Source organism: Bacillus safensis FO-36b (assembly GCF_000691165.1).
GTDB lineage: Bacteria > Bacillota > Bacilli > Bacillales > Bacillaceae > Bacillus > Bacillus safensis.
In genome coordinates this window covers 634388-681096 of record NZ_ASJD01000002.1, presented here as the reverse complement: position 1 = coordinate 681096, position 46709 = coordinate 634388, and the positions used below count along the sequence as shown (strand labels likewise).

Annotated in this window: 42 protein-coding genes, 1 pseudogene and 1 riboswitch (1 of these 44 cut by a window edge); of the genes and pseudogenes, 23 read left to right on the top strand and 20 right to left on the bottom strand. The window is 40.5% G+C overall.

Annotated elements, in window-relative coordinates:
* From BA81_RS07855 to BA81_RS07835, 4 genes and pseudogenes are all read left to right on the top strand, one after another.
* Positions 1-467: pseudogene (locus tag BA81_RS07855) on the top strand (T7SS effector LXG polymorphic toxin); the annotation flags it as partial.
* A gap of 12 nt (positions 468-479) precedes the next feature.
* Positions 480-1019, top strand: coding sequence for a DUF2247 family protein (locus tag BA81_RS07850; protein ID WP_034281434.1), 540 nt, complete (start codon positions 480-482; stop codon positions 1017-1019).
* Positions 1020-1040: 21 nt separating this feature from the next.
* On the top strand, positions 1041-1706 hold the full coding sequence (locus BA81_RS07845) for a hypothetical protein (protein ID WP_034281433.1): 666 nt from the start codon (positions 1041-1043) through the stop codon (positions 1704-1706).
* A gap of 1160 nt (positions 1707-2866) precedes the next feature.
* A complete protein-coding gene (locus BA81_RS07835) occupies positions 2867-4060 on the top strand; it encodes an MFS transporter (RefSeq protein ID WP_034281432.1) in 1194 nt (397 codons plus the stop codon).
* 94 nt (positions 4061-4154) lie between these two features.
* Here BA81_RS07835 and BA81_RS07830 read toward each other — a convergent pair whose 3' ends face one another.
* From BA81_RS07830 to BA81_RS07815, 3 genes are all read right to left on the bottom strand, one after another.
* Positions 4155-5057, bottom strand: coding sequence for a shikimate dehydrogenase (locus tag BA81_RS07830; protein WP_024427593.1), 903 nt, complete (start codon positions 5055-5057; stop codon positions 4155-4157).
* A gap of 18 nt (positions 5058-5075) precedes the next feature.
* Entirely contained in the window at positions 5076-6257 is a 1182-nt protein-coding gene (locus BA81_RS07825) for an MFS transporter (protein WP_034281431.1), read from the bottom strand.
* 446 nt (positions 6258-6703) lie between these two features.
* Complete coding sequence (locus BA81_RS07815; RefSeq protein WP_034281429.1) at positions 6704-7723, bottom strand: LacI family DNA-binding transcriptional regulator; 1020 nt, start codon at positions 7721-7723, stop codon at positions 6704-6706.
* Positions 7724-7987: 264 nt separating this feature from the next.
* A riboswitch (glycine riboswitch) is annotated at positions 7988-8067 on the top strand.
* A gap of 164 nt (positions 8068-8231) precedes the next feature.
* Between BA81_RS07815 and BA81_RS07805 the strand changes: the two genes are divergently transcribed.
* On the top strand, positions 8232-9578 hold the full coding sequence (locus BA81_RS07805) for an amino acid permease (protein ID WP_034281427.1): 1347 nt from the start codon (positions 8232-8234) through the stop codon (positions 9576-9578).
* Positions 9579-9625: 47 nt separating this feature from the next.
* On the opposite strand, the gene BA81_RS07800 is transcribed toward BA81_RS07805, so the two are convergent.
* Positions 9626-10306, bottom strand: coding sequence for a DUF3169 family protein (locus BA81_RS07800; protein WP_034281426.1), 681 nt, complete (start codon positions 10304-10306; stop codon positions 9626-9628).
* Positions 10303-10509, bottom strand: coding sequence for a helix-turn-helix transcriptional regulator (locus tag BA81_RS07795; RefSeq protein WP_003215336.1), 207 nt, complete (start codon positions 10507-10509; stop codon positions 10303-10305). The genes BA81_RS07800 and BA81_RS07795 overlap by 4 nt, the downstream gene beginning before the upstream one ends.
* 170 nt (positions 10510-10679) lie before the next feature.
* Between BA81_RS07795 and BA81_RS07790 the strand changes: the two genes are divergently transcribed.
* Positions 10680-11303, top strand: a complete 624-nt coding sequence (locus BA81_RS07790; protein ID WP_034281468.1) for an NUDIX hydrolase — start codon at positions 10680-10682, stop codon at positions 11301-11303.
* Between the two features lie 11 nt (positions 11304-11314).
* Here BA81_RS07790 and BA81_RS07785 read toward each other — a convergent pair whose 3' ends face one another.
* Both BA81_RS07785 and BA81_RS07780 read right to left on the bottom strand, forming a co-directional pair.
* The gene (locus BA81_RS07785; protein ID WP_034281425.1) at positions 11315-11797 is read right to left on the bottom strand and encodes a DUF4188 domain-containing protein; all 483 of its coding nucleotides are present in this window, start codon (positions 11795-11797) and stop codon (positions 11315-11317) included.
* A gap of 4 nt (positions 11798-11801) precedes the next feature.
* The gene (locus BA81_RS07780; protein WP_034281424.1) at positions 11802-12353 is read right to left on the bottom strand and encodes a PadR family transcriptional regulator; all 552 of its coding nucleotides are present in this window, start codon (positions 12351-12353) and stop codon (positions 11802-11804) included.
* Between the two features lie 190 nt (positions 12354-12543).
* On the opposite strand from BA81_RS07780, the gene BA81_RS07775 reads away from it, so the two are divergent.
* From BA81_RS07775 to BA81_RS07760, 4 genes are all read left to right on the top strand, one after another.
* Entirely contained in the window at positions 12544-13446 is a 903-nt protein-coding gene (locus BA81_RS07775) for a hypothetical protein (RefSeq protein WP_034281423.1), read from the top strand.
* Between the two features lie 328 nt (positions 13447-13774).
* Positions 13775-15634: a beta-glucoside-specific PTS transporter subunit IIABC gene (locus tag BA81_RS07770; protein ID WP_034281422.1), complete on the top strand. Its 1860-nt coding sequence runs from the start codon at positions 13775-13777 to the stop codon at positions 15632-15634.
* A 4-nt stretch (positions 15635-15638) separates the two neighbouring features.
* Positions 15639-17105, top strand: coding sequence for a glycoside hydrolase family 1 protein (locus tag BA81_RS07765; protein ID WP_034281421.1), 1467 nt, complete (start codon positions 15639-15641; stop codon positions 17103-17105).
* A gap of 30 nt (positions 17106-17135) precedes the next feature.
* Positions 17136-17984, top strand: a complete 849-nt coding sequence (locus BA81_RS07760) for a PRD domain-containing protein (RefSeq protein WP_034281420.1) — start codon at positions 17136-17138, stop codon at positions 17982-17984.
* A gap of 97 nt (positions 17985-18081) precedes the next feature.
* Here the strand turns inward: BA81_RS07760 and BA81_RS07755 are convergent, their stop codons facing one another.
* Positions 18082-19260 (bottom strand): Rap family tetratricopeptide repeat protein, encoded by a 1179-nt coding sequence (locus BA81_RS07755; protein WP_034281419.1) that lies wholly within the window; start codon positions 19258-19260, stop codon positions 18082-18084.
* Positions 19261-19670: 410 nt separating this feature from the next.
* Between BA81_RS07755 and BA81_RS07750 the strand changes: the two genes are divergently transcribed.
* Positions 19671-19883, top strand: coding sequence for a hypothetical protein (locus BA81_RS07750; protein ID WP_034281418.1), 213 nt, complete (start codon positions 19671-19673; stop codon positions 19881-19883).
* 42 nt (positions 19884-19925) lie between these two features.
* On the opposite strand, the gene BA81_RS07745 is transcribed toward BA81_RS07750, so the two are convergent.
* From BA81_RS07745 to BA81_RS07730, 4 genes are all read right to left on the bottom strand, one after another.
* Entirely contained in the window at positions 19926-20687 is a 762-nt protein-coding gene (locus BA81_RS07745) for an ABC transporter ATP-binding protein (RefSeq protein WP_034281417.1), read from the bottom strand.
* A 13-nt stretch (positions 20688-20700) separates the two neighbouring features.
* Positions 20701-23028, bottom strand: a complete 2328-nt coding sequence (locus BA81_RS07740) for an FtsX-like permease family protein (protein WP_034281416.1) — start codon at positions 23026-23028, stop codon at positions 20701-20703.
* On the bottom strand, positions 23025-24278 hold the full coding sequence (locus BA81_RS07735) for an MFS transporter (RefSeq protein ID WP_034281415.1): 1254 nt from the start codon (positions 24276-24278) through the stop codon (positions 23025-23027). The genes BA81_RS07740 and BA81_RS07735 overlap by 4 nt, the downstream gene beginning before the upstream one ends.
* Positions 24279-24347: 69 nt before the next feature.
* Positions 24348-24998 carry a TetR/AcrR family transcriptional regulator gene (locus tag BA81_RS07730; RefSeq protein ID WP_034281414.1) on the bottom strand — a complete coding sequence of 217 codons (651 nt, stop codon included), beginning with the start codon at positions 24996-24998 and terminating at the stop codon, positions 24348-24350.
* Positions 24999-25158: 160 nt separating this feature from the next.
* Between BA81_RS07730 and BA81_RS07725 the strand changes: the two genes are divergently transcribed.
* The 8 genes from BA81_RS07725 to BA81_RS07690 all read left to right on the top strand — a co-directional run bounded on the left by BA81_RS07725 (position 25159) and on the right by BA81_RS07690 (position 32614).
* Positions 25159-26271, top strand: a complete 1113-nt coding sequence (locus BA81_RS07725) for a CdaR family transcriptional regulator (protein WP_034281413.1) — start codon at positions 25159-25161, stop codon at positions 26269-26271.
* Between the two features lie 118 nt (positions 26272-26389).
* Positions 26390-27661: a GntP family permease gene (locus BA81_RS07720; RefSeq protein ID WP_034281412.1), complete on the top strand. Its 1272-nt coding sequence runs from the start codon at positions 26390-26392 to the stop codon at positions 27659-27661.
* Positions 27662-27690: 29 nt separating this feature from the next.
* Entirely contained in the window at positions 27691-28830 is a 1140-nt protein-coding gene (locus tag BA81_RS07715) for a glycerate kinase (protein WP_034281411.1), read from the top strand.
* 93 nt (positions 28831-28923) lie between these two features.
* Positions 28924-29262: a zinc ribbon domain-containing protein YjdM gene (locus BA81_RS07710; RefSeq protein WP_034281410.1), complete on the top strand. Its 339-nt coding sequence runs from the start codon at positions 28924-28926 to the stop codon at positions 29260-29262.
* Between the two features lie 262 nt (positions 29263-29524).
* Entirely contained in the window at positions 29525-30046 is a 522-nt protein-coding gene (locus tag BA81_RS07705) for a tubby C-terminal domain-like protein (RefSeq protein WP_034281409.1), read from the top strand.
* Between the two features lie 238 nt (positions 30047-30284).
* Positions 30285-31214 carry an ABC transporter ATP-binding protein gene (locus BA81_RS07700; protein ID WP_034281408.1) on the top strand — a complete coding sequence of 310 codons (930 nt, stop codon included), beginning with the start codon at positions 30285-30287 and terminating at the stop codon, positions 31212-31214.
* Positions 31211-32161, top strand: coding sequence for an ABC transporter permease (locus BA81_RS07695; protein WP_034281407.1), 951 nt, complete (start codon positions 31211-31213; stop codon positions 32159-32161). The genes BA81_RS07700 and BA81_RS07695 overlap by 4 nt, the downstream gene beginning before the upstream one ends.
* A gap of 24 nt (positions 32162-32185) precedes the next feature.
* The gene (locus tag BA81_RS07690; RefSeq protein WP_034281406.1) at positions 32186-32614 is read left to right on the top strand and encodes a DUF4064 domain-containing protein; all 429 of its coding nucleotides are present in this window, start codon (positions 32186-32188) and stop codon (positions 32612-32614) included.
* A gap of 41 nt (positions 32615-32655) precedes the next feature.
* On the opposite strand, the gene BA81_RS07685 is transcribed toward BA81_RS07690, so the two are convergent.
* The 7 genes from BA81_RS07685 to BA81_RS07655 form a co-directional block, all read right to left on the bottom strand.
* Positions 32656-33984, bottom strand: a complete 1329-nt coding sequence (locus BA81_RS07685) for a CitMHS family transporter (RefSeq protein ID WP_034281405.1) — start codon at positions 33982-33984, stop codon at positions 32656-32658.
* Positions 33985-34267: 283 nt separating this feature from the next.
* Positions 34268-36334, bottom strand: a complete 2067-nt coding sequence (locus BA81_RS07680; RefSeq protein WP_034281404.1) for a beta-galactosidase — start codon at positions 36332-36334, stop codon at positions 34268-34270.
* Between the two features lie 23 nt (positions 36335-36357).
* Positions 36358-37566 (bottom strand): glycoside hydrolase family 53 protein, encoded by a 1209-nt coding sequence (locus BA81_RS07675; RefSeq protein ID WP_034281403.1) that lies wholly within the window; start codon positions 37564-37566, stop codon positions 36358-36360.
* An 11-nt stretch (positions 37567-37577) separates the two neighbouring features.
* Positions 37578-38420, bottom strand: coding sequence for a sugar ABC transporter permease (locus tag BA81_RS07670; protein WP_024423962.1), 843 nt, complete (start codon positions 38418-38420; stop codon positions 37578-37580).
* A gap of 1 nt (position 38421) precedes the next feature.
* Positions 38422-39660, bottom strand: a complete 1239-nt coding sequence (locus tag BA81_RS07665; RefSeq protein ID WP_034281402.1) for a carbohydrate ABC transporter permease — start codon at positions 39658-39660, stop codon at positions 38422-38424.
* A gap of 146 nt (positions 39661-39806) precedes the next feature.
* Positions 39807-41072: a galactooligosaccharide ABC transporter substrate-binding protein GanS gene (gene ganS / locus BA81_RS07660; protein ID WP_034281401.1), complete on the bottom strand. Its 1266-nt coding sequence runs from the start codon at positions 41070-41072 to the stop codon at positions 39807-39809.
* A gap of 172 nt (positions 41073-41244) precedes the next feature.
* Entirely contained in the window at positions 41245-42240 is a 996-nt protein-coding gene (locus tag BA81_RS07655; RefSeq protein ID WP_034281400.1) for a LacI family DNA-binding transcriptional regulator, read from the bottom strand.
* Between the two features lie 172 nt (positions 42241-42412).
* On the opposite strand from BA81_RS07655, the gene BA81_RS07650 reads away from it, so the two are divergent.
* Positions 42413-43312, top strand: coding sequence for a LysR family transcriptional regulator (locus BA81_RS07650; RefSeq protein ID WP_034281399.1), 900 nt, complete (start codon positions 42413-42415; stop codon positions 43310-43312).
* A 15-nt stretch (positions 43313-43327) separates the two neighbouring features.
* Here the strand turns inward: BA81_RS07650 and BA81_RS07645 are convergent, their stop codons facing one another.
* A complete protein-coding gene (locus tag BA81_RS07645; RefSeq protein ID WP_034281398.1) occupies positions 43328-45004 on the bottom strand; it encodes a hypothetical protein in 1677 nt (558 codons plus the stop codon).
* Between the two features lie 398 nt (positions 45005-45402).
* Here BA81_RS07645 and BA81_RS07640 point away from each other — a divergent pair, with 398 nt between their 5' ends.
* From BA81_RS07640 to BA81_RS07630, 3 genes are all read left to right on the top strand, one after another.
* Positions 45403-45846 (top strand): hypothetical protein, encoded by a 444-nt coding sequence (locus BA81_RS07640; protein ID WP_024427564.1) that lies wholly within the window; start codon positions 45403-45405, stop codon positions 45844-45846.
* A 3-nt stretch (positions 45847-45849) separates the two neighbouring features.
* A complete protein-coding gene (locus tag BA81_RS07635; protein ID WP_051627327.1) occupies positions 45850-46188 on the top strand; it encodes a DUF3969 family protein in 339 nt (112 codons plus the stop codon).
* Between the two features lie 164 nt (positions 46189-46352).
* Positions 46353-46709 carry the 5' portion of a MurR/RpiR family transcriptional regulator gene (locus BA81_RS07630; RefSeq protein ID WP_024423955.1) on the top strand. Its footprint extends 501 nt past the window's final position, so only the first 357 of its 858 coding nucleotides appear in the window; it begins with the start codon at positions 46353-46355; its stop codon lies beyond the right edge, outside the window.

Here is a 46709-nt window from a genome sequence, read left to right as displayed (position 1 = left end):
GAAACAAGATCTCAAAAGAACAGCAGGAAGCGAGTATGAACGCGGCGCTAGGAATGCTTTTGCCGTTCGGGGCTAAAGGGTTTCATGGAAAGATGGGGATTAAAGGGAATAAAATTGAACATCCGGTATTAGATAATAAAAGAGTCGGAAGTGCGTTGAAAAAGCCAGATGGCCAACATGGTTTCAATGATATAATTGACAATTACACACCATTAGCTAAAGAGTTTGATTTGGTTGGTGGTGATAAAACAAAGGTTAAGTTATACCAAATAGAAGGTGGAATGAAATACTATAGTTACAAGGATGTCTATAATAAAGATTTGCGAATAATTGAAAGAGTGTTTTCAGTTAAAGATCAAAATGGTATTTTTGAGTGGATTGTCGATCCAAATAAGGGCGTTACTCATAGAAGGTTTATTCCAGAAGGTGAAATTACAGGATTACCTAATCAAAATCCTAAGAGATAGGAATGAAGAAAAATGAAATGTTCTATAGAGGTCTTAAAAACATATAATATTCACTATGATTGGAAAACTATATATGTAGGAATTAGGCTAGATTTGATTTCATACAAAGAAATAAGCAAGTATGCTGTGGAATATTTATCTACTCATACTGAATGTGAAAATTCTTTAATCCTAGAATTAGCTTGGGGAGATGGCGACCCAGATGAGGATTATAGAAAACTTCAAATGGTTTTGGTAGAATTATATAATGATTTGGTAGAAGAAGAATCCAGTCAATGGGACGTTGAAAAAAGGAAATGGAGATATGGTATAACGTCTCACTTAAAAGAAAAAAATAAGAATTCACCTGAAGAGTTGTTGGATGAGCTTTCTGAAGTATACGCAGATTTTGGCTATCCTGAGGATATGGAACCGTTTATTCATTATATGCCTTCTTCAGATGGTTATAATCCGTTACTGTATTCAAAGGAAGAGAATATAAATAGGTTAGTCTCTCTTTTTGAGGAGTTTTTACAAAAAGAAAAAGAAGTTGTTCAATTCGAGCAATTTTAATTACTGATCAAAAGATGCCTAATGAAAATAGAACTTGAATTCGAACAAGAAGTGACAAACTACTATAAGTGGTTAGATCAAAAAATAAATGAACTTAAACAGTTAAGTGTATATAGTATTAATGGATATTACTTTTTAGATAATGGTGGAATTAAGACTTTTCAAAGTTATTGTCAAAATGAACTAATAGAAATTTTTAGCGATCATTTGACTAATTACCATTTTTATATCTTTCTGAGTAAGAAAGTAAGTGATGTACATTCGCGAATAGAGAGATTCCGAAAAGTATGGAAATCTATTGATTCAGACATAAATACTTCAGGTTTTGAAAAGGGGCCAGAATTACTTTTAGATGAACATGAAAATCAGTTTTATGTCAGTATAGCCAAGGTTCCTCAACATGATTTAGACAAAGCATTGCGAATAATGGATCAGTATCAATCTAGTTTCATGATTGCTAGTAGAAAGGATTTTATGCACTCAGAGGAATCTATAAAAGATTTGTTTTACTCAGGATTGGATAAGAATAGTCATGAAGTAGATTATCAAGCGCTTTTTTTGAAGTATGGTTTGAATAGTGAAATTATCTTTAGATGGGGATCTGGTCTAAATGAGGCCGAATTGGCAATGATTTTAAATCAAGATCATACCCAGAAAATACGGGAGCGAATACAAAGTCATTCATAGTATCTTCAAAATGATCCCGTATATTTTAAACAATCACTATATTCGGGACTGATCCCCCGTTTTTGAGAGACTGGGATCAAAACACTGTATGAAACAGCCAGTTGTCGAAACTCTTTCGATGACTGGTTGTTTCATTTCTATAGAATTCGAATAGTGGTATATGGATTTTATAAAATCGCTGAGTAGTGTTTGTCAGGTGGTAGAGATGAAAGAAACCTTCTGGTTTTAATTTCTCATGTTTATCTTGATATTCAGGTCTTTACCGTCTTCTAACTTGTGGATGAAAGCGATGATGTCCCCCATAAGGGTACAATTTCACATGTGTACAATTCTTAATTCATGGAAGGTTCTCGTCAAGTCTGTATTTAGTTGTTCGCATCTATGAATGAAGACCTAATGAGGTATTTATCGTAATGATAAAGTACAAAATGGAAAGTGGATGTTGAACTGGGTAATATAAATAACAACAGAAATTCAAAAATCGAAACCTTAAAAAGAAAAAGCAGAAGACAGCATTTAATGAACAAATTAAGCTATATGACACTTCCAGAACACCCCTTTTTAGATATTGAAGAAAAATCAATTGTTTTGTCAGAAGGTATTTGCTTTCCTTCAATCGAGAGAACATAAAATCCAAATACATGGAGAACACTATCGAGAGCATGAAATTGCAGCACTTTAATTGAATGTGAAAAAAGCTTTTATTCTTTTAAATCACCTTCTTGAGCAAACAAAATTTTCAAGTGGGTATGGGGATTTTATTTTTGGAAGAATATTTCCGTTTTGGATTACGCATCGAGAGAACGGGATATTTTTATGAGCTAAGTATTTGGGGGCTGCGATGAACAGAATTGAGACATCATTTAAGGAGTGGAATGAACCACTCCTTTTTTCTATCGATGGTGTCATACGCTTGATCGATGAATTCCCTTCAAATTTAAGCAATTCACTATCTTTACCTTTCGCATTCGTATAAAATAAGAGCAGTGAAAAATTGAAGAAATGCTTGATACATGAAGGGCGTGTAAGCTGTGAGCTGCATGACATGATGAGATGTATGAACGTGAAGGCTGAAAAGCTGTTCTTCCTCACATATGAGATCTTGTAAGCGTAACCATTATTTGTCACTTCATTGCGATGGTGTTGAGGGGTGTGTCAGGATGAGGAATCCGTATGTGAGAACGGCTTCTAGTCTGTATATTAATTATTTTTTATTAGGTATGGTCAATATTATTTTGGCTTCAAATATGCCATTTTTAATCAAACAGTTAGATACCAATAGTGCGGGAATTAGTTATATGATTTCGGCGCTTGGCATTGGCAGGGTGCTCACGTATGGTTTATCAGGTGTACTGTCAGATCGTTTTGGGCGTAAGCCGGTCATTTTGGTTTCTGGTGTGCTGATGGCGGTGTTCCTCATTGGAATCCCATTGTCTCCGAATTATCAAATCGCGTTTGCATTTGCGATTTTGGCAGGCGTCGCGAATTCGGCAATGGATGCAGGAACATATCCTGCGTTAATGGAGGCTTTTCCGCAAAACTCGGGATCTGCGAATGTGATGGTGAAGGCCTTTATCTCCATTGGGGCAACCATTTTGCCACTGGCGATTTTCTTTTTAGCAGAGCATGATTTGTTTTATGGAATTTCATTTTTTGTCCCTGCTCTGATCTATCTTGTGAATGTCTTGATGCTGTGGACCTTGCCATTTCCGAATCATCGTAAGGTGGAGCAAGTCCAGGTAACGGAGTATGACGGACTTCCGCGCTTCTCGACAGAGCCTACATTTTGGAGGGAAGGGATCGCACTCATTTTGATCAGCTTTACGTCAAATGGACTGTATGCGCTGCCGCAAATTTGGCTTCCTACGTACGGTGAGGCCATCTTGGGGATGGCATCGGGCAGTGCTGTAAAACTGCTCAGTTACTATAGCATGGGCGGGTTGCTGTCTGTCGTGATGCTCGCGTTTCTGCTTCGCCGCTTTGTCCGTCCGGTCACTGTACTGCTGATCTACCCCATCATTACACTTGTTTCCATTTGTGTGCTCTTGGTCGTGAAATCCCCAGTCATAGGAACCGTCAATGCGTTTGTATTGGGATTTTCAACCGCAGGAGTTTTTCAGCTGACGTTAACTGTGATGGCTGAATTCTTCTGGAAAAACAAAGGGACGATGACAGGGATTATCTCTACAGCGGGCGGCGTGTCGGCTATCGTCATCCCGGTCGTAACAGGTTTAATTCAGAGTCACGCGTCCATTTTACAAATCTTTATGTTCGATGCAGTGGTGGCTGTTGCGGCCATTATCGGCGCACTGTATATCCTGTATCGATACCGTCAAATCATGATACATGATTAAAAAAAGACGACCTCCGCAGGAAGTCGTCTCAGCGTGTAGAGCTGAAAACAAAGGACTAAAATGATGATCATTTTAGCCCTTTGTCTTTTTTATTTTAGAAACGGTCATTTTCAAAAAGAATTTGTTTTACTTGATCAACTGGCATATCTTCACCAGTAAAGAGTTTGTAAGCAAGTGCACCTTGCCACAGCATCATTCCAAGACCGTTAATGGTTTTGGCGCCAGCTTCCTGTGCTTGCGCAAGAAGCTTTGTTTTTTGCGGGTTGTATACGACATCTGTCACGATCAAATCTTCACGAAGTACATCAAGTGTATCATCGATAATGCTGAGTTGATCCAGTGGTTTCATGCCAAGGCTTGTCCCATTTGCCAGGATTGCACTTTCTGCTACTTCACGGCGGAACGCGTCTTTGTCTTCAAGTGGGAAAATGTTTGCTTTGACACCGAATGATTTCATTTCGTTGTTGATGTAATTTACATTTTCTTCTGCTTGAACAAAGTATTGATCATTACGAGCAAAAATACTAATTTCACGAATGCCGGACTGTGCAAGCTGAATCGCAATCGGAGTCGCAGCACCGCCAGAGCCAACGAGAGTGACCTTCTTACCAGCTAATTCAACACCATGTTCAATCAAGTTTCTTACATATCCAAGACCATCTGTGTTGTAGCCGATGAGCTTACCATTCTTGTTCACTACAGTGTTACTTGCACGTGTATATCTTGCAGAATCATCTAGTTCGTCTAAGTAATCTAGTACTTTCATTTTGTTCGGCATAGAGACGTTAAATCCAGCTGCACCCATTGCTTTCATACCATTTACGGCTGCTTCTAGTTCATCATTCCCTACTTCAAATGCAAGGTAAGCATAGTTGAGACCTGTTAGTGTATAGCCAAGGTTATGCATACGTGGTGAAAGGCTGTGCCCGATTGGTGTAGCAAGAAGACCAACTAATTTTGTTTTCCCATCAATATTACGTTCATGTATGTTTGTCATGATTGACATCTCCTTTAATTATCTAAATAATTTTTTCATGCGTCCAAGAACAAAGACCGCTAGTAATATGCTAATAACTGCGATGATCATATCGAAAAATAACGTCATTTTAATATCGTACGTGCTGACCAATCCACTTGTAATGAGCGGCACGAGTATAAATGCTGAGCTTGCCGCAATGTTGACATAGGATGAAGCCGTTGCTTTGTTTGTCGGGAACAATTTCATCATAATACTCATCGCCAGCTGGAAGATTCCCGCTGTAAATAGTCCTAAGAAGAAGGTGCTGACAATGACAATGCTGTAAGTTTCAACTTGGAATAGTGCAAGCATCGCAAGGAACGCTCCAATTGGATAAATGATCGCCACCATAATCGGTGAAATGAATTTATCTAAGACGATCGAAAGCAATAGAACAGATACCAGTGCACCAATACTAAAATAAGATAGAAGCTGTGTAGCTTGTTCTGTGCCAAGTCCGATTAATTTTAACCCGAGCTGCGGAAGCCATGTCTGCCATACGACAAACAATGCAGTCGATGTGAATCCCATCAGTACAACAGCTAAGCCTTCGCCAAGCATTTTTGGTTCTTCTTTCAGCTGGTCCTGTACTGGAAGAGCGTCTTGTGAAGAAACTTGCTTATGGTTCGGGAATGGCATAAAGAGTAAGTAAATCCCTACAAGTAAATAAAGAAGCCCTAGTCCAAAGAACGCCCAGCCCCAGAAGATGTCATGTGCCACTAGGAAGGCCAAGATAAATGGAAGAACAGTCGCCCCAATGGATACAGACGCTTTTACTAAAACAGAAGCCGAACTTGCTTTTTTCGGAAATGACTCTGACAAAGCAGGATAGGTTCCTGAATCAAGCAGTGAGTTGGCAATACCTGCTGATATCGCAAAGATAAATGCCAGTGTATAACTTGTTGTCGTTGGAATACCGATTAAGAATAATAAGTAAAGAAAATTTCCTGTAATAATGACAGGCTTACGTCCCCAGCTGTCGGCTAACCGGCCTGAGAAAAAGAGCGCAATGAGTTTACCAATTCCGATCGCCGATACAAGCAAGCTGATTTTCGGAATATCCACATGGTAGCGTTCAGATAAGCTGTCCATGTTGGAAGCTACAATAATATTGATCATGCCAAGCATGAAGTAGTTTAAATACATGCCAAGTGACGATTTTATATAAGGATTTTTCATGTTCCCACTCCTATATTTGAAACCCCATTTAAGGTCAAATTCTTTGTGTACCCTTTGTTATTGTTTCCTTCAAAATGAATAATATGAAGCCCATCACAACACCCCTTATGTGATTGATGAAAAAATAATGAATATTCATCTGTTCTTCGATCAAGTACATCGTTCTACTAAAAATGAAAAAATAATAACAGCCTTGATTAGGAAGTGAAACTTCATGATTTGATCAGAATCATAAAAAACCACTTTTAACTGTTTTTTGATAGAAATGATGATATGATGAAATAGGTATAACGATATACTAAAAGAAGCAACGAGATAAATATACTCCTGCATTTTAAATGTGTCAAGTTTATGACTTTGTGATTTAAAAAAAGAAAAATGAAACAAAGAAATAGTTGACTTGATCAATAAAAAAAGAGAATTGCTGCACGCAATTCTCTTTTTCATCATGATGGAGAGGTTTCTCTAATATGAAGTTGAGGCTTTAAAATCAATCGCTGCAGCTCTTCATCCTGTTCGTTCATTTTATGATATAAAAGGTTCGCTGCTTTTACCCCGATGGATCGTGGGAAGGAGGAAACAGTGGTGAGCGGCGGATGATACATTTCTGCTTCAGGAACATTATCAAATCCAACGACATCGATATCTTCACCAGGCTTGATGCCCCGTGCTGACAGTGCTTGAATGACCCCAAAAGCGAATAAGTCACTAAAACAAAAAATAGCAGTAGGGGGCTCAGGCTGATCCATCACTTGGGCAAGTGCTTCTTTCCCGCCTTCACGAGTAGGTTCTATATCAATAATAAGAGAATCATCAATCGTCACATTTTCTTCGTCATGAGCTCTTTTGAAACCTTTCATCCGCTCAATCCAAGTCGAAGAAGTCTTGATGCCGCCTAAAAAAGCGATGCGGCGATGCCCTTTTTGAAGAAGATGATGAACCGCCATCCAAGTACCTTGTTCATAATCAACACCGACATAGTCACATTGCACATCTGATAATTCACGATTTGCCAGTACTTTTGGGGTGCGAATTTGATTTAATTGTTTGACCGTTCGAGCAGAGCTTTTCGAAGCTGGGTTTAAAATAATCCCGCCCACTCGGTGCTCTACCATGGTGGAAATGAGCCGCTCCTGTTTATCGACACTGTCAAAGGTCGTACCAAGTAAAACAGTATAGCCCAGTGACTCAAGCGTGGTTTGCACGCCAATTAAAAACTCCGAAATAAAGGTGTTAGAAATATCCGTCACAATCACACCCACGATATTTGAGCTTTTTGACCGCATGTTGGCAGCAACGCGGTCGTATACGTATCCTAATTCCTCCATGGATTGCAGTACTTTGTTTCGAGTGGCTTCAGAGATTCTAGGATTATTTCGAACAACGAGTGATGCCGTTGAAGTCGAGACACCGGCATGCTTGGCGACTTCCTGTAATGTAACACGCTGCTTGTTCATTTTTTTCATTTATCTTCACCAACTTCAATGGATTGCCTAACTTTGTTCATCATCAAGAGGGATTTCTCTATCAGACGAGCCGAACATCTTTTGATTTATTATACATGAATCAGGGGGGGTTGATGAAGTGAAGACATATGAGTAACGCCGTAAATCATAAAAGATTACCATTGACAGCTTTCAGATTGAGGCGTAAAATATGAAATTATTCAGAAATAGCAACATTTTAATTAAATAACAAAGGCTATGAATGCTGTGGGTCACACTATAGCAGGAGCAGCTTCTGGAGAGACCGCATGTATGTGCGGCGCCGAAGGGTTCACAATCTCAGGCAAAAGGACAGAAGAGTACGAAATATTGTATTTGTGGTGCATGGATGATGCCGTGTATGACTTTTCTCTATTTTGCTATTCTTTTATGACCGTGAGATTGGAGCGCATCCAATCTCTTTTTTTATGGACTTTTTTAAAGGGTTCATTATTTCAGGATAAGATCGTGTCGTAGGAGGGTGTTAGCATTGGCACAACAAGAATTAAAACGTGATTTATCAAACCGTCATGTACAATTGATTGCCATTGGCGGAACCATTGGAACCGGGCTGTTTTTAGGATCCGGAAAAGCTATTCAATTGGCAGGTCCTTCAATCATTTTTGCTTATTTAATTGTCGGGATGGCCATCTTTTTTGTCATGAGGGCACTCGGAGAATTGCTTTTATCGAAGGCAGGCTATCAGTCATTAACCGATATTGCAGAGGACTATCTCGGCCCGTGGGCTTCCTTTGTGACAGGGTGGACCTATTGGTTTTGCTGGATTATGACAGCGATGGCGGATGTCATTGCGGTCGGTGTGTACGTGCAGTATTGGTTTAAAATCCCGCAGTGGATTCCTGCCATCATTTGTTTATTGATTTTACTAGGATTGAATCTATTAACGGTGAAGCTTTTCGGAGAAATGGAATTTTGGTTTGCACTCATTAAAGTAATTACGATTCTATTATTGATCGGGGTTGGAATGGTTCTTTTAATCATTGGTTTTCAAACAGATGCCGGACCGGTGACAGTAACGAATTTATGGTCTCATGGCGGGTTATTCCCGAATGGTGTCACAGGTTTCTTATTGTCATTCCAGATGGTGATTTTTGCGTATGTGGGAGTTGAACTGGTCGGTGTGTCCGCAGCAGAAACAGCCAATCCGCAAAAAAACATCCCTTCTGCGATTAATAAGATTCCATTAAGAATTCTATTTTTCTATGTGGGAGCGATCTTTGTCTTACTATGTATCAACCCATGGACTGAACTCAGCGCATCAGAAAGTCCTTTTGTGAAAACCTTTGGACTCATTGGGATACCAGTAGCAGCAGGGCTCATTAATTTTGTTGTGTTGACGTCTGCGGCATCAGCTTGTAATAGCGGCATGTTCTCGACGAGCCGTATTCTGTATAATCTCAGTCATCAAAAGCAGGGTCCAGCTTCCTTCGGACGTCTGAACAAGCATGCTGTCCCAAGCAATGCCCTGTTTGTTTCGACGATTGTGGTATCGGTTGGAGCTCTTTTAAGCAAGCTGATTCCCGAACAAGCCTTTGGTATTGTGACAACGATCAGTGCCATTTGTTTCATTTGGGTATGGAGTATTATTTTAATTAGCCATTTGAAATATAAAAAAACACGGCCGGAATTGCATGAAGCATCTACCTTTAAAGCACCGTTCACACCTTTTGTGAATATATGTGTTTTAGTTCTCTTCGCTGCGATTCTAGTGATCATGCTGTTTGCAGATGCAACGCGCCCCGCGCTCTTATTAACGCCGGTCTGGTTTGGTTTCTTACTATTGATTTATGCACGAAAGAAACGCCGCGCGTCATAATGAACGGAAAAAGCACAGCCTTTGCATGAGGCTGTGCTTTTGTTCATTTAACGATTTCTAATCTTTAGCACATAATTTGCATTCAAAATGATCAAAACAACCCCAATGACCATGATTGAGAAAAGCTGAGAGTGATTGGCTCCAAGGGAATACACAATCAAAATAAACATGGCGCCGGTCAATAGAACATTCATCATTTGATACGTGTGAAACAGTCCGCCAAGCATCACATGCTTTTCGCCTTCGTCTGAAATAGCGAGCAGCTTTTTACTATAATCTTTGTCAGATGGACTTGGCAGGTTGCGATTAGGGTAGACAAGCTTTAGAACAGATATCGCTATATATGAACTGATAATGGAGACAATAAATAAAGCAGCATTGACGAGAATCAACCAAATGGGCTGCTCGGTGACGATCGCGATACCGATGGCAACAATGGAAAAAATGGTACTTACCGTATTGGCTAAAGTCAAATCAGTAAAGGTCCGATATTGTTTTGCCTCCAGTTCATCCTCTTCATCTCCAGAAACCGAAAGAGATACTCTTTTTTTCATACGTGAAATCCCTGAAAAACAATAAACAATCAATAAAATCGTCAATCCACTGATGACAAGAGTCGCTTCAAATGCAACATCAAGAAGTGTCATTTCAAATTCGGCTGCTAGCAGACAGTAAGCGCCGAGAAAGCCAAGGAGAGCACCTAAGAGCATTTTGTATACAGTTTTCATGAGAGTTCATCCTCCTCGAATAGAAAAATACGTTCAATGGGTTCCTGAAAAATTCGTGAAAGCTTAACAGCGAGCAATAGAGACGGCATTAACTCATCTCGTTCCATTAAGCTGATGGTTTGACGAGAGACCTTTGCACGCTTTGCAAGCTCAGTTTGGTTTAAACCATCTCGCGCACGAAGCTCTTTTAACCGATTTTTCATTCTGTCACCTCAATTTTGGTTGAAATCTTTCCTTAATTGTAAAGCATTATATTCATTTTGACAAGTAAGGTTGTCAAAATGATAAAGATAATTGTCAGAACAATCATCTTTATTGAAAAGGTGAACCATGATACGCTAAAGGAAAGAGAAACAGAAAACAGGTGATGTCCGTGTTCATTGATCAATTAAAAAATGACTTGCATCAATCACAACCGTTGTTCATTGGAGAAGAGACAGCGTTCAAAGCAGCAGTCCTTATCCCTTTGGTGCAAGTAAATGGAGAATGGCATATATTATTTGAGGTACGATCGCTAACTATGAGAAAACAGCCGGGTGATATTAGCTTTCCTGGGGGCAAGCTTGACGGCAGCGAAACTGCACAGGAAGCTGCATTGCGTGAAACACATGAAGAGCTGGGCATTCCGCCAGAATCGGTCGAGATCCTTGGACAGCTTAGTCCTTATATCGCTTCTCCATCTTTTGTGGTATACCCATATGTCGGTATCATTGATGTGCAAAAAGTGAAGCACTCCTTTAATCAAGAAGAAGTAGAGGAGACTTTTACCGTGCCTCTATCATGGCTCAGCCAATATGAGCCGTACTTACATCATGTATCCGTTCAGCCAACACCAGGAGAGGACTTCCCTTATGAAAAAATCATGAATGGTGAAAAATACAGCTGGGGAAGCCGTTCGATTGAGGAATGGTTTTATGATTACGAAAACTACACCATATGGGGATTAACAGCCCGCATATTAAAGCATTTTGTGACCGTTGCAAAAAGAAATTCCTAGAGAATCGCTCTCTAGGAATTTGTTGTATTCAGACGGTCCTTCGCTGTTTGTTGACCTTTACTTATTGAAATAGGGGATTTCACTTGGCTCAGTCCGTAGGAAGGCATGTTCACGTAGATGGATTCATACGAGCCGGCTTGAATTTGGTACGTTTCATGATAAATTCCGACGGCATCATTATTTCGTGTTCTTTGGTTAAATTCTTTCCAAGCAGCCAAATGCTTCTCCATCTTGGCATAGGCAAGGAGGTCATCTGTTGATTTCCAATATTGAATCATCGCTGTCGTGCGTAATCCAAAGTAATTCTCTGTCCCAAGAAAGCCAAGCTCATCTTGATGGGTATACAGCTCCTTGATCATGCCAGGCATCGCCATGAACACAGGCAGCCATTGATGAATGGCCCAGCGTTTGTTGATCCTCATTCCGATGATGAACACAACAATCGAATCAGAATTGTCCGTTGTAAATCTGCCCGCACGTATGTCTTTTTTCATTCATTTACCCTTCCTTCTTCATCGAATGGAATGTTTCCACGCACCAATCAATTCCTGCTTGAGCCACTCTTTTCCCATAATCTAAAGTAAACAGCCAATACTTCGCATCCGCTTCATCTGGATAAAGCTCTTGAATGTTTTGTTCAATCGCAACATATGTCTCATAACGAATACGGAGCTGCCTCTCATAATCCTGTAAAAGCACCAATTTTTTCTCAAACGAAAGATATTGACCGAAGAATAACTTTAATAACACCTCATTACGCTCTGTTGGTAACTGGTCGAGCGGCTGCGCCAGCCACTCTCTTAACGTATTCAGTCCTTTTTCAGTCAAATGATATTCCCGCTTGTCTGAGCGGCCAGAAGCAGCAGCAGGTGAAACTTCCGCAAGGCCTTCCTCGACTATTAACTTTAAAGCTGGATAAATTTGTCCATAACTGATTTTCCAAAAATGATGCAGGCTTCTATCAATTAATTGCTTCACTTCGTACCCCGACTTACAATCAGTCGTTAAAATACCTAAAATCGCATACGTCGTATCATTGTATTTTTTCATATCAGCACACCTATCTAAAAGATATATCTTTTAGATATATAATAAATGATGTGAAGTGGCAGATACAAGGGGTTGTTGAAAATAAATTCGATAAAGGAAGTGGATATTTACCTGATTTTGTTAATCAGAGAGGTGAATCACTCATATATATGGATGATCATTCATCAGATTATATATTGGAGGGGTACGTATGAGTAAATCGAAAATCTGGTTTGTGGCTGTCCTGACGGTATTAGTCCTTGGTGCAGTCAGCTGGTCAGCCTATCAAGCAATCGGAAAAAAGAGTGCATTAAATCAATCCTACGCCTTTGCGCAGAAAACAAAAGAGGGCGTGAATTGGTTTAAGGTAACGGAGAGAAAAGGGAAAGTAACCGGTCACTTGAATGAAACCATTTTAGAAGAAAGTCCGGAAATGCATTTTGATCCGAATTTATTTAAACATAAATATCAATTAACTGGAAAAGCAATTGAAAACGGTTATGAATTTGAAGTGAAGCAAGGAAAAGATCCGGTGATGTATGAAGTACATGTTGCTGGAAAAGATCTTTCTGTGAAAAAACAAGGTGAAAACAAAAGCATCACTTACAAAGCAGTTGATCAAAAAAAGTTAAATGCGTATCAAAAAGCCATTCAAGATCGATATGATGAGTTAATTGATGACTCAGAAACTAGATTTTATGATTATTTAAGAGACTACATCAAGAAAGTAACAGGCGCTTATGGTTATCTGTATACTGCGGAGGATGGTACATACCAACTATTTCTACAAGTAAAGCACATGCATATTGAGTCTGAATGGTCAGGGGCCTTTCTAATGAGAACAGTTCCAGGGGATGGTGGTGAACCTTATAAAGAGACGAAACATAAAGCGGGTGGTGTTTCTGATGGAATCATGTTTGATATCAGTACCTATCCTCAAATCGAAGAGCACAAAACTGGTATTATCGTAGGTTCAACGAATCGAGGTGCAAAATCAATAAAACTTCCTCTGAAAATAGCAGGCGGCATCGTAGAATTTAAACCAGTCTCAAAGCAGGAATATCAAAAACAATCAGAAGCATTTAAAAAGCAGGCAGAAGAAAAGAAAAAATAGATGATGATAACCAGATGAATGAATAAATTTATCTGGTTTTTTATAGTGAAGATAGTTATTGGTGAAAAAAAGAGAGGAAGGCAAACGCTTCAACTAATTAAGGAAAATGAATTTGGGTCTATAGACCTTAATAATTTTTAGAAAAATAAATGTTGACGCTTTCATATAATCAATATATACTAAAAACAAATCCAATATGAATAAATTAGACATGTGACTGGTCATGCAGGCAGGATCTAAAAACGATGAATTTCTTTTATTTGTCGTTTTAGGTCCTTTTTTTATTGCCAAAATATAGGTCTCATGTATGAGAAAAGGGGGAGAAAAAATGGATTACACACAAGTTGCCAAAGACGTTTTACAGCATATAGGCGGCAAAGAAAACATTGCGCACCTTGAGCACTGTTCAACAAGACTTCGCTTCACGCTAATTGATCAGAAAAAAGCAGATGTACCAGCACTAGAAAAAACACCAGGTGTCATAGCTGTCAGAATGTCAGGACAATGCCAAGTGGTGATTGGGAATGACGTCATTGAAGTGTATCAAAAGGTAACAAGTTTAATAGGCAGCAGCTCATCAAGCCAAGACGTGCCATCCAATCAGCCAAAAGAAAAGAGAAAAGCAGGCACAGTCCTGTTAGATTTCATTGTCGGTGTCTTCCAGCCTCTAGTACCAGCTATCGCAGGCGGAGGAATTTTAAAATCATTTCTTCTCCTTTTCTCTTTATTAGGCTGGATGGATGCAAAGGGACAAACCTATCAAATACTGAACATGGTAGGTGATGCACCACTTTACTTTCTGCCTTTATTAGTTGCTGTAACGACGGCGAATAAACTAAAAGTAAACCCACTGGTCGCATTATCAGCAGTCGGTGCGCTCCTTCTGCCGAACATGACAGCAATGCTTACAGAAGGTGCGCAATTACTGTCATTCGATGTAAAAAATATAGCTTATGCGTATCAAGTGTTTCCGGCAATCCTTTCTGTATTGCTTTACGCGCAAATGGAAAAATTCTTTACGCGGTTTTCACCAAAACCAATTCGGATTTTCTTCGTTCCGATGATGTCATTGGTCATTACTGTACCAGTTACGTTACTTCTGTTAGGACCGATTGGTTTTACAGCAGGACAAGGTTTTTCATCAATTATTCTTGCAATGTTTAATACAGTAGGCTGGGTAGCTGTCGCAATTTTAGCAGCGGTCCTCCCATTCATGGTTGCTTCAGGCATGCACAAAGCAATGGTCCCTTATGCAGTCACAACGATGGGAACCCTTGGGAAAGAAGCACTTTATTTACCGGCATCACTTGCGCATAATATTGCGGAAAGTGGAGCGTGTTTTGCTGTGGCACTACGCACAAAAGACAAGGTACTCAGATCAACAGCCATTTCGGCAGGGATTTCAGCCTTTTTTGGTATCACAGAGCCGGCGTTATATGGTGTGACACTTCAAAATAAGCGAGTCCTTGGAAGTGTTATGATTGGTTCGTTTGTTGGCGGAATTTTCATTGGTTTAGTTGGTATACAAGCCTTTGTGCTTGTTGGCCCAGGATTAGCAAGCATGTCGATGTTTATATCAGATGAACTTCCGCGAAATCTGATGTTTGCTATCATTGGAGCAGTCATTTCATTTATTGTCGCATTTATCGCTGCTTTTGTATTAGGTAAAGATCGAACAGTAGAAGAAAAGACAAAGGACCAAGCTGCATTTGCTGAACAAATTGGAGCAGGAGAAACTTTCAAAAGCCCTGTGATTGGTCAAATGATCTCTCTATCTGAAGTAAAAGATGATATTTTTTCTTCAAAGGTCATGGGAGACGGAATTGCCATTGTACCTTCAAAAGGAGCACTTTATGCACCAGTAGATGGTGAGGTGACCTTGCTGTTCGAAACAAACCATGCGCTTGGTATGAAAACGGACCAAGGGGTTGAAGTATTATTCCACATCGGCATTGACACTGTTCAGTTGGAAGGACAGTATTTCTATCCAAAAGTGCAGGCAGGAGATCGTGTTCAAGCAGGAGATTTATTGATTGAATTTGATTTAGAAAAAATCATGGAAGCAGGATATGATCCAGTAACACTTGCTGTAATCACAAATACAGATCAATATGATATTAAGGTACAGCCATTACAAGAGGTCAATCGTCAAGATACATTGATGGTTGTTACACAATTAGGAGGCTAATCATATGACAAAAATCAAAGGTTTTCCAAAAGGATTTTTATGGGGCGGCGCCATTGCGGCTAACCAGGCAGAAGGCGCCTGGAATATAGATGGAAAGGGACCGTCTGTTGCAGATATTGCAATGTACCGTTCCAACTTGAGTGTAGAAGATTATGAAGGTCATCTTGCTGTTACCACTGAAAATATAGATCGTGCAATGAAAGATCCAGACGATAAAAAATATCCAAAACGCAGAGGTATCGATTTCTATCATCACTATAAAGAGGATTTGGCTCTCTTTGCAGAAATGGGATTTCAAACACTTCGGATTTCTATTGCATGGAGTCGTATCTTCCCTACTGGAGAAGAAGCGGAACCGAATGAAAAAGGGCTTCAATTTTATGATCGTGTCTTTGCAGAAATGAAAAAACACAACATAGAACCGATCGTGACTCTCTCTCATTATGAAATGCCTTTAGCGCTTAGTGTGAAATATAATGGCTGGGTTGAAAGAAAAGTCGTTGATCTCTTTGTGAAGTTCGCCAATGTATGTTTTGAACGATATAAACATGATGTGAAATATTGGCTCACCTTTAATGAAATTGATAGTATTCACCGCCACTCTTTCATTACAGCAGGAATTATTCCTGATCGCTGCCCAGAAGGAAAAGTGGAAGAAACGGTGTACCAAGCACTTCATCATCAATTTGTCGCATCTGCTCTCGTAACAGCAGATTGCCATCGCATCATCCCAGGCAGCCAGGTAGGATGTATGCTGACAAAATTGACAACGTATCCGCATACGTGCCACCCGAATGATGTGGAACAAGCTTTGAAACAAAACTTAGAAAACTATTTCTATGCAGATGTTCAAGTGTTTGGCGAGTATCCGCCACTGATCAAGCGCATGCTTGAGAGAAAAGATATTCATATTCAAATGGAAGCAGATGATCTTACCATTTTAAAAGAAAACACAGTAGATTTTATCTCATTCAGCTACTATATGTCTTTAACGGAGTCAGCCCAAGAAGGATTAGAAGAGACAGAAGGGAACACAATTCGCGGGGTTAAAAACCCTTACCTTCCTTCAACTGACTGGGGCTGGCAAATTGATCCGGTTGGTCTGAAAATTTCTTTGATCGAATTGTATGATCGTTATCAAAAACCTCTTATCATTGTCGAGAACGGCATGGGTGCAAAGGATGTAGTTGAAAGTGATGGCTCTATCCATGACGACTATCGTATTAACTATTTTAAAGAGCATTTCCGTCAAATGAGAGAAGCGATTGATGAAGGCGTCGATCTCTTTGGATATACGAGCTGGGGCTCGATTGATATTATTAGTGCAGGTACATCACAAATGTCAAAACGCTATGGCTTCATTCACGTCGATCAAGATGATGACGGGAACGGGACATTAAAACGATCTCGAAAAGATTCATTTTATTGGTACCAAAAAGTCATTGAGACAAATGGTGAATCGCTTGATTGAACACCACAATCATGAAAACAGGTGATGACGATGTTTAAAATCAAAAAAGTTTTAAACTCGAGTGTGGTCCTGGCTGAAGATCAGAACCAACAGGAGATGGTATTGTTCGGCCGAGGAATTGGCTATGGACAGAAACCAGGTCAAATGATAGAAGAGAAAAAAGCAGACCAAGTCTTTATGTCAGTTGATAACATGAGAGCAAAAGAATTTCTTCAACTGTTAGATTCAATGCCTCAGGAGTTTATCGATTTAACTCAGCACATCGTCCAATACGCAGAAAAACGTTTAAACTCAACTTTAAATTCAGGTGTTTATTTTACCTTAATGGATCATTTGAATTTTGCAGTGGAACGTCATAAAAAGAATATTAATATTACGAATCGCGTGTATTGGGAAATCAAAAACTACTATACGGAAGAATTTGAAGTAGGGAATTACGCACTTGAGTTAGTCAATGACACATTGGGCATACAATTACCAAAAGAAGAAGCTGCTAATATCGCCTTTCACTTAATTAATGCATTAGGTGAAAAATCCGATTCGAAAGATGGTATGAAATATGCCAAGATGATCGGGAGTATTGTCAATCTTGTGCGCTATACATTGAATATGAAAATGGATCAAGAGAATATTCATTACAGCCGGTTCATTACACATGTGAAATTCTTTGTAGAAAGATTTTATGCTGATAAATTATTATCAGATCAAGAAAATGAGTTGTTTGAACAAATTGCACACTTATATCCTCAAGCGATGGATGTTGCTTTTAAGATCAAAGACTATATTAAACAGGTGCATAGTATCGTCATTCCTAATGATGAGCTTACTTATCTTGCGGTACATATACACCGCCTCATATCTTATCAGCAACTAAAATAAATGTTGAACCACTTGCCTTGATGAGGCGAGTGGTTCTTTGTATGACAAATATTTTTATTAAGTTCCGATAGGACGTTCTGTTGTACCAGGATTTTCATCATTTAATGAATTGAAAGCCCCTGTTTGTCCTAAAACAACGATGGTTAAAGCGATAATCAATAAACTCATTTTTTTCATATGAATTCCCCCAGTCAATGATAGGATGTTTCATGCGATCAGCTTCCTTTAAGAAGAGATAGGCTTGATGAATTGCTCCCAGCTCTTCAAAGTGTTTTGCAGCTAATGCACTTAATTCACAGGCTCCTTCAGCATCCTTTAATTTTTTAAGAATGCTGATTTCATCGAAACAGGCTTGAGCTTTTTGAGCCATATCTTCAGTGAAATATAGATGGTAAAGCAAATTCATTTTTGCTGTATAGATGGGACACTTCTCTGATTCATGTTTTTGATTCACCAATTCGAAGTAATAGAGAGCTTGTGTCCTTTCATCGATAGAAAGCAGCTCTTTCATTAACATGTACATGGAGTGATGAAAGTAACACGAAGAGAGATAGTCTTCATCACTAAGAGCCTTTTCTAGGGCATCGATACATTTTTTTGATTCGCCAGCTTCGGCGTACAAAATGCTGATATTATGATAAAGCTGTGATGTTAGAAAATGATCGTTGAGACTGTCTGCGATGTGTAATGCTTTTTTGTAGTAGTCTTCTGCTTTTATAAAGTGACCAATGTCCATATAATTAGCAGCGGCGATGACAAAGGCTGCAGCTAGTCTTCTCTCATATCCTTCATGACTTTTGAAAATATCAATAGCATTCTGAATGTAGTGTAGAGAAATCAGGCTTTGACGAAGCAGCATATATAAGTTGGCGATTTTCGTATGGAATTCTGCTACTTCTATTTCATCAGGAATGTGTTGTAGTTTTTTCTCGGCAATTTTAAACAGTCCAATGGCTGATGCATAGTCTCTTTTATATGAAGCGTAAAGGGCTTTGTATAGGTAAAAATAGTATTCAATTAAGTCGTTTGTTTTAGAGGGGCAATCTGGTTCTGTCTGTTCCTTCAGTTTTGTACCTCTTCGTTCATATAACATGAGCTTATACTTGCCTTCTAGCAATGAGTAATAGGTCAAGACCTCCTGATTCTCTTCCATTTTTTGAAGTAATTCTTTTAATTCTGTATACATTGCTTTTGCACTGTGTACATCATGCTTGCGAATTGCAATTCTCCAATCATTTAAACGATTCCCCACCTGTTCAGCAGAAATGATAGCCATGGAAATTTCACCTCTTTAAGATCCTTTCACCTGTTTCATAAAAAACGATATCACAATTTTTGGAAAAATATAATCGTTTCTGTGAAGTGATTGACAAGAGGTAATAAAAGGGACCTAAGGTCATGTGATGTACGATATTGTAAGGGTAATTGCTTGTTAGCACAAATGAATAAAATCTCTTTTTGGAAGTCTAAAAAAGGAATATATACAATGGATTTTATGATAATGAACGAAAATATCACTGGTATATTTGGAATAAAGAAGTTTTAGCTATTTCAGAGGGAAAATGGAAGGTCGATCTAGGAAAGAAAATCATGTATGATGTTGCTAGATCATGAGATAAGAAACTGATAGATGCAGCCAAAAGTAAGTATTAAACACAAACTTAGACCTTTAGAAAGGATGTTGAAATGAAAAAAAGATTTCCAAGTTTAAATAGACAAATCACAGTCATTATCGCGACTCTGTTACTTGTTTTAGTGACTGTTTATATGTCAAAGAGATACTTTTATAGCAAAGAAATTGAGCTGCTGACAGAATCTTGTCAACAAGCTGGCGGCAAAATCATCTTAGAAACAAATAGTTTTTCTATGGATTACTCGTTTGAGTGCCAAAAAAAATAGAACAGGCAGTTTCCTGCCTGTTTGTTCAAATTTGTTCTCAAATTAAAAACCTAAATCTTGCAGCCATTGATTTAATCTCATTTCTCGGTTCTCGGCAGTTGAGTGATCATATCTTCCTAGTTGTAAACTGGCTACAATTTCCCCGTCATTCATAAACATAATTCTTTCAGAACGAAGAGCCACCTTGGGGTCATGTGTGACAAGCAGCAGTGTTGCTCCTTCAGCGTGGATTCTTGAAAAAATATTCATCACTTCTTTTGTTGTACTGGAATTAAGAGCACCTGTTGGTTCATCAGCGAAAAGTATGTCTGGTTCATTCATGAGCGCTCGGCAGATAGCGGCTCTTTGAAGCTGTCCTCCCGATACTTCTGTCAAATATCTATTTGCCAAATGATCAATATCGAGTTTTTTCATTAAATATTGAGCTCGTTCATTCAATTCTTGTCTTGGCTTTTTCTTTGCTAAATAAGCTGCAGCTATGATGTTGTCAAATAAATTAAGATTTTTTAATAAGTGGCTGTGCTGAAAGACAAACCCCATCTCTGTTAAGCGCAGAGCAGTTAACTGTTTGTCTGTCATTTCTGATAGTGATCGGCCTTTATATTCGATCTCTCCTGTTGAAGCTGTTTCTATGCCGCTAAGCTGATAAAGTAATGATGTTTTCCCGCATCCAGAAGGTCCCATAATGGTCACGAATTCCCCATGCTTTATCGATAAATGAATATCCTTAAGAATGGTTTGTTTTTGTCCTTTTAATGAATTGATATGCAAAGACAATCGCTTCGTTTCAATCAAGTGTTCCATGTGAAACATCTCCTTATAAAAGTGTTTGCCTTGCCGTTTGACTAGAAAAAAACGTCTTCAATAACCAGGTGGTCAAAGCTAAATTGACAATAAATAGTGTAAACGGGTACACAACTGACACCCATTGTGGTGACAGCCACTGGAGGCTCGACGCCCCTAATGTTGCTCCTCCTATACTCATCAAAGCAGGACCAATGGTATTGACCGCGATTGTTCCAATAAAGGCGCCAAAAGAGAGAACAGCGATAAAACTCGTTATATATTGTACTGTTATATCTGTTATAGAAAATCCAATTGTTCTTAGCATGTGGTTTCGGCTTGAATCTTTCGCCTTTAACATGTGCAGAAACATGAATAGCATTAAGCTGGCGGTTCCAAAGGCAGCTAATGCAGCAAAAAATGCAATGACTTTTACAATAGCTGCTGTGCTGCCGATCGTTTGATGAACGTATTCTTTCATATCTGTCACTTTTGCAGGAGATACCTTCTTTTCAAATACTGTCTTTTTCTCTGCGATATTTACTCCTGGTTTTAGTTGAATTTGAACGGTTTGCCAAAGAGCTGTTTGAGGAAATGGCTGTGATATTGCTTTTGCTGTTTTGCCTCCATTGGTCACGTCCTGATAAATACCTGTTACCGTTCTTTGGATTTCATGCCCATTAGTTACGAGAGTGATTCTTTCTCCTATCTTTTTCTGAAGTGAATCTGCATTTAATACGGATAAGGCAATTTCTTCATTCTTTAAAGGCTGTCGTCCTTGTAAATAGTTGAGGGGAAATGCTGAGAGCTCACCTGTTTCTAAGTAGAGCGTTTCTAATGTGTTCTCCTTTGATTTCACCTGAAGAGAAGTAGTTTTATAGATGGCTGCTGTTTGTATGCTCTGATCTTCACGAATCATTGATTCTATTTCGTTTGTATTTTTCGCTAGATGATTCCCTTGGCGTATATCCATTCGAAGGTCACTTTTACCAGAGCCAAGGTATGTGATGAAATCCGGTGATTGTAAGGTATGCCATAGCTGAATAGGCATGAGCATTAAAAATGTACAGAGTGCAATAATACAAGAAATCGTTGTGTACAGCTTCTTTCGTGATATCAGATCTTTTAAACCAAGCCAAATATTGACGGGTAAGAACCTGCTTTTCTTGAGGTGCATAGGTATTCTTTTCTTTTGACCCAGTGGGTTGATAACGCCTTGAAGTGCTTGAGCAGCTGATATTTGACCAAACTTTCTTAAGACAGCATAGCTGCAAGAGATGATGATCATTGCCGTCGCAATAGAAACAAAAAGCGGGATTAACCAATGAGCAAAAGAAGGCTGATTCCCCATGTAACGGTGGATATTGGTTGTAAACATATCACCAAATATAAGCGTTAACACATATCCTGCTATACACCCTGCACAAGCAAGCGCGGCATACTTACCAACGTATAATTGCTTGATTCTTGTTAAAGGGATCCCAAGCACCTTCAGTATGCCAATTTCACGTTCATCCTCTTCTATTGAAGCCGTCATAGCAAGATGGAGTGAGAGAAGGGCTATACTGATGAGCAGCAGGCAAACAAGCAGGAGAATGGCAATGACCATTCCATCTGTCAATGCATTCAGCATACGCAGTAAAGGTAGTGTGACAGATGGGCCTTGTTGTGGCAGTTGTGATGATTGATAGATGGCTTGAAAGGTATCTGTCTGAGCGGCATCATGTAGTAAAAATTCGATTAAGTACTCTTTGTGATGAAACACTTGATTTATTGCATCCCAATCCTCGTTATGAAGAAGAAATCTTTTTGAACTGACAAGACTGGGGTTCATTTGTGCATCTCGCAAGAACGCTTTGATGCGAAAGGTGAATTGATTAGCTCCTTTCTCAATCAGTAACGTTTCACCTATGTTGAGCTGATACTTTTGTTGAAAATAAATTGGGACAGCCACTTCGCCTTTATTGACCGTGAGCTTTTCATTTTGTTCGTTTAACAGGAAATCGAAATCACGATTTTGCTTCACAAATAAATGATCCATCACACCTGCTTTGGCAGGCTCATGTCCGAACCTGATGTTTGCATGTTCAATTGGTATCATTGGGACGATTTGATGGGCTTTTACCATGGACTGTTTGCTTGAAAATGCTTCAATGTCTTTTTCATTTATGCCGCCGTCATGCATTTGGACAAAGTCTGGCGCTTTGGCAGAATGGAGCAGGTTAGAAATGGAACCATTCAGCTGTACGATCATTTGAGCTGCACTTGCTGCGAGAAATGAAGTCATCATGATGCAAATGGTTAAGCCGATTGAAATAAGACGGTGACGGGTTAAGTCTTTCTTTATAAACGCTAATCTCATGAGGCTGATTCTCCTTCATGCTGAAGCATATTTTTTGTTAAGCAGACTAGTGCAAACATGAAAGAACTGACGATGAGCACCGTCACATACATGGTGGCTGAAAACGTATTGAACAAAAATCCATACATCATTTGGCCAAGCGGAGCAGCACATTGAGAAACCATTGTCAGATTGGCCATCACTTTTCCCAACTGATGATTTGGTGTTTTCTTTTGAACATGTGAAATCACAACGATTGAGATCATAGTCAGCAGCATAGCAATTGGAAGGCATCCTGCTAAAAAGAGAAAATAAGCTGGATAAGTGCCAAATTGAAGAGCTGTTTTGGATGTTGAGAACGCCACAGGCAGCAAGATGACTGCGATGACAAGAAGCCAGCGATATAAAGTAGGAATGCGCCATCGCTTCGCTACAAGTCCAACTAGCAGAGCCCCTGCGATGACAGCGAACTCAATCAAGCCCATGCCTATTCCATACATGATGTCACTGCTCTTCATTGTGACCCTTAAAATGATTGGTCCCCCAACAATAAAAAATGGTGTAAGGATGAAATTTAACATTGCGGCAAGCAGCATGGCCCTTTTTAAAAATGGCTGACTGCCAATATAAGAAAATCCTTGTTTCATATCTTTTATGAGCACTTTGCCCATAGACTCTGTCAGCGGACTAGGGGAGAAGGAAATGTTTAACCTTAAAAGCATGCAGGCTGATAGAAAAAATACGATGGCACTTGCACCGATGATGGATTGGCTTCCAATCATTCCGTATAGAACTCCTCCGATAATAGGTGCGAGAACACCTGAAAGTGCCTGAACGCCATTGACAATGCCGTTTGCTTGTTCTAATTGCTCTTGTTTCACTAGCTGTGGAATGCTGGACATGACAGCGGGAGCATAGAACGTACTCATCACGCCAAGCAGTATCATGACAGCTCCGATCATATAGAGTGAATCATTTCCCGAAAATAACCAAAAATAAAAGGCAAGAATCATCATGCCGGTGAGGACATCAAATAAAATCATTAAGTTCCTTCTGTTAAACCGGTCAGCGATTGCACCAGCTAACGGGGAGAGAAGGAGCGGGATATTGGATAAAGCGAAAAGTAAGGCATATAAATCAACTCGATGCGTCATATCCAGTACGTGTAAAGATAGAACAAACCGAATGAGAGAAGATCCGAAAACGGAAATAATCTGTCCGAGAACGAGGTATATAAAGTGGGATGAGCCTCTTTTGGATAACAAAGACATAAATATCACTCTCCTTTTAGACCGACCGTCAGTCTATAATGTATGCAGGATTGGTATTGAAGTGACCAATCACTGATTATTTTCATCCAGCTCTCCAGATAATCGCTTGAGCAGGAAGGAAAAACTTCCCTTTTTTGCATGCAATGAGGATTCGAGTATTTCGATAAAAGCTAAAGCGCGTTGTAGACTTTCTTCGGCTGTCCATTGAAAAAGGCCTTCATCAAATATGACCTGCGCAGAAGCAAGAAGGAATTCAACCGTCTCTTGCGGATACTTCGTTTTGAATGTCCCTTCCTCTACACCTTGCTGAATAACATCTGCCAACACTGGTGATAGTTCTTTAATGGCTTTGATTAAGCTTTTTTGATGCATTTCTGCATTAGAAGGCTGATGGAACTGATCGATCATGCCCTGTTTATGGCTTCCTTGCTGAGGTGATTGCACCATGATGATACGAAATAGTTTGTCAACGACTGGAAGGTCTGGGTCAGCTGCAATCCGCTTTGCCACGATGATATCTTCTTTGATGATCCTGTCAATAATGGCATCCATTACTTCTTCTTTGGATGCAAAGTAATAGTAAAAGGTGCCTTTTGCAATGCCAACGGCTTTTAATATGTCAATAATTGTTGTTTTCTGATAGCCTTTGGTTGAAAAAAGCGCTTCTGCTGCGTTTATTATGTCATTTTTACGTTCCTCAGGATGTTTAACGGTTCTCATAAAGCCATCCTTTCTTTTAACTAGACTGTCGGTCGGTCCTTGAATTGATTAAACACTTTTCAGGGTGTCTTTGTCAATGGCTGGTTTTTAAACACTTTGCATTTATTGTTCAAAGACACTATGATACATTGAATGAAAAAACCTTCAGGGGAGATGGAAAATGCAATTTTTGACCAGTGAATTGGCTCAAGAAATGGTTGAACGTACGATGCATATTTTACATAAAAACATCAATGTGATGAATGCAGATGGTGTCATTATTGGTTCTGGTGAACGAAACAGGATTGGCCAGAAACATGATGGTGCACGACTTGTGCTGACAAGCGGGAACAGTGTGGAAATTGACCAGGAGACCTCTTTGCGCTTAGAAGGAGTGAGACCCGGGATTAACTTGCCTATTTGCTTCCATGAACAAGTAGTTGGTGTGATTGGGATTACTGGTGAGCCAGAGGACATTCGGCATCATGCCGAGCTGGTGAAGATGGCAGCTGAACTGGTGTTAGAGCAATCTTTTCTGCTTGAGCGGGTTCAATGGCGTCATCGAATAGAAAGTGAAATTGTCAATCAGTTGATTTCATATTCTGATGCTGGGGATCATCAGCTGAAAAATCGAGCTGCTTGGCTGGGGATGGATTTAGACAAGCGCCGAATGGCTATTGTTTTTCAGCCAGTTCCCTCCTCAGAGGATGCTGTTCATAAATTGATGCATGCGATTCAATATGATAAGAAGGCAGATGATTTACTTGGCATGACCTTTTGTCATGAATTGATTCTTTTAAGTCAGCCCATACCTGAACATCAAGTAAAGCAGGCGGCAGGTCATCTGCAAAAAACAATGCAAAGAGCAGTAGGAAGCCAAGTGTTAGTGGGGATAGGGACTGTCGCTGAAGACATCAGCCAGCTGCCAATTTCTTTTCAGCATGCGAGAGAAGCCCTGAGGTTAGGGAAGGCTCTTGATCCGGAGGAAAGTATGTATTTCTTTGAGTCTTATCAACTGGAAAGCTTATTCATGATGGCGGGAATTGCTGAAAAGAACAGTCGATGGACTGACTTTTACAAGCCTTTGACACAAGAAGCAGAGCTCGCCCATACATTAAGGGTTTACATTGAAGAGGGCGGTGATTTGCAAAGAATTGTTGATCGTTTATTTATTCATCGAAATACATTGCGTTATCGTTTAGACAAAATTCAAGGATTGACCGGAAAAGACCCTCGTCATGTAAAACAGTTAATCGAGCTTTATATGGCGCAGCTAATGACTCAACTATCTTGATTGTGCAAATGCACAATTCGGTAGAGTGGTCAGTTAAAAAAGTTCATCCAGATTCACAACACAATCCCTTTGGGTAAACGCTTACAATTGGAGAAAGATATTTTTAGGGGGATTGAGAATGGATGCAGATGTAACGGTAAGTACTCTGGGAGCCTTGGCGGCGCTTGTGATCGCGATTGTTCTCATTCTAAAAAAAGTATCACCTGCTTATGGCATGCTGGCAGGTGCATTTATAGGCGGATTGGTTGGCGGTGTAGACATTGTTCAGACCGTCAACGTTATGATGGAAGGTGCTAAGGACATGATTCCGGCTGTCCTTAGAATTATGGCCGCAGGTGTACTGGCTGGTGTTCTCATTGAATCAGGTGCAGCGTTATCTATCGCTGAGGCCATTGTGAGAAGGCTTGGTGAGGCGAGGGCACTATTAGCACTCGCTCTTGCAACGATGATTTTAACAACAGTAGGCGTTTTTGTAGATGTTGCGGTTATTACGGTAGCGCCAATCGCACTTGCCATTGCCAAACGCGCAAAGCTCTCAAAAACGGGGATTCTCCTTGCTATGATTGGAGGCGGGAAGGCAGGAAATATCATGTCACCGAATCCGAATGCTATTGCCGCTTCAGACGCTTTTGGTGTACCTCTGACTTCAATGATGGCTGCAGGAATCATTCCAGCTGTGTTCGGGTTGGCTGTTACATATGTATTAGCTAAAAAGCTTGCAAACAAAGGGACACCCGTTCTCGAAGAGGAAACTGGGCAAAATAAAGTTCAAATACCTGCTTTTTTTCAAGCACTGGCTGGTCCGCTGGTTACCATTTTATTGTTGGCTTTAAGACCGCTTTTTCAAATCAATATAGACCCAATGATCGCCTTACCGATTGGAGGGATTGTAGGTGCTCTTTTCATGAAAAAAGGGAAATTTCTCAATGATTATGCGATGTCGGGGCTCCATAAAATGTCAGGTGTCGCAATCATGTTATTAGGGACAGGTACACTAGCAGGAATCGTATCGAATTCGTCCTTAAAAGATGTGTTTATTCAGGCACTGGATGCCTCGGGTTTACCTCCATATTTACTTGCGCCAACTTCAGGGATATTTATGTCAGCCGCGACTGCTTCGACAACAGCAGGAACGGCGGTCGCGAGTGGTGTGTTTAGCGGAACGCTGATTGGGCTTGGTGTATCTGCTCTTTCAGGGGCAGCCATGATTCATGCTGGCGCAACAGTGCTTGACCATATGCCGCACGGGAGCTTTTTCCATGCAACAGCAGGAAGTGTTCAAATGGATATCAAAGAGCGTTTGAAGCTCATGCCTTTTGAATCATTAATCGGTTTGACGTTAACCGTTGTATCAACCATTATTTTTGGCGTTTTCCAGCTGTTTGGCTGAGGACATGACAAGAAAAGAGGGGCTTTAGGATGAAAATTGTGATCGCACCAGATTCATTTAAAGAAAGTTTGTCTGCTTATGAGACAGCATGTGCCATTGAACGAGGATTTCGTTCTGTTTTGCCAAACGCAGAGTATATCAAACTGCCAATGGCAGATGGAGGTGAGGGGACCGTTCAATCGTTGGTTGATGCGACGGGCGGACACATTGTTCATCAAGTGGTCACGGGCCCGCTTGGTGAGCCAGTGAATGCCTTTTTTGGCATGTTAGGAGACGGTCAGACTGCTGTCATAGAGATGGCTGCAGCCTCTGGTTTACATCTTGTACCCCGAGAAAAACGTAATCCGTTATGGACGACATCGAGAGGAACGGGTGAATTAATACTTGCAGCGCTGGATATAGGAGCGAAGCATGTGATCATTGGGCTTGGCGGAAGTGCAACAAATGATGGCGGTGTTGGGATGATGCAAGGATTAGGTGCAGCTTTCCTTGATAACACAGGACATTCCCTGACGTCAGGCGGCGGGGCACTTCATCAATTAGCTTCAATTGATTTATCTGGACTCGATCCAAGACTGCAATCCGTCCGTCTGGAGGCGGCTTGTGATGTGGATAATCCTTTAACGGGTGAGAGAGGAGCGTCTGCTGTTTTCGGTCCTCAAAAAGGAGCAGATGAAGAAATGGTTCAAGTGTTAGACAAGAATCTGGCTCATTTTGCACAAGTAGCTGAAAAGCAGTTCAATGTCTCTTTTGGAGATGCAGCAGGGGCAGGAGCGGCAGGAGGGCTTGGTGCGAGTTTATTAGGCTTTTTACAAGCGGATTTGCAAAGAGGAATCGATATTGTGCTGAAGGCTGTTCATTTTGATGACGTCATCAAGGAGGCAGACCTTGTCATTACGGGAGAAGGCCGAATTGACCGGCAGACCATTTTTGGAAAAACACCAATCGGCGTAGCCAAAGCAGCGAAGCAGTATCATCTGCCTGTGATTGGCATCGCAGGCTCTCTTGCAAAAGACAGTGCAGTCGTACACGATCATGGAATTGATGCACTGTTTAGTATCGTTCCAGGTATTACCTCTCTTTCTGAGGCGATACAAGATGCGAATCTTCATGTAGAAAGAACAGCTCGGAATATCGCGGCTGCGTTAAAAATTGGAAGAAAGAAGTAAACGATGAAAAATGTTTCCTTTTCTATCACATTCCTTCTATAAGAAATGTGGTAAAATCGATATAAATGATGTAGAAAGTTGGAGGAAACAAAAATGTCTAATCTACCGAATTGTCCTTCGTGCAGCTCACCTTATACATACGAGGACGGCAGTTTGCTGATTTGCCCTGAATGTGCGCATGAATGGTCACTTGAACAAGAACAAGCGGCAGAGGAACAGCTTGTTGTCAAAGATGCGAATGGGAACCTGTTAAGTGATGGGGACACGGTCTCTGTCATTAAAGACCTAAAAGTAAAAGGCTCATCATCCGTTTTGAAAATAGGAACGAAGGTCAAAGGCATTCGTTTAGTTGAAGGCGATCATAACATTGATTGTAAAATTCCTAGCTTCGGCGCAATGAAATTAAAATCAGAGTTTGTGAAGAAGATATAAACAAAAAGAGCTATACTATTAGAACTTGCCGATGAAGGCTAAATCTGAGCAAGAAATAAGTATAAGAATGTTATAGTTGTACAAAAAACACCTAAATTGTTAAAGGAAACATATCCCTTAATAAATTAGGTGTTTTATATTTTTATACAGTTTTTAAAATGATGAGGAACTATTCAAAGGAATATCCGTATACATTATTGGAATAATTTAAGCTTAACATTTCATAAATTAATTGAGTCCAAAAAATAAATGGGAGATAAAAATGGAGTTTGGGTATTTTAAGAAGCCTGTAATCAAAAAAACGACCAAATGTATACCAATTATTAATAAAGATGGTGTTAACATTGGATTTATAAAAAGATTTTATACAAATAAAGTGGAAAAGTTGATTGATTACATATTTGATGAGTTTTATGTGAATGTTGAGGTAATGGATTCGAATTCTAATATGGTTGTAACAGCTATTGAAAATAAATCCCTCCAATCCATGTTTCGTTCAAACTGGGTGATAGAATGTAAAGATAAAGGAAAGTTAATATTAGAAGATAGAACTAAAATCAAAATAAATCCAATGATGAAATTAGTAATAGATGATACTACATATTATCTAAAGAAGGGTTTTGCCAATAATCGTGTAAGATTAGAAAGCTCAGAGCAGACGATAGCTGAAATTACATACGATAAAATAATACCTCCTGCAACAGTGAGTATTGAAAAAAAACAGGGGGACTTATCTTTACATCTTATTGCATGCCTCTATTATATATTTATGTTACGAGAGTAAGGCGGGAGCGCATTTTGAATCCCACAGTCTTTAAGTAATATAGAATTAGAGTTTTTTAAATCATTACCTTAACCCTACCTTAAAAAAGGCAGATGATTCGGTAAATTTCGGCTAATCCCCTTCACAACTTTTGGGCATTGCTGTACCATATGGAAGTGTTCTTCTATTTTTGACGGATCATGGAGTTTATCAGGAAATAGAATGATAGATGATACTTAGACACAGAAGGAGAGGTAACGTGACGAACGTTTTAGAACTGCATAATGTATCTAGGCATATTCACGGGAAAAAGATTGTTCAAGACTTGAGCTTTTCTGTCCAAGCGGGCGAAGTCTTTGGCTTCTTAGGACCAAATGGTGCAGGGAAAACAACAACCATTCGTATGATGGTCGGTCTTTCTCCCATTACATCTGGTGACATTCTGATTAATGGTCATAGTATTCAAACCTCCTATCAGCATGCTATCCAACATGTCGGTGCGATTATTGAAAATCCAGAAATGTATAATCATTTAACGGCAAGACAAAATCTTGTTCACTTTGCCAGAATGAATGGGAAAGTGGATGAAGCGCGAATTGATGAGCTGTTAGAGCTAGTCAGCTTACAGCATGTGAAACATAAACGTGTGCGTACATTTTCATTAGGGATGAAACAGCGATTGGGCATTGCGCAGGCACTCATACATAGACCGAAACTGCTAATCTTAGATGAGCCGACCAATGGACTTGATCCTGAGGGAATTCGAATGATACGAGATTACTTGAGAAGGCTTGCGAAGGAAGAAGGGCTGGCTGTAATTGTTTCAAGTCACCTCATGTCAGAGATGGAATTGATGTGTGATCGCTTTGCAATTATCCAAACAGGAAAGCTGATTGCGATTGAGGATCAGCGTGCTGAGACGAAGCAGGATGATTTGGTTAATTATCGAATGAAGGTGGCAGCAGGGGAGCTTGAAGAAGCACAGAAGCTCATTGGTGCATTTGAGGAAGGCGTCACTGTAAGAGAAGAGGAGCAGTACTTATTTTTCTCTATGCCAGAACAAAAAATGCCAGAATTAATCCGTCATTTGAGCAGCGCGTCTATTCATTTGTACGAGATCAAAATTGAAAAACAAACCTTAGAAGATAAGTTCTTAAGCTTAACAGGTAAAAAGGAGGCAGACGTATGATTCGCCTCATTCAAAACGAGTGGATGAAAATCAGTTATCGTGTTGGAACTTGGATTATGGTTGGGCTTCTTGTATTAGGTATGGTTGCCACGCTGATCTTTGTAGTGAAAACAAATGACAAAGATCAAGCTTCAGGTGATTGGAAAACTCAGCTAGAAATGATGAATAAGGAAAACAAGAAGGAGCTCAAAGAGACAGAGAATGGTTTCTTTAAAAGAGAGCTTGAAAAAGAGATCACTATTAATGATTATCGAATCAAGCATAACTTGCCGCCGGCTGATCAGTTTAGCGACAGTGTATGGGACTATGTGAAAACAAACGCCAATTTACTTCAACTAGTCGGTGTGTTTGTGATCATTATTGCTTCCACCATTGTATCGGCTGAATACAAGCATGGTACAATTAAATTATTATTGATTCGTCCACCATCAAGGCTAAAGATCCTAATATCTAAATATATTACGGTGCAGCTGTATGCTCTTTTACTTGTTGTGGTGCTATTTATCTTGTCATTCATATTGGGTGCTATTTTCTTTGGACTTAACACTGATTATGTGAATTTGGTGTATCAAAATGGTGAAGTGATTGAACGTTCACAGTTTGCCAATATGGTCTATTATTATCTCGCTCATTGTGCAATGTTTGTCGTTTTGGGAACCCTTTCGTTCGCCATTTCTACAGTGTTTAGAAGTGAGGCTATCTCCATTGCCATTAGTGTGTTAGCGTATATTGTGGGTGGATCAGTCACAGGTATTTTAATGCTCTTCTTTGATTGGTCAAAATATCTGTTATTTGCAAACGATCCATCCCAATACTTTATGGAACAGGTTACTGTTATCGAAGGTATGTCCCTAGGATTCTCACTAACTGTCCTAGTCATCTATTGGGCTATTTTCTTAGCCATTGCCTTAATCGTCTTTCAAAAGCGAGAAGTGAAAACAGGTTAATTTAACTTTTTAGGAGGTTTACATATGATTAAACGTAAAGGTGAAAAAATTATGGGGATTATTAGTATTGTCCTCAATGCCATTGGTGTCGGGTTTGGGGCATTAATCCTTTCTGTGGGTCCATCATTTTATGATGAAATCAATGAAGTGTTAAAAGAGGAAGGGGAAACATTGCCGATTGAAACACTTCAAGCTTCTGTCAATGCATTTGGTACTCAGTTTATGGTCGTTTCCGCAATTGCGGCTGTGCTGTCGATTGTAGGTGTGATTTTCTTGAAAACTGACCGTCGTGCCGTGCTTTCAGGTATTCTTTTCTTGGTTTCTGCTGTGACTCTTTTAATTGGAACAGTTGGCCTTGCATTCGCTCCAATGGTTCTATTGTTTATCATTGGATTAATGTCTCTTATTAGAAAGCCGAATTCAGACATTCACACAAGTGAATATCCTTCATAATGAAAGAAAAGACATGCGCATATCTGCGCATGTCTTTCTTTTTAAATGATGCCAATCAGCATCGCCACAAACAGAAGGATAATACTGAATCCCCACATCCAAAAGAAGGAGTAGCGGATGTGTTTCCCCATATCAACCCCTGCAAGACCTACGGCGAGCCAAACAGCGGGAGCAAGCGGGCTGACAAAGGTTCCGATGATGTTCCCAATCATCATGGCATATGCCGCAGAAGTACCTGGTACGCCAACTTCAGATGTAATGGATTCAACAATTGGCAGAAGGGCGTAATAATAGGCATCTGTACTTGTCAGCATATCAAGCGGTACTCCAAGCATACCGACAATAATATGTAAAAACGGCAGCAAGAAGGCTGGTAAAATGTGAATACTGTCCACTGCAATGGCTTTTAGCATCCCTGTGCCTTCAAGAATTCCTAAAAATGACCCTGCGGAGAAAATGACAGCCGCCATCATCAGCGCACTAGGTGCGTGGGCCTTGATCCTTTCCATTTGTAGATTCACATTCGGAAAGTTAATCAACAGTGCAAGTGACAGGCCAATCATAAACATAAAACTAGCAGGCATCACGTTCAATACGAGAAGTACCACAACACACAAAAACAGAACAAGGTTCACCCAAATGAGATGATAACGCTTTAAAGTGGCATCTCCAGTTTCACTAATAGATTGAATGGCTCGATCCCAATCAGCGCCTTCTAGTTGAACAGCAGCTATTTCATTTGCAGCAATTTTCACCCGAATTCGTTTTTCTTCCCTTTTTCCTAAAATGAATGCCATTCCTAACACGAGCACAACGCCAATGAGCTGAATTGGTATGAGTGGCACCCAAAGCTCAGAGGGGTCCATATTCAGGACACTTGCTGCCCGTCCAGTCGGTCCAGCCCATGGAATCATATTGGTTAATCCAGCACTCGTCCCGATTAATAACAGCAGTAAATAAGGACTCATATGTAATTTTTTATAAAGCGGAAGCAGTGCAGGTACAGTTAATAAAAAGGTCGTAGCCCCTGCGCCGTCTAAGTGTGCAATCACCCCAATCAAAGCAGTTCCCATTGCAACTGTGACAACATTTCCTTTTGTCAGCTTGATTAAAGTTTTAATTACAGGTTCAAAGAACCCTGTATCTTGCAAAATACCAAAAAATAAAATGGCGAAGATAAACATGGTCGCCACCGGCAATACTTTGATAATCCCTTCCTCGAAGAAGGTTTGAATGTCATTGATCCCAAATCCCGCAATGAGTGCCCCTATTAATGGCACCATGACCATGGCGACAATTGGACTTGCTTTCCCCCAAATCAGCAGCACAACAATCGTTAAAATAATCATCAATCCAACAAACGTTAACATAAGCCCCTCCCCCTACAAATAAACCGTTTACATTTGTCTATACTTTTCATCCAATGCATTCCCACAGCTGCATTGAAAAAAAAGGTTATCAAATTTATGAGTATGAAGCAACCGCTTTCATACCTATACAATGGTAAAAAAGGATGGAGGGACCAGTCGTGTCGCGGCATCAAATATTGTAAAAAAATTTAGATAAAAATAACGATTAAAGTTCACAATGATTAATATGGGTATTTAGACTTATTAAATCAAAAAGCGCCCAATAAATGGACGCTTCTTTCAACTATTTTTTCAAGATGACATACTCGTAAGGATCAAGTTGAAGCTGCTCAGACACTTGCTGTCCAGTCAGCATATTCTCATAACTTGCCTCTGAATCTAGTGATATGTTCTGCTGCTCTTCTGTGAAATTCATCAAAAACACATAGTCCTGCGTACCGTCTGTTCGTTTTTGTACACTGACTCCTTCTGGAATTGCAGTGGATAGGACGGGCTGTATGCCAATACCTGCGATAAGGTCTTCGTAAAATTCATCATAAAAAGCCTGCTCATTTTCTGAGGCCATATAGTATGCTTTCCCTCTTTTTAATGAACGGACAGTCAGGGCCGGCTGTCCTTCGTAGCAGCCATTCTCAAAATGCCCTAGCACAGAGGCCGTCTCAGGGTGTATGGATTCGCAGTATTGTCCGACATGATAGGTGCGTCCATTCCCTGTGGTCATTAACACATGTTCATCAGGCATCAATGTGTTGATTTCCTCTGCCCAAATGCCAAGTACATGGCGGAGAGGACCAGGAAAACCGCCGAGGAAACAGAGATCATTTTCGTCGACTATGCCGCTCCAGTAAGTCGCGATAAAAATGCCGCCCTCTTTGACAAAGGCTTCAATTTTTTCTGCAACGCCTGGTTTGATCATGTAGAGCATTGGCCCAATGAGCACACGATAGGATGAGAAATCTTTTTCCATTCCGACAATGTCAACAGGGATGCCTTTTTTCCAAAAGCTTCGATAGTGAGTTTGACAAGCCTCTACATAGCGTTTGTTTGTGTTATTTAAGCCTTGCGCATCATCAATGGCCCAGTGATTTTCCCAATCGTAAATGATGGCGACCTCTGGCTGAACGGACGTGCCCGCAATTGGCTGCAGCTGCTCCAGTTGTTTCCCTAGATCAGCTACCTCTTGAAACACACGCGTATGTTCATGGCCAGAATGATCGACAACGGCACCGTGGAATTTCTCAGAGGCGCCTCGGCCTTGCCGCCATTGGAAATATAGTACGGAGTCTGATCCGTGGGCAATTGCCTGCATGGCAGAAAGGTGTGCCATGCCTTTATGTTTGACCTTGTTCACTTCATGCCAGTTTACAAGGCTAGGCGTACTCTCCATGACGAGAAACGGCTGTCCGTCCTTTAAGGAACGATACAAATCATGTACAAAGGCAACGTTTGATGCTAATTCGGCCGTTGTTTCTCTGCCGCTATGCCAAGCAGGATAGCTATCCCATGAGATCACATCGACCTCTTTTGCAAATTGATGATAATCCAGCCCAAGGAATGGACGCATATGCGGATAGTCGCCCATAAAGTTCGTGGTTACTGGGATATGAGGCGTCAATTCCCGCAGCGGCTTAATTTCATTTTGATAAAAATTGATCGTTTGTGCTGTGACAAAGCGCTTCCAATCCAGGTTCATGCCGTGAATCATGTGCTCCCCATGCGGTGCAGGTGACTCGATTTGTGACCAATCACTATACGTATGGCTCCAAAATCCTGTCCACCATGCTTGATTTAAAGCCTCAAGATCATGATTGTATTTGTCCTTCAAATAGTCTCGAAATGCTTCCTGGCACAGGTCGCAATGACACTCGCCGCCGTACTCATTTGAAATGTGCCACATGATCAGTGCGGGATGATCCTTGTAGCGTTCCGCCAGCAGCCGGTTGAGTGCGTTCGTTTTTTCTCGATAAACAGGAGAGGTAAAGCAATGATTATGGCGCAGTCCATGTAAGTTACGCTGACGATTCGCTTCGACGCGCAATACTTCTGGGTATGTTTGTGACAGCCAAGCAGGTCTTGCTCCGCTTGGCGTTGCGAGAATGGCGTGTGCCCCCTGCGCTGCTAAGCGGTCCATGATGTCATCCAGCCATGCAAAGTCATACTGACCTTCTTTTGGCTCTAGCTTACTCCATGCGAAAATGTTGATGGAGAATGTTTGACAGTGTGCAAGCTTCATTAATCGAAAATCTTCGTCTATGATCTCTGGCATATGGAGCCATTGATCTGGATTGTAATCGCCACCATGCAAAAAGCCTTTCACATTTGGGTGAACGAGTGGGTAACGCTTTCCCATTTTGTCACGTCCTATCCTTTTAGTTACGGTGTCATTTGTTTAAATACATCAAGAGAAGGCAGTGCTTTTCCGTTGAAATCGAACATCGCTTGATTTTCCCACGCATTTCCGACAGTCCCGGTTGTTTGGATATAAGCGAGCCCATATTGACTAGACCACGGAGCACCTTTCGCTGGAATCCAAAGCGGCTCCCAATAAAAGAACCCCTTCCCGCGGTTGTTGTTTACTTGTGAAATTTTTTCGGATAGATCTCGTATAAAAGATGCCTGGCCTTGAGGTGAGGCTGGATAGCCGGCTGTATTGACAGAGTCTTGGTTAAATGAGTTATCTAGGTTGTCACCGTTTGCTGTCGTAAAGCCGTAAGCAGTTTCTACCACGATGACGTTTTTGTTATAGCGGGCACTAATATCATTCATATTGGACGTAAGACCGCTAAAGCCGCCGTCCCAATACGGGTAATAAGATAAACCGATCGTATCGAAGGAGACGCCTCGTTTTGTGATTTCATCAAACCACCAGCGGGATGCACCATTGTCTCCGCCATGTGCAAGGTGAAGCATGATTTTGATGTTTGAATCGACAGAGCGGACGGCATTTGTGCCAGCTTTTAGCAGAGCAGCGAGCCGGTCAAATTCACCACCGCCTTCACCCCAGCTTTTTCCGTTTGGCCACAGCATACCTGAGTTCAACTCATTCCCGACCTGAACCATATTCGGCAAGGCATTTTGCGCTCTCATCGCTTTGAGCACATCAGCTGTGTATGTGCCGACCGCTTTTTCTAAATCGCTTTGTGAGAGGGACGCCCACGCTTTCGGCTTGAATTGTTTACCCGGATCAGTCCAGAAATCACTGTAGTGAAAATCAAGCAGCACTTTCATGTTTTGTGCTTTTGCACGTTTTGATAAAGCGATGGCTGTATTGAGATCATTTGTGCCGCCGTTATAGGCTCGGCCTTGATTGTCATATGGATGGTTCCACAGTCTGATACGCACGTAGTTGACACCTTTATCTTTTAATAGTTTGAGCGGGTCAACCTGCTTTCCGTTCTGATCGTAGTATCTGCCGCCGCTTCTCTCCACTTCTGCAAGCATGGAGATATCAGCTCCTTTGATGAAATCACCTTGCAGGCCATTGATCGGTTTCACAGAAATCGTATCGGCCCTTGCTTCAGGCAGAATACCTAATCCCATCAGAAAGAAAACGACAACAGTGACAAGCAACCATTTCTTCATCAAATCTCCCCTTATCCTTTTGTCCCGCCTTGTGTAAGGCCGGATACAAATTGTTTTTGTAAAACAAGAAACAATAAAGCAACTGGAATTGCAATGAGTAAAGCCCCGGCTGCAAAGGTCGTGTAGCTGGCACCCATTTTATCTGACACAAGATTGTACAGACCGATTGGGAGCGTATACATTTCGGGTGAGCGGACAATGACACTGGAGATGATGAAATCACCCAGTGGTCCTGTAAATGAGTTGATTGCGACAACAGCTAAGATGGGCTTGGCGAGCGGCATAATAATTTGGATGAAAATCCGGAAATGCCCTGCGCCGTCCATTCTGGCTGATTCATCGAGATCCTTTGGAATCGCATCAAGATAGCCTTTCATTAAATACGTATTCATCGGAATTTGTCCACCTGCATAAATCAAAATCAGGGCAAGGTGGCTGTTAATGAGTCCAAGCATTTGAGCGAGAACAAAAATCGCAATCAGTGCTGAAAATTGAGGAATCATTTGCAGCAGCAAAAAGAGCATCAGTCCATTTTTCCGTCCTTTGAAGCGGAATCTGGAAAAGGCATAGCCTGTAAAACTGACAAGAACCAGCGTTAAAACCATTGTGGCAATACTGATCTTCATTGAGTTCCAATACCATTTTGCATAAAGTGCCCCCTGACCGAAGAACAGCTCGGTGAAGTGGCTGAACGTTGGATTCTTAGGAAACATGCTTGTACTCATGAGGCTGTTCCCAGGGTTAAAGGAAGCACCGATTGTCCAAAGCAGTGGATATAGAATACAAATGGAGGCAATGAAAAGGATAAAATAAGTGATGCTCAAGCGAATGAGCTTGTTTTGTTTTGATCCCATATCACATCATGTCCTCCTCTTTGAATGAATTCGTTCTCTTAAACTGCCAGAGTGCAATGGCGATGACAAAGATTGAAAGTAAAATCGTGACAGCGGCAGCAAGTGCATATTGAGAAGACTGCATCGTGAGTTTGTAAATCCAAGAAACCAAGATGTCCGTTCCCCCAGCAGTTGAGCCAGCGACAGGCGGTCCTCCGCCATTAAATAAGTAGATGATATTAAAGTTGTTAAAGTTAAACGTATATTGCGTGATTAATATAGGCGCAATGGAATAAAGGACAAGCGGTAACGTGATGGACCGGAATTTCTGAAAGAAGTTTGCCCCATCAATGGTCGCAGCTTCGTATAGATCCTCTGGAATCGCTTGCAGAACACCGGTTGTCATAATGAAAACAAAAGGAAACCCAAGCCAAGTCTGCATCGCAATGAGGGCAATTTTGCTCCAAAATGGATCTGTCAGCCATGGTTTTGGATCAATTCCAATCGATGCAAAAAGTGTGTTGTTAATGGCTCCAAATGTATCGTTGAACAGTCCGGCAAACACCAAAATGGTCACAAAACCCGGAACAGCCCAAGGGAGAATCAAAATGGTTCTAAAAAACCGTTTTCCTTTTAAATCCTTCTGATTGAGCAGAACCGCTAGAAAGATGCCGACAGCACATTGAAGGGTCGAAGCAACGAGCGTCCATACGACGGTCCAGCCAAGTACATCAATGAAAGTGTCTCTCCAAATATCAATTGAAAAGATATTTTGAAAGTTCTTGATCCCTACCCAATCGATCAGATTGGCAGGAGGCGAGTGGTATAAATCGTAGTTCGTAAAGGCAAGCGCAAAGCTGAACATAATAGGAAAGACAACAGAAAAAAGAAGTAAAAAGAAAGCAGGAGTGCTCATTAAGTAAGGAAAGCCTTGGTCGATCAGCTGATGATATTGAGCTCGGATGGAATGGAGCGGAACCCCTTGATCACGTTTCTTTCCGTTCATAAAAGCATCACGCATCATGAGTACGTAAAAGCCGATACCAAAACCAGCTGTTAACAGCGCAATAATCCCTTTCGCCAAAAGAAAAACAGAGTTGTCACGAGGCAGCATCGTACCAAGTGTGAACAGCCCCCAGAAGCCAATATTGAATAAATCATAAAATACGATGAAAAAAGAAACACCGAACAGGAAAAAAAGTGCCCCTTTGCCGTACTGCTTATTGTAAATCTGCCCCATCCCGGGTATAAGAGAGAACATTAGCGCCCGTCTCCGGTGTGTCTTTGATTCCACTATGTGTGTGCGGTCTAGTTCAAGGTTACCCGTCACGTCTAACACCTACTTCATATGAAATTAGCTCAAATACGGGCAGCTTGATAGACTTAAAGGCTACCCGTGTTTGATGATTATTTAGAATGGTTTGCTTTAATTTGAGAGTCGATTTGATTGACGGCATCATCAAATGCCTTTTTCACATCTGTCCGGCCGGTTGCAATGAGACCTAATGCGCTGTCAATCGGCTTCCACACCTCTGCCATTTCAGGGGTATTCGGTGTCAGCGTGGCATATTTCGTTTGTTTTGAAACAGCATCCGCATTGGCGTTTCCAGTAATAATTGGATCTTTCATCAGCTTTTTCACTGGTGGAATTTCCTCTGTCACTTCGAATCGCTTCTTCGAATTTTTTTCATTCGTGATAAACTCAACAAATTTCTTAGCAAGTTCTTTATTTTTAGAATAAGAGGAGACGTTGTAGCTCTTTACACCTAAGAATGAGCTCATATGCTTTCCGTTAGGGAATGTTGGCAGCTCTGTTACGCCATAGTCAATTCCAGCTTCTTTATATGGACCAAATGACCATGGACCAGAAATGACAGCTGCTGCCTTTTTCTCTGTGAATAAGGAGTTGAGGACATTGATTCCTTGTTCACCAATGATGCCTTTCGGGAAAAGTCCTTCGCTAAAGAATTTTTGAATGTATGCTCCGCCTTCGATGGCGCCATCGTTATTAAGACCAATATCATTGACATCATAGGAGCCATCGCTTTTCTGCTTGAAAATATAGCCCCCTGACCCGCCTAACACACTTTGTGCATAGTAAATTTCATCCCATTTCGCTACAAAACCGTATTTCCCGTCTTTTGTCAGCTTTTTCGAAAGGTCATACCAGCCATCAAGTGTAGTTGGTGCCTTTTTGACAAGGTCTTTATTATAGAAAAGCACTGTCGTTTCAACGGATTTAGGAAGGCCATACAGCTTGCCGTCTACCGTTTGTGATTGAATGGATTCGTCTGTAAAGGAATCGATCACTTTTTGATCAGGCTTGATTTCCTGTAACAGCCCCTCAGTGACGGCTGATCCAATTTGATCGTGAGGCATCGTGATGACGTCTGGGCCTGTCCCAGCTGCTCCATCAAGGCGGAGAGCTTCGATTTGGTCGGCATACGCTTTTTCGACCACTTTGATTTTCACATCGTTTTGTTTTTCAAATTCTTTTACAGCGTCTTGAATCCCATCAGACTTTTTGACATCCTCCCATACTAGCAAGGTCTTTGTACCTGTAGATGCTGGCTGTGTCCCGCTTGAATTGTCATCTCCTGGCCCGCATGCTGAAAGCAGAAGCACAGCAGTACCAACGACTGCTGATAATGTCGCCCATTTTCCCTTTTTCATTGGTAATCCCCTCTCGTTCTTTTTTCACAGATGATAAGAAAACGCTTTCTCAATGTGAGAATATCAACTTAAGTAAAAAAAGTAAACATATTTTATTAAATTTATTAAGTAAAATTTTTTTCTCATATAGAGAGAAAAGAAGCCCTCCACTTTGGCAGGACTTCCAGTTTGTTTATATGGTGCTTTTTCGAAAGACAGGCTCTGAGGCAATCAGAACAGTCTTAGGCAATGTTCTGCCGTCCACAAGTCTTTCTAAAAGTAAATCGATCGCTGTCTCACAAAGTAATGACGTATGGATGTGATACGTGGTGAGCGGCGGCGACACATATTGAGACACATGAATATCGTTGATACTAAAGACGCTGACGCGATTCGGCAGAGAAAATCCGCGCTCATTTAATGCTTGTAAGCAGCCGATGGCAAGAGGGTCACTAGCGACACAAAAAGCGGTGGGCAGATCATCACCAAGCTCGTCGATCGCCTTCATCATCAGCGAGTAGCCTTCATCTACTGAGAAATGGTGGCCGATATAGACCAATCGCTCATCAAGCATATGGCGGGTTATCATGTATTCACGGAAAGTCGTTTCACGAATATCTGGAATGTGCACGTTCGTATTGAGATCAAGGTCTGTACCGCCAATGAATCCAATGGATTGGTGCTCTTTTTCGATAAAGGAATCGATGATCTTTTCAACAATTCGTTTCAGGTTCGGCTTTACAGAATCAAAACGGTCTTCATCTGGCGTTGTATCAATAAAGACAATATGCGGAGTGATCGCATATAATTGGTCAAGCTCTGACGTTTTAAAGCGGCCGATGGCGATGATTCCTTCTGTAGCAGAATCAATGGAATGAAGCCCATCAGACGGATTGTAAGCGGTGACATTTAAGCTCCGAGTATTGGTGAGTTCCTCAATGCCGAGTCGAATGGATTTAAAATAAATATCTTCAAGCTCTTCCTTTTCGGTCATCCAATAGAGAAAGGCGATTTTTTTTAATGAATGTTTGAATGTCTTCTTTTGGTAGGACAAAGCTTCTGCGGCGGCATATACTTTTTCGCGTGTTTGATCGGTGACAGATAGGTTGGGATCTTGGTTCAGTACGCGAGATACCGTTGCAATGGATAAGCCTGCTTTTTCTGCAATGTCCTTTATTTTAGCTGCCAAATCAGCACCTCCTATAGAAAATATCTCCTCTTAGTATAGAGTCTTTAAAAAAATTAGTAAATATTTTTATTAAATTGTTTTCGTTGAGGCGGTTCTTTACGTGCTGGGAAGGAATTAGTAAGATATATATAGGTAAGGTGTTGGATTAAGATTTCTGATAGGAGAGGGACCGATGTATTACGATGCACTGAAGACATTTGTGACAGTGGTGGAGGAGAAGAATTTTACAAAAGCAGCCCAAAAGCTGCGAATTTCTCAGCCGAGTGTCAGTCTTCATATTAAGAACTTGGAGCAGGAATTCCAGACCGTTCTGCTGAATCGTTCACCAAAGCAATTAACCGTTACACCAACTGGGGATATGCTGTACCATCGATCAAAACAAATCATTCGTCTCTATGAACAGGCGAAGCAGGACATTTATGAGCATCATCATTTGGCAAGAGGAAAGCTGACCATCGGGGCGAGTTTCACAATTGGTGAGTATGTGCTGCCGCAAATATTAGCAGAATTTCATCAACTCTATCCGCATGTTGATATTGAGGTGGTCATTGATAATACAGAGGCGATCGCCAGACATGTCCGTTTATTCCATGTCGACATCGGTTTGATCGAAGGACAGACCAATGACAAAGAGCTTTCTGTAGAAACTTTTCTAGAGGACGAGCTGTATATTGTGGCGCCATTAGATCATCCTTTTGCCAAGAAAAAAGATGTTACCATTGATCAATTACAGAACGAAACATGGATTACGAGAGAAGAGGGATCAGGGACAGGAGAATATTTACAGCATGTCCTGAAATCAAATGGACTGAAAGCACGAACCTTTGTGACCTTTAGCAGCAATCAAGCGATTAAAGAAGCTGTGATCCATGGAATGGGTCTTTCTGTTTTATCTAAATATGTCCTCCAGCGAGGCAGCATTGGCGGTGAATTGGCTGTTATTTCTGTGAGAGGCATGGATTTCAAACGAAAGTTCTCCTATGTCGAGTCACCGATGACCGGGGGAAATAAAAATAAGGAATTGCTCGTTGAATTGTTAAGGAAAGAGAAAAAGGACGCTTCTCCTCAGTAGGAGAAACGTCTTTTTTTATAACCCTTTAATTTTGATTTCATCGACTGGAAGGAAGATCTCACCTGTATCTGTATATTTCATGGTGACCTGATCGCCCTCTTTTAAATAAATGACGAGAGGTTCCTTTTCAGATGACATAGTGTAGCTTTTTCCATCGTCTAGCAGGAAGGTGACGGTTGTATAATCACCGGTCTTTTCTTTGTAGACTCGTTTGACCTTCCCTTCCGCTTCTTTCTTTTCCTGCTTAGAGGAACTGTTAACGGTACCGCCGCCTTTTTGAAGAGCTGTCTTATAGGCTCTCAGTGCTTCGTTTGGTGTAGAAGCATACGCGGCGATTTCAGGATTGGCTGCAGAAACGATAAAGTAGTTTTGCAGGAATCCATTTGAATCGAGAACCGGTGTGAGCCAGCTGGCTTCTCCATAGAAATTATAGAGAATCGGCATGCGCCCTTTCCATTTCTTCTCGATGAATCGTTTCTCAATAATTTGCAGAGCGCCCTGAGAATCCATATAGGATTCTTCAAGATTTCCGGTATAATAAGTCGCTTTTCCTGTTCGGGCATTGGTCAGGGCATATCCGAGCATGGAATCAACGCCCTCTTTCGGACTTGTGAAATCTGTGAAGTAATACATATCTCCTTTTGAATCAAATACCGGGCTCACATTGGCTTCCGTTCCTTCATCTGAAGGCAGTTTTACATCTGACTTTCCAAACATACTATTCCAGAACCCGTGAATATAGTTTCCGAAATAGCTGTTTTGCAGACTGACCGCCTCTGGTGAAACAGCACCGTCGATAAAGGCAGGTACTTGATCTAGAGCATATTTCTTCGTTGCACCCGTTTTGGCATCAACAACGACGACACCGGAAGCTTTAAAGCCGTTTCGGGCAGAGATGAAATCGCCATACGTTTGAATGTAATAAGGCTTGCCGTCATCATTGATTTCCAGCTGTGTACCGCCGTAGAAAATCAAATCTGGGTACTGGAGACGGATATGCCGCTCAATTTCTTTGTTGAAATAGGAGGAAGGCGTATAGACCATCTCCGTTTTCACGAACTTTGGATTAGCAGAGGAGTCGGTCGCACTTAATGTGAAGTAACCCGGCGTGCTGCCTGCACGAATCCATTTAAAGAAGTCCGAGAACTCCACTGGAGCGATGTATACATACTCACCGTTGACCTTCTGAATTTGCAAGCTGCCAAGCTCATAGTAGCTTGTGTTTGGCACCTGTCCGAACGATTTCTTCATTTTGTTCCGGGCAAATTGAGGCGGCACACTCGCAGGTGTTTCTGTCTCATCAAACGCTTTGATTTCTACTTTTTGCTCCATTTTGGAGACATCGAATTTCTCATTCGCATTGAATAGAAAAGCTGTCGCCATGTAAACACCGAGCAGCAATAGAATAAGAAACAGCACGCCTTTGATTTTACGCTCCAATCCAACCGACAAAAAGGCTCCTGCTGCTGTCACAACAAGTCCAATCAGCCATAGAGATGAAGGGTTCCGGTCTAAATTGGTGATGTAATAGAAAACAAAAATACCGATCATGAACAGCAAAGCAAGACCAGCAATCCACATGAGCGGCACCTGCTGCTTTGTCCCTTTCTTTCTAACGATCAACCTGAGCGGTGTGAGCAAAAGGGTCAAGACAAGACCGATCACAACCGAAAATAACAAAATATATCCCACAAACAGATCTCCTTTCAAATCAATCACTCTTTTAGTATATACGAGTGTGAGGGGGAAAAGATTCAGAAGAATCATACCAATTCGATTTTATGAAAAAATGAGTTGAAAAGGGCCTTTTAATATTTCGGTAGGTTAAATGATATTGTCCTTGCGCTAGATGATTAGATTTTAGTGAATATTTTGTGGACGTAAACATTAATTTTTATCTCCGAGGAGTGTATATTCTTTTTATTCATTACTTTATGAATTTATATTGTAATAAATAAGATGTTAAAAGGCAGAGATATCTTTTAAACAGTATAAAGATTCATTTTAATTTTCTACAGAATGAAATAGTTATAACATTCCTATTATGTTATATTATTTTTTATATAGTTAATATTAGGAGGTAATTTAAATTGAAAAGACGTATCCCTTTTCTCATTATTTTTACTTTAATTGTATCGTTATTTTCACCGTCTGTAACATTCAATATTAATCGAGAGGCTTCTTCAAGAGACAAAAGTGTCCAAATTGGTTATAAAGAAGCCGATGCTGTATGGGGTCTTGTCATTCGAACTATTTTTGTAAACGGGGTGAAAGCAAGTAAACATTTGTATAAATCAATAAAATATGCCCCTAAATATCCTGCTGGTTTTAAAGCTGTTCAAAATGGGACTAAAAAAGTTACAGTAAATAATAAGAAGTTGTTATCTGAGTTAAAACAGATTGAAGGAGGGACTTGGAAAAAAGTATATAAAGATGGCTATAAAGACGGAAAAAAGGTTTCTGTACATTATTTTCAAAGTAAATCTGGTTTGGTGTATGATGTGAAAGTTAAAAAAGGTTGGAGTGTGAAATGATTTATGAATAAAATAGAACTAAGATATTCTTCACATGAAGATTTAGATAGGATTATTGTTATAAATATCATTGGTATAATCATATCGCTAAAAGAAGGTTTAATCACTATAGAAGAAGCGGAAAAGCTCATGTTCAGTCCACGAACAATCGATGTTTTAAAGAAGAAAGGGATAAATGAAGAACTGATAAATATACTTCATTTGGGAACAGAACTTGAAGATGTAGAAAGTTTAATACCACAAGAATTAAGTGATAGTTTAGAAGAAATAAGGGTAAAATGCTTAAAATTCCTGGAAAGAAATACAGAAAATGAAGTTAAAAATAATGTGGTAGATTATTGAGCTAAAAGTGTATATTATAAAATTTTGAGTAAATCTGTTTTCATCTATTGATCAAAACGATGAATTCATAAATAAAGAAGTCTGTGCAAACAGGCTTCTTTTTTATAAGATGGGAACATGAGGAAATGTATGCGCTCACATGAATAAGGAAGGAGTGAAGTCAATTGGCTTCTGTCAGTTTAAGTAGTATTGAAAAAATACGAGCAGCAAGCAGAGGATTGCCGCCAAAGCTGAAAGGAATTGCAGAACATATTACGAGTGAACCCGGCGACATTATTCATTTGTCTATTGTCGAGCTTGCCAAAAAGACAGCGAGCTCAGAGGCAACGATTTTTCGTCTTTGTAAAAGGCTTGGATTTGAGGGCTTTCAAGATTTGAAGATTGCAATTGCCCAGGAAATAGATCAAACAAAGCCTGATTATGTAGATGAAGAAATGAGTCTTGATGATGATACGGCCGTTTTTATGCAAAAGGTTTTTCAGGCGAATATATCTGCATTAAAGGATAGCTTTCAATTACTG

Excerpts from the sequence above, each read along its gene's own strand:
- BA81_RS07800 (WP_034281426.1), bottom strand. The coding sequence starts at position 10,306 with ATGAAAACTGTATACAAAATGCTCTTAGGTGCTCTCCTTGGCTTTCTC.
- BA81_RS07835 (WP_034281432.1), top strand. The coding sequence starts at position 2,867 with ATGAGGAATCCGTATGTGAGAACGGCTTCTAGTCTGTATATTAATTAT.
- BA81_RS07635 (WP_051627327.1), top strand. The coding sequence starts at position 45,850 with ATGAATAAAATAGAACTAAGATATTCTTCACATGAAGATTTAGATAGG.
- BA81_RS07720 (WP_034281412.1), top strand. The coding sequence starts at position 26,390 with ATGGATGCAGATGTAACGGTAAGTACTCTGGGAGCCTTGGCGGCGCTT.
- ganS (WP_034281401.1), bottom strand. The coding sequence starts at position 41,072 with ATGAAAAAGGGAAAATGGGCGACATTATCAGCAGTCGTTGGTACTGCT.
- BA81_RS07710 (WP_034281410.1), top strand. The coding sequence starts at position 28,924 with ATGTCTAATCTACCGAATTGTCCTTCGTGCAGCTCACCTTATACATAC.
- BA81_RS07850 (WP_034281434.1), top strand. The coding sequence starts at position 480 with ATGAAATGTTCTATAGAGGTCTTAAAAACATATAATATTCACTATGAT.
- BA81_RS07685 (WP_034281405.1), bottom strand. The coding sequence starts at position 33,984 with ATGTTAACGTTTGTTGGATTGATGATTATTTTAACGATTGTTGTGCTG.
- BA81_RS07740 (WP_034281416.1), bottom strand. The coding sequence starts at position 23,028 with ATGAGATTAGCGTTTATAAAGAAAGACTTAACCCGTCACCGTCTTATT.
- BA81_RS07695 (WP_034281407.1), top strand. The coding sequence starts at position 31,211 with ATGATTCGCCTCATTCAAAACGAGTGGATGAAAATCAGTTATCGTGTT.
- BA81_RS07825 (WP_034281431.1), bottom strand. The coding sequence starts at position 6,257 with ATGAAAAATCCTTATATAAAATCGTCACTTGGCATGTATTTAAACTAC.
- BA81_RS07770 (WP_034281422.1), top strand. The coding sequence starts at position 13,775 with ATGGATTACACACAAGTTGCCAAAGACGTTTTACAGCATATAGGCGGC.
- BA81_RS07765 (WP_034281421.1), top strand. The coding sequence starts at position 15,639 with ATGACAAAAATCAAAGGTTTTCCAAAAGGATTTTTATGGGGCGGCGCC.
- BA81_RS07680 (WP_034281404.1), bottom strand. The coding sequence starts at position 36,334 with ATGGGAAAGCGTTACCCACTCGTTCACCCAAATGTGAAAGGCTTTTTG.
- BA81_RS07670 (WP_024423962.1), bottom strand. The coding sequence starts at position 38,420 with ATGGGATCAAAACAAAACAAGCTCATTCGCTTGAGCATCACTTATTTT.
- BA81_RS07650 (WP_034281399.1), top strand. The coding sequence starts at position 42,413 with ATGTATTACGATGCACTGAAGACATTTGTGACAGTGGTGGAGGAGAAG.
- BA81_RS07715 (WP_034281411.1), top strand. The coding sequence starts at position 27,691 with ATGAAAATTGTGATCGCACCAGATTCATTTAAAGAAAGTTTGTCTGCT.
- BA81_RS07830 (WP_024427593.1), bottom strand. The coding sequence starts at position 5,057 with ATGACAAACATACATGAACGTAATATTGATGGGAAAACAAAATTAGTT.
- BA81_RS07760 (WP_034281420.1), top strand. The coding sequence starts at position 17,136 with ATGTTTAAAATCAAAAAAGTTTTAAACTCGAGTGTGGTCCTGGCTGAA.
- BA81_RS07815 (WP_034281429.1), bottom strand. The coding sequence starts at position 7,723 with ATGAAAAAAATGAACAAGCAGCGTGTTACATTACAGGAAGTCGCCAAG.
- BA81_RS07665 (WP_034281402.1), bottom strand. The coding sequence starts at position 39,660 with ATGTTCTCTCTTATACCCGGGATGGGGCAGATTTACAATAAGCAGTAC.
- BA81_RS07795 (WP_003215336.1), bottom strand. The coding sequence starts at position 10,509 with ATGAAAAATCGGTTAAAAGAGCTTCGTGCGCGAGATGGTTTAAACCAA.
- BA81_RS07785 (WP_034281425.1), bottom strand. The coding sequence starts at position 11,797 with ATGAAAAAAGACATACGTGCGGGCAGATTTACAACGGACAATTCTGAT.
- BA81_RS07845 (WP_034281433.1), top strand. The coding sequence starts at position 1,041 with ATGAAAATAGAACTTGAATTCGAACAAGAAGTGACAAACTACTATAAG.
- BA81_RS07735 (WP_034281415.1), bottom strand. The coding sequence starts at position 24,278 with ATGTCTTTGTTATCCAAAAGAGGCTCATCCCACTTTATATACCTCGTT.
- BA81_RS07755 (WP_034281419.1), bottom strand. The coding sequence starts at position 19,260 with ATGGCTATCATTTCTGCTGAACAGGTGGGGAATCGTTTAAATGATTGG.
- BA81_RS07725 (WP_034281413.1), top strand. The coding sequence starts at position 25,159 with ATGCAATTTTTGACCAGTGAATTGGCTCAAGAAATGGTTGAACGTACG.
- BA81_RS07730 (WP_034281414.1), bottom strand. The coding sequence starts at position 24,998 with ATGAGAACCGTTAAACATCCTGAGGAACGTAAAAATGACATAATAAAC.
- BA81_RS07675 (WP_034281403.1), bottom strand. The coding sequence starts at position 37,566 with ATGAAGAAATGGTTGCTTGTCACTGTTGTCGTTTTCTTTCTGATGGGA.
- BA81_RS07775 (WP_034281423.1), top strand. The coding sequence starts at position 12,544 with ATGAGTAAATCGAAAATCTGGTTTGTGGCTGTCCTGACGGTATTAGTC.
- BA81_RS07745 (WP_034281417.1), bottom strand. The coding sequence starts at position 20,687 with ATGGAACACTTGATTGAAACGAAGCGATTGTCTTTGCATATCAATTCA.
- BA81_RS07690 (WP_034281406.1), top strand. The coding sequence starts at position 32,186 with ATGATTAAACGTAAAGGTGAAAAAATTATGGGGATTATTAGTATTGTC.
- BA81_RS07750 (WP_034281418.1), top strand. The coding sequence starts at position 19,671 with ATGAAAAAAAGATTTCCAAGTTTAAATAGACAAATCACAGTCATTATC.
- BA81_RS07780 (WP_034281424.1), bottom strand. The coding sequence starts at position 12,353 with ATGAAAAAATACAATGATACGACGTATGCGATTTTAGGTATTTTAACG.
- BA81_RS07705 (WP_034281409.1), top strand. The coding sequence starts at position 29,525 with ATGGAGTTTGGGTATTTTAAGAAGCCTGTAATCAAAAAAACGACCAAA.